Source organism: Pseudoalteromonas sp. P1-25 (assembly GCF_001401805.1).
Taxonomy (GTDB): Bacteria; Pseudomonadota; Gammaproteobacteria; order Enterobacterales; family Alteromonadaceae; genus Pseudoalteromonas.
This window is the reverse complement of sequence record NZ_LKDW01000006.1, coordinates 1-57,671: the sequence shown is the minus strand read 5'-3', so window position 1 is coordinate 57,671 and position 57,671 is coordinate 1. Positions and strand designations below refer to the sequence as shown.

Sequence of the window (57,671 nt, the reverse complement as noted above, 5' to 3'; positions counted from 1 at the left end):
CTGGTTGGCATTTGCAGCCCATCGGGCGCCACCATCGAAAACTTCACATTTTTGTAATGGCACAATAATTTAGAGAGTGAATGGACTGTACGGCCATATTTTAAATCGCCAACTAGGGCGATATGCATGCCATCAATACTTTGCTCAAATCGGTTTAGTTCACGCTCAATGGTTAGTAAGTCAAGCAATGCCTGAGTAGGGTGCTCGTTAGGGCCGTCCCCCCCATTTATAACAGGTACGGTACAACCTTCTGAAAATTCGCTTACCGAGCCTGCATCAGGGTGGCGCATAGCAACGGCATCAGCATATGCCGAGATAACGCGCGCTGTATCGTAAAGCGATTCACCTTTAGCAAGAGCGGAGCTTTGCATACCGGTTGTTTCGCGCACGCCACCGCCTAGTAAATTAAAAGCAGTACCAAAGCTTACACGCGTTCGTGTGCTTGGTTCAAAAAACAAATTAGCTAAAATAGCGCCTTCTAGCACGGTTGTTTGCTTTTGTTTTTTAGCATAAGGCTCCATTTTTTTTGCTACTGCAAAAATACGCTCAATGCAGTCTCTGTCGAGTTGATTTACCGACAGTATATGTTCACCTTGGAAACTTAACATGGGGTTATTCCTAATCAATCAAAGGGGCGCGATAATCCATAAAAATGGGGCACGCAATCGCGCGTGTTATAGCAAGTATTGTAAATTGCAGCGCAGTTTAACATGCGCTGTGATGCTTATAAATTAGGTTTTATCACCGCAAGCGCAACAATAATAAGCAGCGCAATCACTGGGAGCTCATTAAAAATACGATAAAAGCGGTCTGTTTTGGTATTTCTGTCGTGTTTAAAGTCGCTTAGTAATTTAAAACAGTAGCCGTGGTATAGATATAAAATGATGACCAGTACCAGTTTGTAGTGCAGCCACATGCTGTATCTAAACCACTCACGACCATATTCTACAATGGTGAGCACACCAAAAACGGCCGTTAAAATGGCAAACGGGGTAACAAAAAAGAGTAGCCGACGTTCCATCACTTTAAGCATTGAGTTACAGGCTTTTTCTTCGCTCATCGCGTGGTATACAAATAACCGAGGTAAATAAAAAATACCGGCAAACCAAGCAATCATAAAAAAAATGTGCAGTGTTTTATAAATTAATAAAGCGCTCATAAGAATCCTAAAGTAGGCTGTTACGAATAGTTAAAATATTATTTATTTGATCCCAGCGTAATAGCCCCATTATTTGTTGGTCATCTAGCAAGTTGTAAACATACAGGGCACCGCTGCGTTTATCTTTTAAAATATCAAAGGCATCGGCTAAGGTCGATTGGCTGCTAATACCCTGTAAACTAATGTAGTTTATATTTATGGTTTCGCCCGACATCAGAGTAAGGTCATACTCTGCTAAACGATAGCCGTTTTCTTCGTCAAAGACGATTAAAGGGGTTTGGCTGTCCATGGCATCTAGGGTGTTTTTTATTTGCTCTTTATCATCAGAATAAAGCAGCTTAAAGTTTTCATCCATATCATCCATTATGCCCACTTTTTGTAGCGCCTCCGTTGCGGGCGATACATGATAGGGGAGCCCTTGAAAATCGAGCTGTTGCAAAAATATAGACCGATTACCAAATACTTGCAGCGCCGTTACATAAGCGGTTGTTATCACTAACATGGCCGGTACAATAATCTCTGGCGAGGAGGTAAGCTCCATCACCGTTGTTAATGCAGCTAACGGCGCATGTAATGTAGCTGCGAGTAACCCTGCCATGCCTAATACGCCGTATGTGCCCGCAATGTCAGCACCTGGGCTTATAAACTGGGCAAAAAAGGCCATTAAAGTACCGGTTAAAACCCCAAGCCCAATTACAGGGCCTATTAACCCGCCTGGTATTCCTAAGCCAATTGCAAACAGGGTGGCCAGCAGTTTAGCTATTAAAATAGTGGTAAGTAGTTGCGCGTTTTCTGGCGATTCAACCGCAATCGTAATTGCGCTCATACCTGAGCCCATCGCTTGGGGCACTGCATAGGCAATAACACTCGCAATACAACCTGCAATGAGTAAACGAGGAAACATGCTTAAAGGTTTAAATGTTTTTATGATCAGCATTAAATTTTGATTAAAGCTATAGGCAATTGCCCCTAAGGCCATGCCACATAAAATTAAATATGGGTAATGCCAACCACTCAATGGCGTAATGCTAATAAGTGCCAGCTCCGAGCCTTCACCAAACACAAACTGTGTTGCTAAAGCGCCCGTTAACGCAGCAAGCATAATTGGTACAAAAATATGCACTTTATACTCACGTAGCACCACTTCCATAACAAAAATAACCGCAGCCAGTGGGGTATTAAACGAGGCTGCAATACCAGCGGCGACACCACAGCCACTTAATGTGCGCATGGCGTTGTGCGGTAAATGCAGTTTGTCGGCTAATATACTCGCGCCAGTAGCGCCCATATGAACAGATGGCCCTTCGCGACCAACCGAAAAACCACTTATTAATGCCAGTGCACCACCAACAAATTGGTTTACAGTATTGTACAAAGGCATTTGCCCATAATGGCGTTTAATACGATGAATAACAAAAGGAATGCCTAAACGATAGTGCTTAAAACCAGTAAATGCGGCAAAGGTTGCTATTAATAGCGCTGCAATTAATGGCATTAAAACCCGTTCAAGAGTAGGGATAGTGGTAAAGTTATCAGGAGTGTCTAAAAATAAGCTTTGAAAAAACAGAATCGTTAAGCGAAATAAAATGATAAAAAATGCAGCAATTAAACCAGCACTTACGCCTAATAAGCATAATTGCACAGAGGTTTTTGGTTTTGCTAATCGACGCCTGAGTTGCTCAAGCCACATGCTGTATTCTCCGCCACATTTTTTCAGCGAGCAGTTTAGCAAAAGAGCGCAGGTAAGTCCTTGTGATTTTGCAATTTTAGTTACTAATATTAACAAATATTACAGCGTCTCTCTCAATGCTATTTGTTTTGGTACCGGCCAAAGTAAAGGTTAATAAGTAAGATACCCTAACAGATGTTTGACTATACTTGATTAAAATACTCGGGTATTAGATAATCACGCCATTGCGATATTGAGGGTTTTAAAATGTCTGAAGAATTACCAATAAAGTTCAGCGATGCAGCTGCTGTTCGTGTTAAACAGTTAATCGACGAAGAAGAAAATCCAGATTTAAAACTGCGTGTTTATGTAACAGGCGGCGGTTGTTCTGGTTTTCAATATGGTTTTACTTTTGATGAAAAAGCAAATCCTGGTGATTTAGAAATTGTCAAAAATGGTGTAACGCTGGTTATTGATCCAATGAGTATTCAGTACTTAGTTGATGGCGAGGTGGATTACACTGAAGGGTTAGAAGGCGCACGCTTTTTTGTATCTAACCCTAATGCAACGACCACCTGCGGGTGTGGTGCAAGTTTTAGCGTTTAAGCAATTTACGCTTAGTTATTAAAGCCGCATTAGCGGCTTTTTTAATGTCTAAAATTCAATCGGGCTGTAGTGGGTAAATTGCATTATTAATACAAAAAAGCCTAATACAAACGCAGAAAAAGCAAGAATGTATAAAAAGCCTTTTTTACCTTGTTTAATAGGTACGCCGTAATGACGTAAAAACATAAACCATAAAAAGCATAGTAAAACTGGTAACAAAAATAAGACTCTAAACATACTTCCTCTTTAGTCCCTCAATAAGGGAAAAACGTTATTTATGGGAACTTTTTTACTGATACTGTTGTTTAAACATCAATACAGCAAGGTGATTCGCACGTTAATTTGTAACAAAGCGCTTTTATCTTACAATTAATTTTTTAGTAAAAAACTTAATATTTTTGGTACGTTAACTTAAATATTCAGCATAAGTAAAGGTTAGTGGTTGGGTAAATTTATGCAAACTATGTAATTAATTATTTAACCGAACTGTTAATAGTATATAATGTATCCAAGAGTGAGACGGGCAAAATTTCACTCTTAATAAAAACAAACCTATATCCTATTTTTGCGGGTTAGCACTGAATAGATTGGTAGGTTGAATAAGTAGCAATACCTTTGCTTATTTTAAGCAATAGCTTGCTATTGAAAAATGTAGTGGGTATCTGCTTATATGCCACCAATCATTGTGTGACTACTGCTTTGACGGGTATGTCATATCATCTAGTAGGAGATGTAAAATGATGGGCAAAACTGTTTCTTCTGAAGAAAACGAAAAGCTAACTAAATGGCTTAAAACAAAACGCCATGAAAAGGGTCATACAATGCGTAGCCTAGCACAAGTGCTAGGAACACCTCACTCATTTATCGGTAAGATTGAAAATCAAGAACGCCGTTTAGATGTTATTGAGTTTGTACGTTACTGTAATGCACTTGAAGTTGATCCGCATGAAGCGCTAGGCTTAATTAAAGCGGATTAATATTGTTTTGCTTAGGGTGTTATAAGGGGCACTTGAATGGCCTAAGCAAATCACGTTAATGCAGGGATGCATTACCTATTTTGATGGTAATTTTGCTCTAACTGATAAAGCTTATGCCTAATCAAATATAAAAATACCAGCGAAGGGATTACCATTAGCGCCGTTAGCACAAAAAATAATGCCCAATTCCCCATTAGCCAATCATCAATAACCACACCACTGTAACTTGAAAGCAATGTGCGCCCTAAATTCCCTAATGAGGCAAGTAAAGCATAATGTGTTGCACTAAATGCCCGGTCGCATAACATCGATATAAACGCCACCATAGCCACTAACGACCAGGCTTGCGTAAAGCCATCAATAACAATAGCAAAAGCGTATAATCCTAAATTAGGGCCAACCAGTGCAATAGCCGAAAATGCTAAGTTAGACCCCGCCATTGCCACACCACTTATAAATAGTCCTTTTACAATGCCGTACTTTTGATTGAATAAGCTGCCCACAAAGGTAAAAGCAATGGTAAGTACGGCTGTGCCTACTTTTGAAAAGGTAGCTATGTCACTGTTACTAAAGCCTATTTCTTTATAAAAAACAATCGACATTCGCCCTAAAAAAGCTTCGCCAATTTTAAATAAGAAAATAAATGCTAATAAGGCAAGGGCTGTTTTTACGCCATTTTTCGCAAAAAAGGTTTTAAAGGGGTCAACCACTGTAACGCCAAGCCAAGCAATCACTTTAGTAAAGGGCGTTTGTTTAATGCTGGCTAGTTTTTCAAGGTATACACGCTCAAGCTCTGCGTGAACAGCTTCTCGGTTTGATTTAGGCTCTTTAGCAAACAACACGCCGCTCATTAGCAGTAACATAACAGCGGCTAAAAAGTAATACACTTGTGGCCAATCTAAAGAGGGGATATCGGCCATGTAAAAAGGAATAGCACCAAGTAATGCATAACCTGTCCACCAACCCGATGTGGCCATAGCAGCAGCGGCAGTGGCTTTGTAAGATTCGTTTTCGCTTAACGTATCTATTCTAAATGCATCAATTGCGATGTCTTGTGTGGCAGAGGCGACTGCGATGAGTAAACACAAGCCGGCGGCAATTGCTAAGTTTGCTTTTAAATCAAGGCCTGCTAAAAGCAGGGTGCCAATAAACATAAAGCTTTGACAAAATATAATCCAGCTGCGACGTTGCCCAAACCATTTGTACAATAAGGGCAGCTTGGTTCTATCAATAAGTGGCGACCACATAAAGTTAATGCTGTATGCGCCAAATACAATACCAAATAAGCCAATCATACTGCGGCTTAGGCCTTCATCTTTTAGCCAAGCCGACATAACTGAGCCAATCAGCACCCATGGAAAACCACTGCTCATACCAAATATAAAAATATTGATTAAACGTTTATCTTTAAAATACGAGAAATATTCGCTTATTGAGAGGGTTTTGCTCATAGGGCCTTCATTGGCGTTGGGTGCAACTTAGTTACACCTCAGTGATTTATAATGGGGTTTGCTCAAGTACTTTAATATTTAAAATAACAACGGGCGTTTTTGGTACAAAGTCGTAGCCAATTTTTTCATTAAAGCCGGTTTCTACAGCCATAATTTTATCTAGCGTGTCGTAACCATCCATTACATTGCCAAACACGGCAAAGCCCCAATCTCTTCCTGGGTTTAAATGATCGTTATCATCCATATTAAAAAAGAACTGGCGAGTTCCTGAATGCGGTTCACGGTCTTGATACGCCATAGCAATGCTGTACATATCATTTTTTAAACCGTTGCCGCTTTCGTTAAATATAGGATCGTTTTCGTGCAGGCCGTCAAGGTCTTTATCGTAGCCACCGCCTTGTATTACAAAGTCACGGTCGTTTTCAACATCACGTTCTACACGGTGGAATATACTGCCTTGGTAACTTTTATCCATTACGTAGGTTAAAAAGTTATTTACTGTAATAGGGGCTTTTGAGCGGTCTAGCTCAACCACAATGCTGCCCAATGACGTGACTATTTCTACACGCGGGAAAATATTGTCTTTTTGTACAAAACGGCCTTCTTGCGCGGCAAAGGTGCTTACACTGAATAGTAGGCTCAAGCAGATTAAAAATTGTTTCATTGTTAACCTTCTAAAAATTCAATTAATTCTGGGTCCGATACAATGCGGGTTATAACTTGTTCCGTCAACTTATTGAGTTGACCTTCAATTTTGGCGCGATCGTGGCTCAGCGGCCCTTCTAAATTTGCGCTGCCGCGGTACACCTTAGTGAAATTACTGGTAGAGCGCAGTACGCGCACACCCAATTCAATGTTCGCTTCGCTGGTATGGCTCATGAGCTTTTCAGTCACTAGTGCTTGTAAGGCATGAATGTCTAGTTCAAAGCGGGTTGTTGCTAGGTTAGAAATACTTGCTCCGTTACGGTTTAGCGCGCTATCTAATACGCTTTTAACAGAGGTAACAATATCTTGGCTTGCAAAGGTTTTAGTCTTATCTGACTCAACAAGCTTAAGGGTTGCGCTATCGCCCCGTAAATCAATGACGCTGGTACTTAAACTGGCTGATATAACACTAATTTGCCCGTTTTTATAAACTGGGTTTAATATCACTTGGTTTGGCTGATTACTGCATGCGCTAAACACCAGCATGGAGCAACAGGCTAAAATAAATTTAGTTAATTTCATTTTATAGCATCCCACTATTTTTAGTTGCGCTGAGCACTACAAACTTTTTGTTTGAACCTAATAGCTTACAGTTACCAAACATACGATTTAATTTATCGTGATAATCTAAATGACGATTACCAATAATACGTAGCTCGCCACCTTCTTTTAATGTGTCTTTAGCTTGTTTAAACATTTGCCACGCAATGTGATCGGTAACGGCTTGGGCTTGGTGAAATGGCGGGTTACACAACACCATATCAACACTGTTTTTTTCAAAGCCGGTTAAGCAATCATTTTCTATAAATTGGCAGTCATCAAATCTATTTGCTTGGTTAAGTTCTACATTTAAACGTGCAGATTCGACCGCCATGTACGACTCATCAACAAAGGTTACCGACGCATTTGGACAGCGTGATAGCGTCATTAACCCCACTACGCCATTACCACAGCCTAAGTCGATAATGCTTTTTGCCTTTGAGGTTTGTGGCAAGTAATTAAAAAAGAACCGTGCACCTATATCTAACGAATCGCGCGAAAACACATTGGCATGGTTCGTTATATTAAAGTCAGTGCCTTCAAGTTGCCAACTGACCGGAAAGTTAGCCGCTTTATAACCGCCTTTTGCTGTACTTAATATCAAACGCGACTTTTTAACGGCCAAGCTTGTTTTGGTCTCGCCAATAAATTGCTCAAACGCTTTTATAGTTGAATTATGTATTTCCTTTGTTTTACCCGCAGCAATAACCGGTGTGCCAGGGGCAAGTACTTCACTTAACTCACTTAATTGAAACTGTAAGAACCCTACGTTACGTGGCACTTTTATTAGTACTAAATCAACCTCTTCAGGCAGCGCAGATAAGCTATCTAACTGTGTAAATTGTGCTGTTGATAGTTTATTTTCTTTTAAATTATAGGCTGCAGCTTGGTGGCTAATATAAGAATCGTTAACTGAACAAACCGTTAATTCACTAAAATAACAGGCCAGGGCACCAAACGCGTCGTTTAAAATGAGTAATGAGCGACAATCAGGGTGATGTTCGTTAACATAATTGATAAGGTACTCATCGGCCGAATCCCATGCTTGTAAGCTGCGGTTTTTTTGATCCAAAGGGAAACGTTCAAGAGTAAATGTTTTATCGCCTAGCTGGGCTTGCGTCGTCATAATGGTTTGTTGATCAGAAATCTAATGTAGGTAAATTCTAACATGCAACGGCAAAACGCCAACCCCCAACAGTTACCAAACGGCTTTTCTTATCAAAGTAAGGCGCTTAGTGCGCAAAAAAGCCTCGATTTATTCTATTATTTACAAAAAAACCTTAACTGGCAGCAGCCTAATGTCACTGTGTATGGCAGAACTGGACCCATACCACGCTTGCAATGCTTTATGAGTGATTTAAATATTGAATGTGGCTACTCACACAGTAAACAATTAGTAGAGCCGTGGGATGATGTACTTTTAGCGATGCGCAAACGTTTAGAGCGACATTTAAACAAGCCGCTTAATTCGCTATTAGTCAATTACTATCGTGATGGTAACGATACTATGGGCTGGCACAGTGATGATGAAATAGAACTCGGCCCAGAGCCTACCATAGTATGTATATCGCTCGGTGCTGAGCGCGTACTCAAGTTAAAACAAAAGGCCACGAATAAAGTCACCGACTTAAAATTACAAAGTGGCAGTTGCTTAGTGATGAGCGGGCATAGTCAGCGCGACTACCAGCACGCAATACCTAAACAAACAACCCTTGCGCACCCACGCATTAGCTTAACGTACCGATTTATTGAGCACATTAAACAAAAGCAATTTAGTTAGTTAAATTAACTTGTTATAGTAGCTGCACAAATTAGTGACTAAATATGGTGTTTTAATGTCAATGCAACAACAAATCCAAGACAAGCTTAGTAGTGCGATTGCCTGTAAGCATTTAAACGTAATTAACGAAAGCCATATGCACAGCGCCGGCACTGAGTCGCATTTTAAAGTGATTGTAGTGAGCGAAGAGTTTGCGGGTAAACGTTTACTGCAGCGTCACCGCCAAATTAACGAAGTACTAAAAGATGAATTAGCAAATCATATACACGCATTAGCTATTCATACTTACACGCCTGATGAATTTACAGAGCAAGGCGGCGAAGCGCCAGACTCACCTGATTGTTTAGGTGGCTCAAAGCTTCATTAATATAAATAGGGTATTTGATCGGTGTTTAACTGATCAGATCAGTGTTTTTAGTATTAGCCTTTAAACTAGCGCTAATTTTTATTGCAAAAGATATAGGATGATCAATGGTCATTAAGCCTAAAATTCGTGGATTTATTTGTACTAACGCACACCCTGTAGGCTGTGCAGAGCATGTTCAAGAACAAATTAACTATGTAAAACAACAAGGCAAATTAAAAGATGCGCCTAAAAATGTACTCGTAATTGGTGCATCTACTGGCTACGGTTTAGCGTCTCGTATTACGGCAGCTTTTGGTGGTGGTGCTAAAACATTGGGTATTTTCTTTGAGAAAGAAGGTACAGAGCGTAAAACGGGTTCTGCTGGTTGGTACAATACAGCAGCATTTCAAGACGCTGCAGATGAAGCTGGGCTTTGGTCAAAAAATATTAATGGCGATGCGTTTTCTAACGAAATTAAGCAAAAGGCAATTGAGACAATCAAAGCAGATTTAGGCAAAGTAGACTGTATTATTTACAGCTTAGCATCACCTCGTCGTACTGATCCCAATACAGGTGAAGTGTATTCATCAACACTTAAGCCAATTGGCAATGGCGTTACCACTAAAAACTTAAATACATCAAAGCGTGTAATTGACGAAGTAACAGTTGAAGCCGCAAGCCAAGATGACATCGACAACACCATTAAAGTGATGGGCGGTGAAGATTGGGAAATGTGGATTGATGCATTAAAAGAAGCCGATGTATTAGCCGATAACTTTAAAACCACTGCGTATACATATATAGGTAAAGAGTTAACGTGGCCAATCTACGGACACGCAACAATAGGTAAAGCAAAAGAAGATTTAGACCGTGCAACGGCTGCAATTAAAGAATCAACAAAGGATTTAAATGGTCAAGCCTATGTATCGTCTTTAAATGCGGTTGTCACTCAGGCAAGCTCTGCAATTCCTATTATGCCGCTATATATCTCTGCTTTATTTAAAGTAATGAAAGCCGATGGCACCTATGAGGGCACTATTGAGCAGATTCATGCTTTATTTAGCGAAAACTTATACGGTGAAAACCCACGCTTTGACGAGGGCGGTCACTTATTCCAAAACTACAAAGAGCTAGAAGACGATGTACAAGCGCGTGTGCAAGCTGTTTGGGATAAAGTAGATACGAGCTCAATTGATGAGCTAACTGATTACGTGGGCTATCATAACGAATTTTTACGTTTATTCGGTTTTGGCATTGACGCTGTTGACTATGAGCAAGATGTAGATGCAGTGAAGCCAATTGCAAACATGATTGACTAAATCATACTGTGTAATTATAAAAAAGTCGCTTATTGCGGCTTTTTTGCTTTTAGTGTTTTAAATATTTTGTGGCCCTTAGGTGCTTCGGCTACCACTTTGGTCTACCTTGATTTTTATTTAAAACACTTAACAAAACTAAATAAGCGTTTCTGTCGTATAATTTTCATAAATACACTCGCATAGTCGTCCATAATGATGTTAAAATCGGAGCAATATGTGAGGAGTTTTACTGCGTTGCTTGTTTGATATTCCTAGCAAGTTGTTCTTTTGTACCTTGATATATCTTGGATAACTCAAATGGCGACGTGGTTGATACGATTTTTCAGTTTCTTTCCGTTAATTAATGCAAGTGCGTATGATCAACATAAAAAAAGGTCTGGATTTACCCATAGAGGGCGCGCCTCAGCAAGTTATTCATGATGGTTCTGCCATCAAACGTGTAGCTGTGCTAGGTGAAGAGTTTATCGGTATGCGTCCAACCATGCATGTTCGTGTGGATGACCAAGTCAAAAAAGGCCAGGTACTTTTTGAAGACAAAAAGAACCCAGGCGTCCTATTTACTGCACCAGCTTCTGGTACAGTAAAAGAAATTAATCGTGGTGCTAAACGTGTGCTGCAATCTGTTGTTATTGAAGTAAACGGCAGTGAGCAAATCACCTTTGACTCTTTCAATGCAGATGAGCTTGCAAGCTTATCGCGTGAAAAAGCCAAAGAAGTACTTGTTCAGTCAGGTCAATGGACAGCACTTCGTGCTCGCCCATTTAGCAAAGTAGCTGCGTTGGATGCAAATCCTAGCTCTATCTTTGTAACCGCTATCGACACAAACCCTCTTGCTGCAGACCCTGCAGTAATTATTGCCGAAAATGCAGCTGCATTTGAAGCGGGTCTTGCTGTTGTTTCGCGTTTGACCGATGGAAAAGTATTTGTATGTAAGCAAGCTGGCAGTCAAGTTCCTAGCTCGTCTATCGCTCAAGTAGAAGTACATGAGTTCGGTGGCGTGCATCCAGCAGGCTTAGTTGGTACTCATATTCATCACCTTGACGCAGTATCTGCGAATAAACAAGTTTGGCATATTGGTTACCAAGACGTTATCGCCTATGGTCACTTATTCCTTACTGGTGAAATCAACACTGACCGTGTAATTTCACTTGCAGGCCCTCGCGTTAAAAATCCTCGTTTAGTGAAAACACAACTAGGTGCTTCATTAGATGATTTAGTGGCAGGCGAATTAGAAGACGGTGATAACCGTGTAATTTCTGGTTCTGTTTTATCTGGCGCTATTTCCTCAGGTCCTCATGCATTCTTGGGTCGCTACCACGTTCAGGTGTCAGTTTTACTTGAAGGTCGCGAAAAAGAGCTGTTTGGTTGGATTGCACCAGGTAGTAATAAATTCTCTGTAACGCGTACATTCCTTTCTCACCTTGCACCGAGTCGTTTATTTAAAATGACAACGTCTACAGGTGGTTCAAAACGTGCCATGGTTCCAATTGGTAGCTACGAGCGCGTAATGCCGTTAGATATTTTGCCAACACTATTATTACGTGACTTAATCGCACGTGATTTAGACAGTGCAATTTCATTAGGCGCGCTTGAACTTGATGAAGAAGATTTAGCGTTATGTACCTTCGTTTGTCCGGGCAAATACGAGTATGGTTCTATCCTACGCGATTGCTTAACAACGATCGAGAAGGAAGGCTAAGAGATGGGTTTAAAGAAATTTTTAGAAGACATTGAGCCGCATTTTGAACCAGGTGGTAAACATGAAAAATGGTACGCCCTGTATGAAGCAGCCGCGACTATTTTTTATACGCCAGGTTATGTAAATAAAGGCGCAACTCACGTTCGCGATAATATCGACCTAAAACGTATGATGATTTTAGTGTGGATGGCGACGTTCCCAGCTATGTTTTTTGGTATGTTCAACATCGGTCACCAGGCCGCAGGTGCTTTAGCACAAGGTTTTGAACTAGCAAACTCTTGGCAGGTTGGTGTGTTCCAGTTATTTGGTGGTGAATTAACTGCTGAGTCGGGCTGGGGCGCTAAAATGTTCTACGGAGCATGTTTCTTCTTACCAATATACGCCGTTACGTTTGCAGTAGGTGGTTTTTGGGAAGTACTATTTGCTTCTGTGCGTAAGCATGAAGTTAACGAAGGTTTCTTCGTAACCTCTGTATTATTTGCACTTATTTTGCCTGCGACAATTCCTTTGTGGCAAGTGGCGTTAGGTATTACGTTTGGTGTGGTTATTGCTAAAGAAATCTTTGGTGGTACAGGGCGTAACTTCTTAAATCCTGCATTAGCGGGCCGTGCGTTTTTATTCTTCGCATACCCTGCACAAATTTCAGGTGACACAGTATGGACTGCAGTAGACTCGTTCTCTGGTGCAACTATGCTAGGTCAAGCGTTTGTAGGCACTCTTGATTACAGCAACATGGAGCTATGGTGGAATGCGTTTTACGGTTTCATTCAAGGTTCTGTAGGTGAAACATCTACCCTTGCTGTGCTTATTGGTGGCTTATTCTTAATTTACGTTCGCATCGCTTCTTGGCGCATTGTACTAGGTGTATTCCTAGGTATGGTGGCAACTGCATTCTTATTAAATGCAATTGGCTCTGAGAGCAACCCTGTATTTGCAATGCCTTGGCATTGGCATTTAGTACTGGGTGGTTTTGCATTTGGTATGTTCTTTATGGCTACTGACCCTGTATCAGCTGCATTTACCGATAAAGGTAAGTTCGCATACGGCGCGCTTATTGGCTTTATGGTAGTTATGATCCGTGTAGTAAACCCTGCTTTCCCAGAAGGCATGATGCTAGCAATTTTATTTGCTAACTTATTTGCTCCACTGTTCGATCACTTTGTAGTGCAAGCTAATATCAAGCGGAGGTTGGCACGTAATGTCTAGTAATAACGAATCAATCGGCAAAACGTTAACGGTTGTTGTTGCACTATGTTTAGTGTGTGCAATTATTGTATCGTTTGCTTCTGTACAGCTTCGTCCTTTACAGCAAGCTAATAAAACTCAAGATATTCAACGTAATATCTTAGCAGCAGCTGATATTGAAATTGCAAGTTCTGTATCTGACACATTCGATGGCAAAATCGAAGCACGTGTTGTGGATATGGACACTGGCGAGTTTGTTGAAGGTGCTGATCCTAACTCATTTGATTTCGAAAAAACGAAATTCGATCAACAAAGAAGTTTTGCACTTAAAGCAGAAGGGATTAAGGACATCGCTGGGATTCAGCGTATGACTAAAAACTCACCTGTTTACATCTCTAAAAAAGAAGATGGCTCTACAGATGCAATCATTTTACCTATCCAAGGTTACGGCCTTTGGGGTGTTATGTACGGTTTCTTAGCGCTTGAAAGCGATGGCGAAACAGTTAAAAACATCAACTTCTACAAGCATAGCGAAACACCAGGCCTGGGTGGCGAAATTCAAAACCCACAATGGACAGCTAAATGGCAAGGTAAAGAGTTACCTATTAACATTATGAAAAGCGGTGCTAGCAACGAACATCAAATTGATGGTTTATCAGGTGCTACACTAACTTCTAATGGTGTTGATCACACAGTTGACTTTTGGACTGGTGAAAACGGCTTTGGTCCTTTCCTTGCGAAGGTACGTGAAGGAGCGTTGAAATAATGGCTGATACTAAAGAAATGAAATCGGTCCTATTTGGTCCGGTTTTAGCTAACAACCCAATCGCATTACAAGTACTTGGTATTTGTTCTGCTCTGGCGGTAACGTCTAGCTTAAAAAATGCCTTAATCATGTCAATTGCATTGACATTAGTAACGGCGTTTTCTAGCTTGTTCATTTCAAGCATTCGTAACCACATACCTTCATCAGTACGTATTATCGTACAGATGACGATCATTGCTTCACTAGTAATTGTTGTAGACCAAGTATTACAAGCATTCTCTTACGCTACGGCAAAAGAGCTTTCTGTATTCGTTGGCCTAATTATTACTAACTGTATTGTTATGGGTCGTGCTGAAGCGTACGCAATGAAGTCGCCACCACTTATGTCATTTTTAGATGGCATTGGTAATGGTCTAGGCTACTCAGTGGTATTACTTACTGTTGGTTTCATTCGTGAGCTATTTGGTAAGGGAACACTATTCGGTGTTGATATTATCCCATTAGTACAAGATGGTGGTTGGTATCAACCTATGGGTCTATTGATTTTACCACCGAGTGCATTCTTCATCATTGGTTTATTCATATGGGTACTTCGTACTTATAAGAAAGACCAAGTAGAAGCTAAAGCGTAAGGGGCAAGCAGTGGAACATTATATTAGTTTATTTGTAAAAGCGGTTTTTATTGAAAACTTAGCTTTAGCTTTCTTCCTAGGTATGTGTACTTTCTTAGCTGTATCTAAAAAAGTAACTACATCAATTGGCCTAGGTGTAGCCGTTATTGTTGTACTAGGTATCTCTGTACCAGTAAATAACTTGGTTTACCATGCCGTACTTGCACCAGGTGCATTAGAGTGGCTTGGTTACCCTGAAGCAGACCTTAGCTTTTTACGTTTCTTAACTTTCATTGGTGTTATTGCAGCACTAGTGCAAATTTTGGAAATGGCATTAGATAAGTTTTTCCCTGCACTTTACAACGCATTAGGTATCTTCTTACCACTAATCACAGTTAACTGTGCAATTTTTGGTGCGGTATCATTCATGGTTGAGCGTAACTATAACTTCGGTGAGTCTGTTGTTTATGGTGTTGGCGCTGGTGTTGGTTGGGCGCTTGCAATTACATTGCTTGCAGGTATCCGTGAGAAAATGAAATATTCAGACGTGCCAGATGGCCTACGTGGTTTAGGTATTACCTTCATCACTGTTGGTTTAATGGGTCTTGGCTTTATGTCATTCTCTGGTATTTCACTGTAAAGGTAGCGAGGATAAATCATGAGTTATGAGATTTTCTTAGGCGTTGGTGTTTTCATCGCTATCGTTGTACTACTAGTTTTAGTTATCATTGGTGCTAAATCTAAGTTAGTTGCAAGCGGTGACATCATCATCGGTATTAATGGCGATCCAGATAAAGCCATTAAAACATCAGCAGGTAGCAAGCTTTTAGGCGCGCTATCTGAATCAGGTATTTTCGTATCATCTGCATGTGGTGGCGGTGGCTCTTGTGGTCAGTGTCGTGTACACATTAAAGAAGGTGGTGGCGATATTTTACCAACAGAACTTGATCACATTTCTAAAGGTGAAGCCCGTGAAGGCTGTCGTTTAGCGTGTCAGGTAAATGTTAAAAACGACATGGAAATTGAACTTGAAGAGTCAATTTTCGGTGTTAAAAAATGGGATTGTGAAGTTATCTCTAACGATAACAAAGCAACGTTCATTAAAGAGCTTAAGCTACAAATTCCAGATGGCGAATCAGTGCCTTTCCGTGCGGGTGGTTACATCCAAATCGAAGCGCCTGCTCACCATGTTAAATACGCAGATTTCGATATTCCTGAAGAGTATCGTGGCGACTGGAATCACTTTGGTTTCTTCGACCTGGAGTCAAAAGTAGACGACGAAACTATTCGTGCATACTCAATGGCTAACTACCCAGAAGAAGAAGGCATTATCATGCTTAACGTGCGTATTGCTACGCCGCCGCCAAGAAATCTAAGCCTACCATGTGGTAAAATGTCATCGTACATTTGGTCACTTAAAAAAGGCGACAAGGTTACTATTTCAGGTCCATTTGGTGAGTTCTTCGCTAAAGACACTGACGCTGAAATGGTATTCGTAGGTGGTGGTGCAGGTATGGCACCAATGCGTTCACATATCTTTGACCAACTTAAGCGTTTAAATTCTAAGCGTAAGATTAGTTTCTGGTATGGTGCACGTTCTGAGCGTGAAATGTTCTATGTTGAAGATTTCGACGGCTTAGCAGCTGAAAACGATAACTTTGTATGGCATACCGCATTGTCTGATCCACAACCAGAAGATAACTGGGAAGGTTACACAGGCTTTATCCATAACGTACTTTATGAAAACTACTTGAAAGATCATGAAGCGCCAGAAGATTGTGAGTTCTACATGTGTGGTCCTCCAATGATGAACGCGGCTGTTATCGGCATGCTTAAAGACCTAGGTGTAGAAGACGAAAACATCTTACTAGATGACTTCGGTGGCTAACACCCATATCAAAACAACTTAGTTTTGGTTAAAATACAGGCCTCGTCGCACTTTGTGCTACGGGGCTTTTTTATTTTATTTTACATGGGCTAATTTAATGAACAGAGTAAGCAGTTCTCAAGGCGTTATCAGTATTTTTTTATTAACTATAATGCTATTTATCTCTGGCTGTGGGGCTGATAAAACACCTCAGGAGGTATTTTTAGAAGGCAAAACGATGGGCACTACCTATCATATTAAATACTTTGCCGACGATGAAAACATTGATGCCACTAAGTTACAGCAGCAAATAGATGATGAGCTAAAAGCAGTGAATCAGTCTATGTCTACGTATATTCCAGACTCTGAAATTAACACCTTTAATAAACTACCCGCCAATCAGGTTATGCCAATTAGTGAAGATTTTAGGGCTGTGGTGAGTGAGTCGATTCGTTTAGGTAAGTCGACCAAAACGCTTGATGTAACGATGGGCCCATTAATAGATTTATGGGGCTTTGGACCTGATAAAAAACCAACTAAGCGCCCAAGTGATGAAGCACTTGCTGCAATGATTGAAAAAATTGGTGTAGATAAACTCAACCTTACTGAGCAGGGCCTTGCTAAAACAGTTGATGGTTTAGAATTGTCGTTTTCGGCCACAGCGAAAGGGTATGGCATTGATAAAGTAGCGCAATTACTTGAAAGTCAAAATATTAGTAACTACATGGTAGAAATAGGTGGGGAGCTGCGCATTGGCGGTGAAAAGCCAAATAACCAAGACTGGAAAATCGCGATAGAGCAGCCAGATGCGCCACCAGGCGAGCGAAAAGTTCACCGTGTATTAACGCCCGGTACGAATGGCATTGCAACATCAGGTGACTACCGTATTTTTTATAAAATGGATGGCGAAACCTACACCCATTTAATAGACCCTGTAACAGGCATGCCCATCAAACATGACTTAGTGTCGGTTACTGTATTACACCCTAGTGCAATGACCGCAGATGGCTTAGCAACGGCATTAACGGTTATGGGAATGGATGATGCTAAAGCATATGCTGAAAAGCACGATTTACCAGTGTACTTAATGGCTAAATCAGACAAAGGCATTGTGACTTACGCGAGCACTGCATTTAAACCTTATTTGTAATATAATGGCGTTTAGCTAACACTTTATTAGTGCTAAACGCATATTTCACTCGATTTTTTGAGATAGACTTCTCTCGCATCTATGTGGGTTTTGGGTGTATAATTTAGCGGTCGCTCAACAATGTTTGAGCATAATTTATTGCTGATCAATAGGGGCTAAGCAATGTCACTTTTTCTTCTTACATTTGGTTTATTAATTTTAATCGTGATAGCTATGGCTGTTGGTATGATCGTGCAAAGAAAATCTATGGCAAGTAGTTGCGGTGGATTAGGCTCGGTAGGTATTGATAAAGCCTGTGATTGTGACGATCCTTGTGATAAGCGTAAAAAGCGTATGGCTAAAGAGCAAGCCTGGAAAGAAAACCAAATTATTTAAGCAGTAGCTTAACGACAAAAAGCGCCTTATGGCGCTTTTTTTGTACCTGTATATTTTGTGCCCAGATTATGTTTTAAATAAACACAAGCTTAATGTATTAGACCAAGGTCTATAGTTTAGTTTTTTTCACCTATTAGGTTTATTTTTCTCGTTTGTCAAATTGGAGCTAACACTCTAAAGTTTAACCATAGACACGGAGCAAGGCTCTCGTCATAAGCTAGAGGCATGAAGTTAGCCTCGCTTAAAAGAATCTTTATATTGTGTGTGAAGATGTTGTCAGTGTGAAAGGCAACTCAAGGTCGGTGGTGACCGGTTTTGAGTTGTTTTTATTCCCTACAATTGCCACGCAGTGTAAACCAAAAATCTTTATATTGTGTGTGAAGATGTTGTCAGTGTGAAAGGCAACTCAAGGTCGGTGGTGACCGGTTTTGAGTTGTTTTTATCCTCTACAATTGCCACGCAGTGTAAACCAAAAATCTTTATATTGTGTGTGAAGATGTTGTCAGTGTGAAAGGCAACTCAAGGTTGGTGGTGACCGGTTTTGAGTTGTTTTTATTCCCTACAATTGCCACGCAGTGTAAACCAAGAATCTTTATATGTGTGTGAAGATGTTGTCAGTGTGAAAGGCGGCTCAAGTTCGGTGGTGACTGAATTTGGGCTGTTTTTGTTTGTGCGGCTTTATTTTTAACTTCATTAATCCCCCCTTATCTCTACTCCTCAAGCTTCCTAAATATAAAATATTTATAAACTAAGTTATTATTTTTATTATGTTATTTTTTGTTAACAAAATAGCAGCGAAAGCTTAACGCAAAACTTTATATTTTTTGTTGAACCGAAAACTGTCTTTGTTATACTCAGCATCGAACTTTCAGTAAGTTTTGAAAGTTTATTTGATACGGATCAATTCTCACTAGGTAAATGTGTGCTAGCCGGGTTTGATTGTATTTAGCACCTCGTTTTAGGGCTTACAGCAGCAATGTTTTTTTAATTTTTCCATTGCGCGCTTTATTACTCTAATTTTGTTATTAGTCATTTAGTAGGTTAATGTCTTTGAACACACTTTCTTTGCATCATACAAATACGGCTTTTGCTTCTAGCAAACCGCAAACGTGTGAACGCTTGAATAAAGCGGGCAAGGGCGTGTGTGTCGCTATAACATTATTAGTGTTTAATACGGTAATGCTGCTAAGTGGTGCATTAGAGGATGCCTTTCAGCTTGAAGCGTTGTTTAGCAATGGCTCTATTGTTGAGCCTGTTTTGCTGCACATTACGCAATTTTTAGCTCATCCGATCATATCTAGTCAGTTACTCATTGGCCTTTGCTGGTTATTGTTCCATATTTTTCCGGCGCGTCGTGCTGGAATAATCCTTCGTAAAGCCGCTTTCGCTTTTCGCGAGGCAAAAGTACACCAACCTGTGTCCGCTGCACATGGTTGTCGTGCTCCACCTAGCTTTACAGGTTGTCTGTAAGGCTTCACTTGTTGCTGGTTTTAATTATTTTTTCTTGCTGTAAATAATTAAAGTTTGCATTAGCAATGTAGCCGCGTGTTTTAAACACGTCAGCCAACCAACACTCACCCAAGTTAACTTTTATTACGTTATATAAATGCGTTTAGAAGCTGGGTTTGTTGCTAGGTATTTTTTGCATCCACTTGCAGCGGGTTCAGTCCCCTTTATTTTTATAATTTAGTGCTAGTTAACTTGGGTTTTTATTGAAAAATCGTTGCTTAATTTTTATTCAAAGCAGCAAATTAAAACTCTAGGTTTGTAGGATACTCCCTTGTTAATTCGTAACCTTTGTAATATTGCTTTAGCTAGTACGGTGCTGGCGTTGTCAGGCTGTAAAGGCGGGATACTCGATCCAAAAGGCCAAATAGGTATTGATGAGAAAAACTTAATCATCATTGCTACTGTCCTTATGCTGCTCGTAGTAATCCCCGTTATTGTGATGACTTTGTATTTCGCATGGAAATACCGAGACACACAAGATCATGAAATTTATGCACCAAAATGGGCTCATTCAAATAAGATTGAAGCCGTTGTTTGGGCTGTTCCTATTGTTATCGTTATTATTTTAGGTGTTATTACCTGGCAGTCTACCCAAGACTTAGACCCCTATAAACCTATTGAAGGTAAAGGCGAGCACCTCACTGTAGAGGTGGTTTCATTAAACTGGAAGTGGCTATTTATTTACCCAGAGCAAGGTATTGCAACGGTAAATGAATTGGTATTTCCGGCTAATGTACCTGTTGAATACAAAATCACTTCACAAAGCACAATGAACTCATTTTTTATTCCTCAGCTAGGTAGTCAAATTTATTCTATGGCAGGCATGGAAACCAAGCTTCATTTAATCGCAAACGAGCCGGGTACATTTAAAGGCTTTTCTGCTAATTACAGTGGCGCAGGTTTTACCGGTATGAAGTTCAATGCCATTGCCACCCCAACACAAGCTGATTTTGACACGTGGGTAACAAGCGTTAAAGCCAATGCTAACAACCTCACTCATGCCAATTATGTTGAGCTTGCAAAAGCCAGTGAAAACAATCCTGTTGCCTATTATGGCAAGGTCGACGACGGCCTATTTCATACCATTGTGATGAAGTATATGCAGGCACATGGCGATATGAACAAAAAACATCAAGCGATGAGCGAACATGGGCAAATGAGCAAAAAGCACCATGAAATGAATAAACACGCAATGCCTTTATCTCACAGCCAGGGCGAGGAATAATAATGTCGTTTTTAGGTAAACTTTCACTCGACGCAATTCCGTTTCATGAGCCAATTATAATGGTTACCATGACGGTGATAGCGATTGCCGGGCTTATTATCGCCGGGCTTATTACTAAATATAAAAAGTGGGGCGTGCTTTGGCACGACTGGATCACCTCTGTTGATCATAAACGCTTAGGCGTAATGTACATCTTTTTAGCATTAATAATGCTGTTTCGTGGTTTTTCTGATGCCATTATGATGCGTGCGCAGTTAGCACTTGCTACCAGTGGTGCGCCAGGTTATTTACCTCCTGAGCATTACGACCAAATATTTACAGCGCACGGCGTTATCATGATCATATTTATGGCTATGCCATTTATGATTGGCCTAATGAACATTGTATTGCCACTGCAAATTGGTGCTCGCGATGTTGCTTTTCCATTTTTAAATAATTTAAGTTTTTGGTTTACAGCCAGCGGCGCCATTTTAATTAACTTGTCGCTTGTATTTGGTGAGTTTGCAAAAACAGGTTGGGTGGCGTATCCGCCGCTTTCGGAGCTGACCTTTAGCCCTGGGGTGGGGGTCGATTATTATATATGGGCCTTGCAAATATCCGGACTCGGTACGCTTTTAACGGCAGTAAACTTTTTAGTTACTGTGTTTAAAATGCGTGCCCCAGGTATGACCCTAATGAAAATGCCAATTTTTACATGGGCATGTACATGGGCAAATATCTTAATTGCAGCCTCTTTCCCTATTTTAACTGCTGTGCTGGGCATGCTAACGCTTGACCGTTACCTTGATTTTCATTTTTTTACCAATGCAGCGGGCGGCAACGCCATGATGTACATCAACCTGTTTTGGGCGTGGGGTCACCCTGAGGTTTATATTTTAGTACTGCCTGCGTTTGGCATTTTTTCTGAAATTATCTCAACCTTTGCCGGTAAACGTTTATTTGGTTACAAATCGATGGTGTATGCCAGCGGTGCAATCTCTATTTTAGGTTTTATTGTTTGGCTACACCACTTTTTCACCATGGGGTCGAGTGCAAACGTTAATGCGTTCTTTGGGGTAATGACCATGGTTATTGCCGTCCCTACTGGCGTTAAGTTATTCAACTGGTTGTTTACCATTTACCGCGGCCGTTTACGCATCAGCGTTCCGGTGCTTTGGACATTAGGCTTTATGGTTACCTTTACAGTAGGCGGTATGACCGGCGTACTATTGGCTATTCCGGGTGCCGATTACGTGTTGCATAACAGTTTATTCTTAATTGCGCATTTCCATAACACAATTATTGGTGGCGCTGTATTTGGCTACCTTGCAGGTTTTGTATTCTGGTTCCCTAAAGCAATGGGCTTTAAGCTTAGCGAAAAATGGGGTAAAGCGTCTTTTTGGTGTTGGATAGTTGGTTTCTTCGTGGCGTTCATGCCTTTGTATGTACTTGGTTTCTTAGGTATGACTCGTCGCTTAAACCACACTAATAACCCAGATTGGAACATATGGTTATACATTGCAGCAGGCGGTGCTGTCATTATTATGTTTGGTATTATTTTCCAAGCCGTGCAGTTATTCGTTAGCTTTAGAGACCGCGAAGCACTTGACGATACAACAGGCGATCCATGGAACGCACATACCCTTGAGTGGGCAACCAGCTCACCACCGCAAGTATACAACTTTGCCACTATTCCACATGTTGATGATATTGATGCCTGGACCGACATGAAAGAAAAAGGCCAAGCGTATAAAACAAAAGCAAGCTACAGCCCAATTCATATGCCTAAAAATACCTCAGCGGGTGTATTTATGGCAGCAAGTTTAACAGCATTTTGTTTTGCCATGATTTGGCACATCTGGTGGTTAGCCGCTGTAGGTTTTGTTGGCGCAATTGCCTTATTTATTAAGCGTTGTTACACCAGCGATGTTGATTACTATATACAACCTGATGAAATTGCACGTATTGAAGCTGCGTATAATTCTAGTGGAAATAAGGAGCTAAGCGCGTGAGTACACTATCTGCGAATGTAGAAAATGCCCATTTAGACTCAGTCTCGCACGATGATCATACACATGAGCATCACGACACATCGGGCGATACGATATTTGGCTTTTGGTTATACCTAATGACCGATTGCCTATTATTTGCCTCGTTTTTTGCCACTTACGCCGTGCTGTTTATGAACACAGCCGGCGGTGTATCAGGTAAAGACATTTTTGAACTCGACTTTGTTGCAGTAGAAACTGCTGCGCTACTTATTAGTAGTATTACCTTTGGCTTTGCCATGATTGCCGCACAAGGGCAAAAAAAGGCACTCACACTCACCTGGTTGTTTATCACCTTTTGTTTAGGCGCTGTGTTTATAGGCATGGAAATTTACGAATTTCATCACTTAATTGTGCACGGTAATGGTCCACAGCAAAGTGCCTTTTTAACCTCATTCTTCTCGTTAGTAGGCTTACATGGTTTACACGTAACAGCGGGTCTAATTTGGATGAGTATTATGATGATAGAAGTGGCTAAACGTGGTTTAGGTAAACCAACCGTAACGCGTTTAAGCTGCCTAAGCCTATTTTGGCACTTCTTAGACATTGTTTGGATTTGTGTATTTACCGTTGTTTATTTAATGGGAGCAATGTAATGAGCCACAGCGAAGCGCACGCGTTAAAGCAAATGCAAAACGAGCACCATGATGAATCTCATGGCAGCGTTAAAACGTACTTAATAGGCTTTGTGCTATCAATAATTTTGACCGCCATACCGTTTTACATGGTAATGGAAGGCGACTTTTCAAAAGTAACAACGCTTTGGAGCATTGTGACTTTAGCGATTGTACAAATTTGGGTGCACTTAAAATACTTTTTACACCTTAATTTTACGACAGAAGATGGCCGTGCAAGTACCTTTTCATTTTTATTCAGCGCCCTAATTATCGTCATGGTTGTTGGGTTATCGGTTTGGATAATTTACGAATCTAACGCAATGATGATGTACTAGGAGTTAAAGATGTTTCGTCGTTATTTATCAGTGACTAAGCCGGGCATTATTATGGGTAACCTTATTAGCGTGGCAGGCGGTTTTTTACTTGCCTCGCGCGGAGATATAGACCCATGGTTAATGGTTGTTACGCTTATTGGCTTGTCACTTGTGGTTGCATCGGGCTGTGCTATCAACAATGTAATTGATAGAGACATAGATGTAGCCATGGCACGTACGCGTACGCGGGTGACAGTAACAGGCGAAATGTCGGCCTTTGCTGCACTGAGTCACGGTGTTTTGTTGGGGGTTGTAGGTTTTGGGTTACTCATTGCTTACACCACACAAGCCGCGGTATTTTTTGCAGCGTTTGGCTATGTCATTTATGTTGGGGTTTATAGCCTTTACATGAAACGCAACTCTGTTTATGGCACGTTTGTAGGCAGTCTTTCAGGCGCTGTGCCTCCTGTGGTAGGTTACTGCGCTGTAACAGGGCAGTTCGATATGGGCGCGTTAATATTATTGGTTATGTTTAGCTTGTGGCAAATGCCGCACTCATATGCCATTGCTATTTTTCGCTTTAAAGATTACCAAGCCGCAGGTATCCCCGTATTACCCGTAGCGCAAGGTATTGATAAAGCGAAGCGCCATATTGTACTTTATATTGCTGTGTACGCTTTAGTTGTCATGCTATTACCAATAAGTGGCTACACCGGCGCTGCCTTTATGGCCGTGGCGTGTATTACCAGCTTTTGGTGGTTACTTATGGCACTGCGTGGCTATCGCCGTAATATTAATTTAACGAGCTGGGCACGCCAAGTGTTTGCTTTTTCTATTATAAATATTACAGCACTCAGTATAGCCATGGCCGTTGACTACCACAGTGCAGCGCCACAACTGCTTACACTAATATAATTTTAAAACTTTACATTTCCAAAGTTAATCCAAAGGCTCGAAAGGGCCTTTTTTTATGCCTAAAATAGCTGGGCAATAGAGTGTTTATGAGCTTGCTTTAGGTTTTCTTTTATTTGGGCTCTAATTTCTGCTGATTTATTTTGGCTTAGCTTAAAGTTTCCACTCCAATGAGTGGGAGTAAACTCTATAAAACTTAATTGTTGGTACATTGCTTGGCGACTGCGTATAGGCATATCATTAATATTCCACATGGGCTTAAAGGTTTGCTCAAAATGGGTTGTTAGTTGATTCATTATTTTTTCTTTCTCAATGTCACTTTTAATAATCACTACCTTTGCAGTTATTTGCACCGATGCGTAAAGCCAGCTCGGCAGTGTTTTATTATTGCTATAAGAGGGAGATAGGTAACAATTGTCACCATTAAAAAGTAATTTTACAGAGTGTTTATCACAATGCGTCAGAGGGTTATTTTTTGCTACGTGAGCCATAAATATATTCCGTGAGGGCTCATATAATACAGGTACTTGGCATATAGTATTTAAGTCACTTTGCGAGTTGGGCATTAAAATACTCGCTAGCGGAAATTGCCTAACCAATGCCTTTAAGCGTTTTATATCATTTTCCTGAAAATGCATCGGTGGGTACATTAAAGCCTCTCTTCTAGTTGTGATTTTACATCCGGCCACTGCTCATCAACTATGCTAAATTTTGCTGTGTTTCTATAGCTACCATCACTAAGCTTTCTATCTTTATAAGCGAGCCCTTCAAAGTGAGCACCTAAACGAATAATTGCGTTACGTGATTTTTGATTTTTTTCATGGGTATTAAATGTAATTCTCACTAAATTAAGCTCATCAAACGCGTATTTAAGCAGTAAATATTTAGCGTGTGTATTTATGTAAGTTCGCTGCCAGTCATTGCTTATAAAAGTGTGGCCAATTTCAGCACTCAAATTGAATTTATCCAATTTAAATAATCGTGTTGTACCCACTACCTGCTGAGTATCTTTGTCGATAATGGCAAACACAATTTGTTCGTTTTTATTAAATTGCGCCTGGGTTAAAAACCACTCCTTTAAAATATCATGACTTTTAGTGTAGTTAATAAGTACCCATTGCCACACAATAGGGTGCTGGCCCGCTTTATATAACCCATTTAAGTGTTTATGGCTTAATGGCTCAAGAATAACCTTGTTTGTTTTGTGCGTTTGCAGAGTAAACATTGCTGGCTCCATTTTTTGCTATTAAAGAGCAATAAATGTACGCTTATTTGGCATAGTAAAAACAACCAGAATATAACTTTTACCTATACCAGATTAAAGGGAATATATGCAGCCGCTAAGTATTGAATTTAATGAGCAACGCAAAGCAAAATATTTGCAATTAGCGCAAGCACTTCGCAGCGCAATTATTAAAGGCGACATAGCGGTGGGCACAAAGCTCAGCTCAGCCAGAGAAATGGCAAAAATTTATCAGTTAAACCGCCATACAATAATGAATGCTTTACAGTTATTGGTAGCTGAAGGGTGGTTGGAATCTAATGAGCGCAGCGGGTATAACGTAACACAAACCTTACCAATTCAAAGCAGTGTTAACACAAAGCAAGTACCTGTTGTTGACCCTAAACCTTACAAATTTACCAAAAAGTTAGCAGTGCCCGCGCCTGCTATGAATTTAAATGAATTTAAATATAACTTTGCAGGTGGACTCCCTGATCTTAATTGCTTCCCATATAAAGAATTTAAACGTTCTTTAAGTTATGTATTTAATCATGTAGATACCAGTAAGTTTCATTATGGTGATATAAGCGGTGTGAGCGAGTTAAAGCACCAAGTAAGTAGTTATTTATACAAAGCACGTAATCTTAAAGTTAATGACTTACTGATATGTAACGGCTCTCAGGAGGCATTATTTTTAATCTCAAAAGCTTTTATAAGTAAAGGTGACTTTGTTGCGGTTGAGACGTTAGGGTATCCACCAGCGCGTAAAGCTTTTGCGGCATGTGGCGCACAAATAGTAGATATAAAACAAGATGAATTTGGCTTATGTATTGATGATTTGAAAACACAATTTAGTCGCTTCTCAATTAAAATGTTGTACTTAACACCGCTGCATCAGTACCCGACAACTGTTACTTTATCGCCTACACGGCGTATGCAAATTTATCAGTTATGTTACCAACATGGGGTAATGATTATAGAGGATGACTATGACCATGAGTTTCACTATCAATGCCACCCGTTACAACCTATGGCAGCAGATGACCCAGCAGGTATAGTGATTTATCTCTCTACGTTTTCTAAAATTATGTTTTCGGCAGCCCGTATAGGCTACATATGTGCTGCACCTGCAGTACTTGAGCAATTAAGTGCATGGAAGCAACTCATGAATCATAAAAACGATGTGGTAATGCAATTAGCGGTAGCACACTTTATGAAAGAAGGCGCATTTGAGCGTCATTTAAAACGTATGACAAAGCTTTATAAACAGCGATATGAAGCAATGGATAAGTCGTTAAAAGCACTGCAGGCGAAAGGTTTATCACTTGAGTATAAAAAGCCCGATGGTGGGATGGCAATGTGGGTTAACTTAAACATAGATACGGCTAATATTAAAAAGCACCTACACAAGCACAGTATTTATTTGCAAACAGAAGCAGAGTTTTATTTTTGCGATTCTTATAGAAGCTTAAAACCTAAACACTTTAGTTACTTGCGCCTAGGATTTGCAGGGCAGTCGGAGGAAGCCATGCAAAAGGGATTAAATATCATTGCTGAGTATGCTTATTAAGCTATTTTTTTAAACTTTCTGCTTCGTAAAACAAAGGTTTTAGGGTGCCGCAGTTTATAAATTTATACGTTAACTCATTCTGGCCAGGAAGGAGAGTTGAGGTTCTAAATTTTTGCATACAGGCATTTACCAAATCCACAAAAATTAGGTGGTTAAAACTAGGTGCTTGGCTAATTTTATGAATATAAATACGCTCAGTGCCGCCTAGGTCTATCATGTCGTATTCTTGCCAGGGGCTGGCTTTAGCTAAATCTTTTAACTGGCGAGAATACAGCTGTTTATTCATTTCTATTGTTCGGTTTGTGTAAATTAGGCTACCTGCATTTTTGTAATTGCCTTCGTACACATCGGCGATAATGGTTATTGCTTCACCGCGCATTAAGCGTTGAATATTAAACGGTTTAGGCTTTAGGGTTATTAGCTCTGCGTTGCGAACAACATCTAAAAAAGCAACATCAGGGTTTTTAATCCTATACACTACTTGTATATCGTACGGTAATTTATAACTGGGTAAATTAAACGCATAAATTCCTGAACCTTTATTTACCAGTGCTATTGCATGCTCAGCATTGTATTTGGGGTTGAGTGGTGGCAATTCTGCTGCCTCTTCCTCAGCAAAAGCGTATCCGCTTATAGTAATGATCAACAAAGTAAGAAGTAAACGCATAATAATCTCAATTAATTTATGAGGTAAAAGTGTAGTATAAAGTGCGCTAAGCTGGTGATTTATTGTTAGGGCAAGTAAGTTTATTTATTAAGATGTATTTATGCACTTAGTTGTTCACTTCGTGTAATAAAGTCCTGGCATATACGTGTAAGTTTTCGTCTTCAGGGTTTGAAGTGTTGGTTAAATAAATTACACGCCCAGCTTTATTAATAAATAAGGTAGTGGGTGTGCCTCTGATTCCTAATTGTTTTGCTATGGCATCGGCTTTAATAGCTGTTTTAAATGTATAGCCTCTATCAATTATTGCTTTGGCGGGGCTGGCATCGTCGTCTTCTTTAAAGCTTACCGCAATGACCTTTAAGCCTTTGTGTTTTATTTTTTCAAGTGCTGGTTGCAGCTTTTTACAATATGGACACCACGTAGCCCAAAAATGTAAAACGTAAGGTTGGCCTAATAAATCGTGCGTTTGAACGGTTGAACCATCAGCCATGTTTAACGTTATTGCAGGCAATAGTGGTAATGAGTCATCATCAGCGAGTTGCTGTGCAGAGCTTATAAAGCTTAATAAAATCAGTGTAATGGCAGTAATTAGTTTTCTCATGGTTCGTTCTTATTATTTTTTAATAGTGAGTTTAATAAGAACGTGAATTAAGTTATTTCATTTCATTAAAAACCAGCAGCCTGCTCAATCACGATTGCATGGCGCTGCGCTAAACGCGTATGGTCTCTGTCGTAGCCGCCACCAATAACACTAGCAATAGCGGTGTTATGTTCAAGGCAGCGCTTAAATACTAAATGATCACGCTGTTTAATCCCATCCCACGTTATATCTAGTTTACCTAAGCCATCGTCTTGCCAAATATCTACACCGGCATCGTATAGGACTATATCGGGGTTGAGTTCTTTTAGTAAAAACTGCAGGGTATCATCCACAATGCCTAAGTATTCTGCGTCTTGCATATTGTTAGCAAGGCCTATGTCTAAATCGCTGGGGGATTTTCTAAACGGGAAGTTTTTTTCGCAGTGTATAGAGCAGGTATACGCATACGGCTGATGTGCAAGCATTGCCGCTGTGCCATCGCCTTGGTGTACGTCTAAATCAAAAATGAGCACATTGGTCACTTCACCGCTTTGTATTAATGTTTGCGCGGTAAATGCTAAGTCGTTCACCATGCAAAAACCTGAGCCAAAATCAGTGTGTGCATGGTGTGTACCGCCCGCTAAATGACAGGCTAAGCCATGCTTTAATGCTAAGCGTGCAGTTTGCAGCGTGCCTTGTGGAGCGGTGAATGTACGATTCATTAATGGTTGCGACCAAGGTAGGCCAATGCGGCGCATGGCTTTTTCGTCTAGGCGGTTATGCCATAAATCGTGAATGTAGTTTTCACAGTGTACTAGTTCAAGTGGTTCGGGGCTGCCTAAAATAGGTGCAACTAAATTATCACCCGCAATGCCTAAACCTTTAACCTGCTCATACAAATGAGCAAATTTGCTCATTACAAATCGGTGCTTAGGGTCAAAGCTAAACGAGTAATTACTGTGATAGACCAAAGGTAAGTGAGGGTTTAGGCGCATAACTGTATCAATAATAAAGTTTGCGCTATGGTAATAAACTTAACTAAAGCAGTCTATTGTGGGTCTTCAATTAATGAAGTAAGTTCTCGGTGAAGTAGTTTGTCATCAGCTAAATTAAGCTCTACCAATCGTTTTAAATAGGTAATGCTGTTTATATCAATATGGTGGCATTTAAGGCCAACGTGCTTTTGCTCAATATGGCAAATAAGAACGTCCATTCTTATTTCTATATCGCTTTGTGGCAAAGTAAAGCGTAGTGTTGCGTCGCTGTCTTTTTTACCATTAAAAGCGTCACATTTTGTGATCAGCGCTCCGTGTAACGATACATCAAGCAACTTACATGGGTAAGTGCTCCCTGCAAATTCTAGCTGTGCAGAAGTTGAAAAAAGAATGCGCGAGAACTGACGACGATTTTCCATAAAACGAGTGCCTTTTTTGTAATATTTTAAACAAGCATAGCGGGAAATAGCGCATAGCGATAAAAAAAGGCATAAAAAAGCCCCGCATAAATGCAGGGCTTGTTGTATCAGTTAACACTTAACCAATTTTTTTGTACTTAATACGCTTAGGTTGCGCAGCTTCTGCACCTAAGGTCTTTTTAAGCCACTCTTCGTATTCAGTGTAGTTACCATCGAAAAAGTTAATTTGGCCTTCGTCGCGGTAATCTAAAATGTGTGTTGCAATACGGTCAAGGAACCAACGGTCATGCGATATACACATTACACAGCCTGGGAACTCTAAAATAGCGTTTTCAAGCGCGCGTAGTGTTTCAACATCAAGGTCATTGGTTGGCTCATCTAGTAGTACCACGTTACCGCCCGCTTTTAAAAGCTTAGCAAGGTGTAAACGGTTACGCTCACCACCCGATAAGTCTTTTACAAACTTTTGCTGGTCATTACCTTTAAAGTTAAAGCGGCTAACGTATGCACGGCTTGGGAACTCAAAGTTACCAATTTTTAGCACATCTTGCCCGTCAGATATTTCTTGGAAAACAGTTTTGCTTTCGTCCATATTGCCACGGAACTGATCAACTGTTGCAAGCTCTACAGTTTCACCTACGCTGATGCTGCCGCTATCTGGCTGCTCTTCACCACTTAGCATTTTAAATAGGGTTGATTTACCCGCACCATTGGCACCAATAATGCCCACAATCGCGCCTTTTGGCATACTAAAGCTTAAATCGTCGATTAATACGCGATCGCCAAAGCTCTTACGTAAGTTATTCACTTCTAGCACTTGGTCGCCTAAACGCGGGCCTGGTGGAATAAATAACTCGTTAGTTTCGTTACGCTTTTGGTAATCAGACTGCTGTAGCTCGCTAAACTGCGCCATACGTGCTTTAGACTTAGCTTGGCGGCCTTTAGGGTTTGAACGTACCCACTCAAGCTCTTGAGCAATTGATTTTTGGCGTGCTTTTTCTGATTTTTGTTCTTGCTGTAAACGTGCATCTTTTTGTTCAAGCCAAGAAGAGTAGTTACCTTCCCACGGAATACCTTCACCACGGTCAAGCTCTAATATCCAGCCAGCTACATTATCAAGGAAGTAACGGTCATGGGTTACTGCCACAACAGTGCCTTCGTAATCATGTAAGAAGCGCTCAAGCCATGCAACCGACTCAGCATCTAAGTGGTTAGTAGGCTCATCGAGAATAAGCATATCTGGCTTTTCAAGTAATAAACGACAAATAGCAACACGGCGGCGCTCACCGCCTGAAAGGTGCTCAATTTTAGCATCCCATTCTGGTAGACGCAGTGCATCAGCAGCGCGCTCTAAAACGTTATCGATGTTGTGGCCATCGTGCGCTTGAATAATCGCTTCAAGCTCGCCTTGCTCTTTTGCTAGGGCGTCAAAGTCAGCGCCGTCCATTGCGTACTCGTTGTACACTTCGTCAAGGCGGTTTAGGGCGTGTTTTACTTCACCTACAGCTTCTTCAACTATTTCGCGTACTGTTTTGCTTTCATCCAGTACTGGCTCTTGCGGTAAGTAACCAATTTTAGTGCCCGGTTGAGGGCGTGCCTCACCTTCAAAGTCTTGGTCAACACCGGCCATAATGCGAAGTAATGTAGATTTACCAGCACCGTTTAAACCTAGCACACCAATTTTAGCGCCAGGGAAAAAGTGCAGCGAAATATCTTTTAAAATTGTGCGCTTAGGTGGCACAACTTTAGATACTCGACTCATCGAGAAAATAAACTTATCAGGTAAAACCATGGAGGAAAGCCTTCAAATAATAATAAAAATTTCAATGTTGTATTGTAGTGGCTCACGGGTGAAACAGTCAACGAATGGCGGGTTTTAAAGCGCTAATGGCTGCAGGTTGATAAAGTATAAAATCATGAATAAATTTCATTTAGACATCTATACATCTAGAGGTTGATATTTTTGGCATTCTGTTCATAATGAGAGCGTATAAATTCTCGGTTTTTATGAGTAGGAGTAAAATATGCCAATCACAGTAAAAGACGAGCTACCGGCTATTGCCCGTTTGCGTGAAGAAAACGTGTTTGTAATGCCAAAAAGCCGTGCAAAAACGCAAGAAATTCGCCCAATGCGTTTGGCTATTTTAAATTTAATGCCTAATAAAGTAGAAACCGAAGTACAGTTTATTCGTTTGCTTGCTAATTCTCCTTTGCAAGTAAATGTAGAGCTATTACGCCTAGATACGCACCGCAGCAGTAGCAATTCAGAAGAGCACCTAGATACTTTTTACCGTTATTTTTCAGAAGTAAAAGACAATAACTACGATGCATTGATCGTTACCGGCGCACCACTCGCTCACCTTGAATACGACGATGTAGCCTACTGGGATGAGCTAAAAGTGATTATTGACTGGGCAGAGCAGCACGTTACATCTACGCTGTTTTCGTGCTGGGCGGCGCATGCAGCGTTGTATCACCGTTACAATTTAAAGCGTGATTTAAAAGAAGATAAACTCTGTGGCGTGTTTACCCACCAGTGTTACTTTGACCATGGTGCGCTTACGCGTGGATTCGACGACACCTTTTTAGTGCCGCACTCACGTTATGGCCACATAGATATAAATAAAATTAATGCCTGCGACGATATAGTCGTGCTGGCAGGCTCTGAAAAAGTAGGCGCTTACTTAATGAAAAATAAGTCGGGCAGCCAAGTGTTTATAACCGGCCACCCAGAATACGATGCCGACACACTAAAAGCAGAGTACGAGCGCGATTTACAAAAAAGCCCTAATGCGCCAAAACCCGAAAACTATTTTCCAGATAACGATGCAAGTAAAAAGCCCTCAAAAACGTGGCAAAGCCATGCCTTTTTGCTGTTTTCGAACTGGTTAAACTACTACGTGTACCAAACTACACCTTATGATATTAATTTAGTTAGCCAAGATGTGAGGACTAACAACTATGCCGAATAACGTGCCAAACAAAAATAAGCAAAGTGAATTAAGCGCTGCGCTAAAACAGCGTATTTTAATTTTAGATGGTGCAATGGGTACCATGATCCAAACTCACAAGCTTGAAGAAGAAGACTACCGAGGCGAGCGCTTTAAAGACTGGCACGTACTAATTAAAGGCAATAACGATTTATTAAGCCTTACAAAACCTGAGCTAATAACCGATATACACCGTAGCTTTTTAGCCGCCGGTGCAGATATTATTGAAACCAATACCTTTAACTCAACCACCATTTCGATGGAAGATTACGACATGGCCAGCATAAGTCGTGAGGTAAACCTAGAGTCGGCCAAGCTTGCGCGCGCTATATGTGACGAGTTCACAGCCCAAAACCCAAAAAAACCACGCTATGTAGCCGGTGTGTTAGGGCCAACCTCTAAAACCTGCTCTATCTCGCCAGATGTAAACGACCCAGGCTATCGTAATATTACCTTTGATAAGCTGGTTACTGCGTATGTTGAGTCTACTCTTGCATTAATGGAAGGCGGCGCTGATTTAATACTTATCGAAACCATTTTCGACACCCTCAATGCAAAAGCAGCTTCATTTGCAGTAGAAGAAGCGTTTGAGCAAGCCGGGCGCACATTGCCAGTGATGATCTCGGGCACCATTACCGATGCCTCAGGCCGTACGCTTTCAGGGCAAACAACCGAGGCATTTTATAACTCTATTCGCCATATTAAGCCTATTTCAATTGGCCTTAACTGTGCCCTTGGCCCCGATTTACTGCGCCAATACGTAGAAGAGCTTTCGCGCGTGTGCGAAACCTTTACCTCAGTGCACCCTAATGCAGGCTTACCCAATGAGTTTGGAGAATACGATCTAGAAGCAGACGACATGGCAAAAGAGATCATAGATTGGGGCAAATCGGGCTTTATTAATATTGTTGGCGGTTGCTGTGGCACCACGCCTGCGCATATTCGCGCCTTTGCTAAAGGGCTTGAAGGGGTTACACCTCGCCCTTTACCAGAGCTTGATGTTCGCATGCGTTTATCAGGCCTTGAAGCCTGTAACTTAAATTAAGGAGCCGACAATGACTCAACAAATTGCAGTATTTACCAACGTCGGCGAGCGTACTAACGTAACCGGCTCTGCCATGTTTAAACGCTTAATCATGGAAGAAGATTACGAGACAGCGCTTAACGTTGCTCGCGAACAAGTAGAAAACGGCGCCCAAATTATTGATATAAACATGGACGAAGCCATGTTGGACTCAAAAGCAGCCATGGTTAAGTTTTTAAACTTAATTGCCTCAGAGCCCGATATATCTAAAGTGCCTATTATGGTCGACTCCTCTAAATGGGATGTAATAGAGGCAGGCCTTAAATGTATTCAAGGCAAAGCTATTGTTAACTCAATATCGCTTAAAGAGGGCGAAGAGCCGTTTAAGCGCCAAGCTAAAATTATTAAACGATTTGGCGCAGCCGCTGTTGTTATGGCGTTTGATACCGAAGGCCAAGCCGACACCGCAGATAGAAAGTACGAAATATGTGAGCGCAGCTACAAAATATTAGTCGATGAAATAGGTTTTCCGCCGGAGGATATTATATTCGACCCTAATATATTTGCTGTAGCCACCGGTATAGAAGAGCACGACAACTACGCCGTAGAATTTATTGAAGGCACACGCCGCATTAAACAAAACTTACCGCACTGTAAAGTGTCGGGTGGGGTGTCAAATGTATCGTTCTCATTCAGAGGTAATAACCCCGTACGTGAAGCCATTCACTCGGTGTTTTTATACCACGCGATAAAAGCGGGTATGGATATGGGCATTGTAAACGCAGGGCAGCTTGCGGTTTACGACGACATCCCCGAGGAACTTCGTAAAGCCGTAGAAGATGTAATCCTTAATACCGACCCCGGTGCAGGTGAGCGACTTGTAGAAATAGCCCCTAAGTTTTCGGGTATGGCACAGGCCGAACGCGTAGAAGATTTAGAATGGCGCACATGGCCTGTTGAAAAACGCCTAGAGCACGCCCTTGTCAAAGGCATTACCACCTTTATAGATGAAGACACGGAAGAGTGCCGCGCAGCTGCCGATAAACCTATTCACGTGATTGAAGGGCCGCTCATGGATGGCATGAACGTGGTAGGGGATTTATTTGGTGCAGGTAAAATGTTTTTACCGCAGGTTGTTAAATCTGCCCGTGTAATGAAGCGCGCAGTGGCCTACTTAGACCCATTCATAGAAGCTGAAAAAGAAGAAGGCGCCACTAACGGTAAAGTCGTTATGGCCACCGTAAAAGGCGACGTGCACGACATTGGTAAAAACATTGTGGGCGTAGTACTGCAATGTAATAATTACGAAGTAATCGATTTAGGCGTAATGGTACCTGCCGAAAAAATATTGCAAACCGCGATTGACGAAAAAGCCGACATAATCGGCCTTTCGGGTTTAATTACCCCATCGCTTGATGAAATGGTACACGTAGCCAAAGAAATGACCCGCCGAGGCTTTGAGTTACCACTTATGATTGGCGGCGCTACGACCTCTAAAGCGCATACTGCAGTAAAAATAGAGCCACAGTACGACAAAGGCGTAGTGTACGTAAATAACGCCAGCCGGGCAGTGGGCGTAGTATCCAGCTTGTTATCAAACGATCTAAAACCCGCCTTTTTAGAAAAAACTAAAGCCGAGTACGAAAAAGTACGCGAGCAGCAAGCACGTAAAAAACCACGTTCTAAACCGGTTACCATACAGCGTGCCCGCGATAACGCCGCCAAGCTTGATTGGGATAATTACACGCCTCCTGTGCCTAAAAAACTGGGCGTGACTGAGTTTAAAAATGTATCAATCGCCACGTTGCGTAAATACATAGATTGGACCCCGTACTTTATGACGTGGTCAATCGCTGGCAAATACCCACGCATAATGGACGATGAAGTCGTTGGCGAGCAAGCACGTAGCTTATTTAAAGATGCTAACGACATGCTCGACGACCTTGAAAAGTCAGGTGCTTTGCAACCTTTAGGTGTTATTGGTTTATTCCCTGCAAACCGCGTGGGCGATGACATAGAAATTTACACCGACGAAACTCGCAAAGAGCTGTTAACCATCTCGTGCCATTTACGTCAACAAACCGAAAAAACCGACTTTGCTAATTACTGTTTGGCCGACTACATTGCGCCAAAAGGCACACCTGATTACTTTGGTGCGTTTGCCGTAACGGGCGGTTTAGAAGAAGACGACTTAGCCGATGCGTTCGACGCCAAGCAAGACGACTACAATAAAATAATGGTAAAAGCGGTTGCCGACAGGCTCGCAGAAGCCTTTGCAGAATACCTGCACGAACAAGTACGCAAAGAGTATTGGGGTTACGCAGCCGATGAAAACTTAACTAACGATGAGCTAATCCGCGAAAACTACCAAGGTATTCGCCCAGCGCCAGGTTACCCAGCGTGCCCAGAACACACCGAGAAAAAGAAAATTTGGCAGCTGCTCGATACCGAAAAACGCATTGGCATGCAGCTAACTAGCTCCTACGCCATGTGGCCAGGGGCTGCTGTTTCGGGCTGGTATTTCTCACACCCAGAGGCAAAATACTACGCCGTAGCAGCTATTCAAAAGGATCAGGTAGAAGACTACGCCAAGCGAACTAATATGACGCTCGCAGAGGCAGAAAGATGGCTATCGCCTAACTTGGGGTATGAGCCGGAATCATAGCGAAGTGGTTAAATAGCGAAGCGATCAGTAAAAGAAAAACGAGCCCAATTAGGCTCGTTTTTGTATTAAAGTTTATTAGTGAGCAACTCATTTATTTTATTCGTAACATCTTTTGGAGTTGGTTTAGTCGTTTGTTGTTTTAACCAATCTATTAGCTCCACTCTGACTTTAAAGCCTTCTTTAATGCAATAGCTTTGGGAGCTTACCCAAATATCAGGCGCACCAATTGAGCCTCGGCCATACCAATTACAAATACTATAACCTTCACTCTCAATTTTATTTTCAATAATGTTAGTGTAAACGGGTATAGTAACAACCATAACTAATAAAGTTATTCCACACAGTTTGAACCACTTATTCAGTAGGCTTGGGCTAATTTCAGTGTTCTTAATTTTTAGCCAGAGTAAGCCTGTTAGCGTCCCAAACATTGGAACGCACAAAATTAAACTTGGGCTAAAGCTGCGTTCTTTAAAAATGAGGGCGTTGTTGTTTAAAGCTTCAATTACTGACGATACTTCAATCCATGCCGCAAAAGGTGAGGCTATGGTAAAAATTAAAAACAGTATAAATAAAAAAGCATGTTTAATATTTTCGCTTAAAGTTAATTTTTCAGATGTCATTAAATTATCGTAATTCATTTTAAGAAAGGTAAACCGAAAATTCGGTGCATAAATTCTATGGGGCTTTCTTCATACAAGCGTTGAGCATCATGCAATTGGTTTTGTACTCTTTGTATATTACTTTTTAAGTTTTTTTCCGCTACTCTTAAGCTTGAAGCAATTTTTTCAGATAACTCATCACTATCGATAAAAGTATAAGCAAAAAAAGTTAATGCAGTACCAATCACTATTACAGCTATCATCGGACCTACAGCAACAACAGCAGCTGTGCCTACAATAGAAGAGACAGCATACCATGCAATGCTAGATGATGTAGCGGCAATAGCAACATCAACAGAGAAACCACCTATAAAGTCGTGCCACAGCTTCTCATCATTAACTAATTGTTCTACTGTATGAAATCCTGCAGATATAAGAATACTAACCAAAAAGCCTGTTTTAATTGATTTTTTTGCGCCGAGTTTACCTATACCAAATGATACAAGTTGTGGGTTGTTCGCTAAATAGCGAGTTCCAGTGAGGTGCCGTCTTAGACCTGGATAACCTTTGAAAATTATATAGTTTTTCCCTGAATAACTTTTTACTTTAAAAGTATCAAAAGCTTTTCCGCTTCTTTTCATTTCTGTTGCTATAGCCGTAACTGCAACTATATCCATCCCAATTGGAATAAGGCCTGAACTATTTTTTATCCAGTCTCTATAAAGTGGCCATAAGTCAGATGAAATATTATTTTTCTCAAATACAGTCTCAAACCAATTAATAATTTTACCAGGACTTTGCCCAGCAAGCTTTTTTAGGCTAACAATATAATCAACAAATTCAGATGCATTCATGTGAACTAGATTATACTGGTTTGACTTTAAGGTTGCAGATAACTGCTTTTCTTTTTGGCGGCTTCTAAGATCTTCCCTGGCGGATATTAACATTTTATTTCCCTATAAATAGTATGTACCTATAATGCATCTATATTATACAATTTGTATGTATAGTCAAAGTTTAAAGTCAGGATTTAGATTTTTAACTCAAAATTATAAATGTCTTAAACATTTAACTTTAAACGATAACACTCAAAACTTTTTATTTGTTACATATTAATAGGCTATTAATGAAGTATCTAAATTACATCTTACTTTGCATATCTCTACTTTTCACATCGAACGCATTTGCGCTTGAGCAAAAGTATCATGAGAGTGTTTTACCTGTTATTGCTGCTTTTAAAACGCAGGATAAAACTGAGATTGCTGCGCATATTCGCTACCCTCTAAAAAGGCAATACCCATTGCCTGACATTAAAAATGAAGCTGAGTTTATTAACCGCTTTGATGAAGTGTTTGACGATGAACTTGTTGCCGTTATTGGCAGCTCTAATATTAATACCGATTGGGATAGCGTAGGTTGGCGAGGCATTATGCTAAATAGCGGCGTGATGTGGATTGATACTGACGGTAAAATTATCGGTATAAATAGCCACACAGCTAAAGAGCAGGCATTTGCTAAACGCTTAATTGAACAAGACAAGCAATCACTTCATTCAAGTATTAATACGTTTGAAGAGCCAGTACTCGATTGGAAAATGGCTAACTACCATATTCGCGTTGATGATTTAGGTGATAGAAATTACCGTTATGCAGTGTGGAGTATTGATAAAAAGATTAGCGATAAGCCAGATATGGTTTTATTAAACGGTGATATTACCTTTGAGGGTAGTGGCGGTAATCATCATTATACGTTTAAAAACGGACGTTATAGCTACATATTACACGTTACTATCATTGGCTGCGATACATCGCCACCTGGTTGGCTTGAAGTTTATAAAGATGATGAGCAGTTATTAAAAGAGCGAGTTATAAGTGCTGAGTAGAGTCAACAAACCCTTCTTATGTATACCCAATAAGCGGCCACTTAATAACGGCTATTAATTAGCAGTTCGCCGATAAAAATTTCAATAAAATTGATCTAAGTGGTAGGCTAAAAATGTAGCAATTATTCAAACCGTTCTCGCGCAACAAGGCATTCCTTTAAAGCGCTTTGCCAAGGAGTTAAATATGATCACGCTTACCGTTAATGGTAATAAACATGAGTTTACAGGCGATCCGTCAACGCCGGTGCTTTGGTATCTTCGAGATGAATTAAATTTAACCGGGCCTAAGTTTGGCTGTGGTATGGCGCAATGTGGTGCGTGCACCATACATATTGATGGCGTAGCGCAGCGCTCGTGCATATTACCGGTATCGGCTGTAGTAGGGCGTAATATTACCTCTATTGAAGGGCTAAGCGAGCAGGGCGATCATCCTGTGCAAAAAGCCTGGGTTGAGCATAAAGTGCCGCAGTGTGGGTTTTGTCAGTGCGGACAAATCATGCAGGCGGCAAGCTTATTAGCCGCTAACCCTAATCCAACTGATGACGAAATAGTGAATAATATGTCGGGCAATATTTGCCGTTGTGGCACGTATCCGCGTATTCATAAAGCGATTAAGTCGGCAGCTAAAACCATGGCGGGCGTTGAATATTTTGACCCAAATGAACAAGGGGAAGAAGTATGAAAAACAACAATACGTACTTTGACCTAAACCGTCGCCAATTTTTAAAAACCAGCGCAATAGGCGCATTAGTATTAGGCACTTATTTTGTAGGCAGTGCACCAAAAGTGTTTGCAGGCGTGTTAGAGCAACCCTCTGAGCAAGCAAAACGTGCCAACTTATTTATAGCGCTGCGCCCCGATGGCATGGTTGAAATAACCTGCCACCGCTCTGAAATGGGCCAACAAATTCGTACCGCCATTGCCCAAATTGTGGCAGACGAAATGGAAGCTGCATGGGATAAAGTGGTTGTTATTCAAGGTAAGGGCGACCCTAAATATGGGGATCAAAATACCGATGGTTCGCGCAGTATTCGCTACAACATGCAACGCCTGCGCGAAATGGGCGCAAGTGTTCGCTACATGATGCAGCACGCAGCTGCTAAATATTGGAACGTTGGGCCGCAAACCTGTACAGCTAATCAGCACGTGGTTACCCACAGCTCGGGTAAAACGCTTGCCTATAAAGACTTAATTGACCTCGCGCTTGGTATTACCCCGCCAGAGCCTGACAAGTTAACACTTAAAACACGTAAAGAATGGCGTTATATAAATACCGGTATGGCGCACATAGATTTAACCGACTTAGTAACCGGTAAAGCCACATTTGCTGCCGATGTACGCGAACCAAAAGCGCTGGTGGCGATGATTGAGCGCCCGCCGGTAGTAGGTGGTGTGGTTAAATCGTTTGATGCCAGCGCCGCTAAAGCAATTAATGGCGTAGTTGATGTTATTGAAATGCCTGTTCCAAAAGGTGCGCCGCAATTTCAGCCAAAAGGCGGCATTGCTATTGTTGCTAAAAATACCTGGGCTGCATGGCAGGCGCGTAAAGCACTAAAAGTAGTGTGGGATGATGGTAAAAACGGCGATTATAATTCAGAAAACTTTAAAAAGTCGTTATTACAAACAGTGAGTGAGCCGCAAGCGCATGTGCGTGAAAAAGGCGATGCCACCAACATATTGGCTAAATCGAGCAATACGTTAGTAGCCGATTACTATGCGCCGCACCTAGCTCAAGCACCAATGGAACCACCGTGCGCTACGGCGATGTATCATAAAGACCGCGTTGATATTTGGGCTGCAACGCAAAACCCGCAAGCAGATATGAAAACCGTAGCCGCATTACTGGGTATGGACGAGAGTAAAATTAACGTACATGTCACCATGCTAGGTGGCGGTTTTGGGCGTAAATCAAAACCTGATTTTTCGGCAGAAGCCGCTTACATTTCAATGAAAGTAGGGCAACCTATTCGCGTACAATGGACGCGAGAGGATGATATACAACACAGTTTTTATCATGCGGTATCGGCTCAACATATTGAAGCTGCACTAGATGAAAAAGGTAACATAGAAGCTTATTTACATCGCACGGCGTTTTCGCCAATTATGTCTACCTTCCAAGAAGGGGCAACGTCGCCTGCAGGTTTTGAGCTGCGCTTAGGCTTTACCGATAACCCTATTAACTCACCTAATTTAAAGCTAGAAAATGGCGAAGCACCCGCTAAAACAAGAGTAGGCTGGATGCGCTCGGTATCAAATATTTTTCATGCTTTTGCTATTCAGTCATTTATTGCTGAAGCGGCGCACAAAGCAGGGCGCGACCAAAAAGACTATTTACTCGAAACCATAGGCCCTGATCGTATTTTAGATGTAACCGAGCAAAATGCCTCGTACGATAACTATGGCGCCGATAAAGACGTTTACCCATTAGATATTGGCAAGTTACGCCATGTTATTGAAAAAGTGGCTGAGATAAGTAAATGGGGCCGAAAGCTGCCAAAAGGTCGCGGGTTAGGTATTGCAGCGCACCGCAGCTTTTTAACCTATGTGGCTACTGTGGTTGAGGTAGAGGTATCGGACGCTGGCGATTTAAACGTGATTAAATCGTGGGTGGCTATTGATGCAGGTACGGTTGTAAACACCGATACCGTTAAAAACCAAACCCAAGGTGGCTCTATTTACGGTATTACAACCGCAATAAGCGATGGTATTACCTTTGATAAAGGCCGCGTACAGCAAAGTAATTTTCATGATTACCGCGTACCGCGTATGAGCGATTCACCACTAGAGGTAGAAGTAGAAATAATACAAAGCGATGCACCACCTGCTGGTGTAGGCGAGCCCGCAACGCCGGTTTACGCCCCTGCATTGTGTAACGCTATTTTTGCCGCTTGCGGTAAGCGTATTAGGCAACTGCCTATAGGTAACCAATTAAAAACGTAAATAATTACCTTTATTAGCCATAAAACAAAAAAACCGCCAAATGGCGGTTTTTTAGAAGTTAGCGATTAGTGAGTTTTTTCAAACTCATCTACTTCACGCTCTGCTTCTTCTTTAGATTTACCATACTGCTGCTGGATTTTCCCCACTAGCTCTGTACGGCTACCTTCAATTTTGTCTAAATCGTCGTCAGTAAGATCGCCCCATTTTTGTTGCGCCTTACCTTTAAGTTCGTTCCAATTACCTTTCATACGATCGCTGTTCATAAGTTTCTCCTTACTTAGATTTAATTAACGTTCACTATAAAAGGAGCAAGGCGTGTACCAATAAATTAAATTTAAATTTTGTATTTATAATCATGCTGTTATGTTTTATTGGCGCAGTAGCAATTAATATAGCGCGCATGTTCTTAAAAAATGTACAGAGTGGTTTGTAATTATTTCTGATTATGGTGCCCTTTATAACCACACAGCTTTAGCGGCGCGTTTATTTTTGGTTTTTGTTACAATGCATACAAAGCAATTTTGGATAAATAGCAGTGCTGCCGGTTCAAAACATATATCAACAACTTCTAACTACATTACAAAGTAACCCTATAACGTTATTACAAGCACCGCCTGGTGCAGGTAAATCAACCTGGCTGCCGCTACAGCTTATGCGCGACGGCCATTTTAAACATATTGTAATGCTTGAGCCGCGCCGCTTAGCTGCACGTAATATTGCCAATTACCTAGCACAGTGCCAAAACGAAAATGTGGGGCAGAGTGTTGGCTTGCGAGTACGTGGTGAGAGTAAAGTAAGTAGTAATACGCGCCTTGAAATAGTCACCGAGGGCATGCTGACCCGCATGCTACAAAACGACCCAGAACTTAGCGACATTGATTTACTGATTTTTGATGAGTTTCATGAGCGTTCAATTGCAGCCGATACCTCACTGGCCTTTGCTTTAGAGACCCAAAGTGCACTGCGTGACGATTTAACCATACTGCTTATGTCGGCAACCCTTGATGCAGAGCGCTATACGCAATTTTTTGATTGCCCAGTTATTCAATCAAGTGGGCGTAGTTACCCCATAGACGAAGTATACATACCCATAAAAGATGAAAGCCGTTGGCTTGATGCTATTCCCGCTTTAATAAAACAAGCACTAAACGAGCAAAGCGGCAGTGCGCTGGTGTTTTTACCTGGGCAATTTGAAATATTACGTGTGCAGCAAGCGCTTAATGATTTGCCAGGTAACTGCCTAGTTGCCACGTTATTTGGTGAGCAAGATAAAGCCAATCAGCAAGCGGCGATTGCTCCTGCACCTGAGGGAATGCGCAAAATAGTGCTTACCACCAATGTAGCCGAAACCAGCTTAACCATTGAAGGCATTCGCATTGTTATTGATAGTGGTAAACGCCGCGCTGCAACGTTTAACTTAAAAACGGGTGTAACTGAGCTTACAACACAAAGTATATCGCGCTCCTCTGCCGTGCAGCGAGCAGGGCGTGCAGGGCGAATAGAACCCGGTGTGGTTTACAGGCTTGGCTCAAAGCAAACCTTTGAGCGACGCAATAGCCACGATAGCCCCGAAATACTCACATCAGACATAAGCCAACTTATGCTTGAAGCAAAGCAGTGGGGCGCAAATATTAGCGAACTCACCTTGCTAGATATGCCAACAGCGCAGCAATGCACACAAGCAATGAGCTTACTAACTATGCTTGAAGCCATCGACGCCAAAGGTAAGCTAACCAAGTTGGGCAGCAACATGCTGGGTTTTGGGGCGGAAATTCGCTTAGCGCATATGCTTTTAAAAGCGCAGGCGCTTGAGGCAGAACTCCCAGGTATTTATCGCTTAGCAATTTATTTAGTGGCGCTGCTTGAAAGCCGAATAAGCAGCGCCAACGAGCTAAGTTTAGCGCTACATAGCCAGCAGCAAAGGCCACACCCAGTATTTAAACAGCAGTTAAAATACTGGCAAAGCCGCTTAAAAGTAACCGACAGTAACAGCGAGCTAAACACCGAGTATTTAGGCTTGCTGGTGGCATTAGCTTACCCCGACCGCATTGCAAAAAAACGTGGCAATGGTTACTTACTTGCAAATGGAGCGGGCGCTGATTTAAACACCGATTACTGGCATAACGATGACTACCTGGCTATTGCTAGCATGGGCGGCCATAAAGGCACGCGTATTTTTGCAGCCACTGCGCTTAGCCCATTTGAGCTACAAGATTATTTACCGCACTTATTTACTACGCTTACCCGCTGTGAGTTTGATGAAAAAACCGCGCGCTTTATCCACCAAGACGAAGTAAAACTCGGTGCCATTACGCTTACAAGCCAACCAAGTAAGCAAAAGCTTGATAAAACAGAGCGCGCTAAAGCGTGGCTTAATTTATTTACTAAACACGGCTTTGCATTATTTAATGAACAACCCGATGCACAACAATTATTAATACGCATGAGTTTAGCCAGTCAGTTTATGCCCGATACGTTCCCGGCAATAAGCGAGCAGCAACTTATCGAAACAGCTGACGATTGGTTGGGCGTGTACTTACAGGACATAAAAACACTCGATCAGCTTAAAAAGTTTAACTACTTTGAAGCACTGCAAAATTGTTTTGACTGGACTCAGCAAACAGCCCTAAAAACACTGTTACCGCTTAGGTTAACGGTACCGAGTGGCTCAAATATAAAAATTAATTACCAACTAGATGGCCCTGCAAAGTTAAGCGTGCGCATGCAAGAAGTGTATGGCTTAACCAGTACGCCAGTGCTTGCTAATGGCAAGCTGCCACTGCTTATGGAGTTACTATCGCCGGGTAAGCGTTCTTTACAGCTTACGCAAGATCTTGCGCACTTTTGGGCTACCAGTTATCGCGATGTACAAAAAGAAATGAAAGGGCGTTACCCCAAGCATTTTTGGCCAGACGACCCAGCCAACAGCGTGGCAACTAATAGAGTGAAAAGCAAAATGTAGGTGTTAGTTACATAATGTTATTTGTTTGATTATTGAACGTTCTAAGGTAATGTACCTATAAAATATATTTAGCTACAGGGAATAGTCAATGAGGTTACTTTTAACATTAGGTTTGGTATTGGTTGCTAGCTTTACAGCCGGAGCTGAAGAGTCATTTGATTTAAAAACATTTGCGCAGCATTACTACAAAACCATGACCGCCACGCAAACCCCTAATGCAGGAGCTAAAGAGCTTGAAACCTACCTTGCTTTATTAACAGACGATGTAGGCAGCCAGCATATACCTTATCAAATAGATGACTCTCGCACTGCTGATGGTAAAAAACAAATGCGCAAAGGGATGAGTTTTTATTTAGGCGCGCATACCCACTATAAAAGTGAGTTACTCAATACCTTTATATTTAACAATAGCGGCTTTGCGATTCGTTATAAAAACCACGCTAAAGGTATTCACCCACAAAGCAAACAGCCAATAGAGTACACATCAGTAATGATGGAAGTAATAGAGGTTGAGAATGGTAAAGTGGCGATGATCCGCAAATACCACGAATAACTTTTTTGGTTAAACCTCTTTGCCGCCGTGTTGCTCTGCTAAGTCATCAAGCTCTGCAGAGGTGTAATCAAACCCGCTTTCATCATACTCGTAAGTAACTTTTACACTGTCGCCACCATTAAATAAGCGTGTTTTAACTTGGTTTACGGGCCAATCTTTTAGTACATGCACAAAACGGTTGGCAACTTGCGAGGATTCAAAACGGTAGCGAATGTCTGTTTTCATAAAAAAGGCTCTGTCATTATATGGCTTAGCTAAAAGTGAGTAGTAAAGTTACACATTTAATGCATTACCACCTCTCATGGTCTTTAGTATACCTTTAATCAATAGGCTGATATAAGCCCGTAACACAGTATGTAAAGCAAAAATTTACCCACAACCGCTATAAGTGGCTCGCTATTGAAGTAAATAATAATTGTTGACCCAGCTTTTTATCTAAAAAGTTAAAACATCTTTATTTCTGCATAATCCTAGTATTGAATTTACACATTAATAACTTTTTCACTAAATTACCTACCTAAAGCGCCAAGTTAAAATATTAAGCTATTGTAAGTAAAGTTTTTAATACACTTGATAGATGTGGATGATTGACCCATTACTTAATATTTAACGTATTGAATCACCTTATTAAATAGTGACTTTAAAATAAGGTTTTTGTTCTAAAAAATAAAACTATTTAAAAATTTAAACAAAAACTAAACATTTAGGTTGATTGTTAGTTATTTGTAATTAGAATAGTCGCTATTACAAATAAGAATGATTCACATACAATATTAGGATTCAACATGAATTTGCGTAAATCTCTCCTTGCTAGTGCAGTAATTACTGCAACTTTGGGTTTAACTGCGTGTGGTGGCTCAAGCTCCAACGATAGCGATGAAACACCGACCACACCAACAGTGACTAATTCGGCACCTACTGCAATTAGCTTATCAACATCAGCTGTAACAGAAGATGTAGTTGGTGCAGTTGTCGGTACTTTAAGTGCTACCGATGACGATGCAACAGGTATGGTATTTACGCTAGCTGATGATGAGCAGTATTTTGAAATTAACGACAGCAATGAATTAACGCTTAAAAGCGCATTAGCGCTTAATGCTGAGCAAGTAGAAACCCTAGATGTAACAGTTACCGCAACCGATGCCGGTGAGTTAAGCTTTACGCAAACATTGAGCGTATCTGTAACAGATATTGAAGCGCAAGATGGCGTAAATGTTTACGAATTTGCTTCAACAGTCGATACAAGCAATTCGGCTGTAAGTTACACAGGGCAAGTGGCTCGCCATGCGCTTTCGGCGCAAATTAAAGCCTACATAGGTTTATTAGATGTAGATTACATCGAAAGTAATGGCTTGACAGGCGATGCTGTAAAAGCGCAGCTAATGGCGTATTGGAGTGATTACGAAGCCGTAAAAGATAATAGCTTTTTGTTTGTTGATGGCAGCACAACGCTACAGCAATCATTTGCTGAAATTTCAAGTTCAGGTAAATCGTTAACGGGTAAAGTTGCCGGTAATGACGCAACAAAAATGGAAGAAGACTGGCTAACAGAAGGCACATTTGAAGGGTGGAGTGACTTTGGTACTCAAGCTAAAACACCTGAAGGCCTTATTTTTCATTACTTTGATTTATTAGCAGCTAATGTAGATGCAATAGCAAGCGGCACACAATCTGAAGATGTAAATGGTAACGACATTACAGCAGCTTATATTACAACAAGTGGCCTTGATTTAAATCAGCTTATTCAAAAACACACATTAGGTGCGTTAATGTTCTCGCAAGGTACAGATGACTACCTAGACGAAGGGCTTGAAGAAGATAACACCGATGCAGCAGCCGCTGGCACTAATTACAGCACTTTAGAGCATCAATATGATGAAGGTTTTGGTTACTTTGGCGCAGCTCGTCATTACTTAGAGTTTAGCGACGACGCTATTGCTGATGGTAGTGCAAACGCAGATGTTGATGGCGATGGAAAAATAGATTTAGCCAGTGAGTACAACTGGGGTAATTCAGTCAATGCCGCTAAACGTGATAACGGTGCAACAGTTGCGACTGACTTTAGCAGCGCAGCAATGACGGCGTTTATAGCGGGTCGTAAAATTATTAACGATGCAGCACCAAGCGCATTAACTGATGAGCAAAAAACGCAGTTATTAGCACAGCGCGATATTGCTGTAGCTAATTGGGAAAATGCAATTGCAGCGACTGTTGTTCATTACATTAACGATACATTAGCTGACATTGATACAGTGCAAGGTACAGAGGCAAGCGCTGAAGATTTTGCTAACCTAGCTAAGCACTTTAGTGAAATGAAAGGTTTTGCACTGAATTTTCAATTTAACCCATTTTCACCTTTTTACAGCGACGATAACGCAGGTAAATTTGCCGAGCTACATACGTTACTAGGTGAGGCGCCACAGTTAACAGATGCCTACAAAGCACAGTTAGTTGAAGCGCGTGATTTGATGCAGCAAGTATACGGCTTTGATGCACAAAACGTTGAAAACTGGTAATTACCACCTGTTTTAGCACCAAGGAAGGTCAGCCCACGGGCTGGCCTTTTGCCGTTTAATTTTCGAAGTTTTTAGGGTTGAAATAATGATCAATTATGCAAAAAAAGGGGTCGTAGTTGCAGCAGCTGTTTTAACACTTAGTGGCTGTGGTGAAAGTAGCTCAAGTAGCACGGGCAGTGATTTTCAAGGTGGTGATAGCGGGCAAACTACGACGCCTGTGGTGACAGAGTTTGATGAAGCACAACTGGTTGCTAACTTAGTCGACAATGTAATAACACCTACGTTTGTTTTGTTTAATCAACAAGCACAACTACAAACGCAAGCAGTAGCCAATTACTGTCAAGCCGAATTGCAAAGCGTTCAAGAAAGCTCTGAAGAGGCCATAGCACTGCGTACTCAGGCACAGCAAGCATGGCTTGATACCATGGCGGGCTGGCAGCAAGCCGAAATGATGCAAATGGGGCCATTACTTGATAACTCAGGCCAATTGCGCAATCAAATATACTCTTGGCCTACGTTTAGCCGTTGTGGGATAGACCAAGATGTGGTGTATAACCAAGACGGAGTGATAAACCAAGATCAAAATCGCCCGTATGATATTAACGAAAGAACAGCAACACGTAGGGGTTTATTTGCACTTCAGCACGTGTTGTTCAACGAGCAATTAGATCATCACTGTACTGTTGCTAACGAGGCGTTGGCTGATTGGAATAACCGTACTGATCTGGCGCGTCGCCAGGCTCGATGTGAGTTTGCGGTGGTGGCAAGTGAAGATGTTTTAAACTCCTCAGCACAATTATTACAAGCTTGGCAAGGTGATAACGGTTTTGCGAATGAGTTAAAAAATACAGGAGACAGCGGTGCGCGCTTTAGCACTACTCATGAAGCACTTAACCATATTAGCGATGCGCTGTTTTACATCGATACACTCGTAAAAGATAAAAAATTAGCAGAGCCAATTGGAATTTTTTCAAATTCGTGTGGTACCTCAGCGTGCCCTGAAGATGTAGAAAGCCTAGATGCAAAAAGTTCTTTAGATAATATTCGTAACAATTTAACCGCGTTTGAAGCGTTAATAATAGGTAATTTAGAAGGCGCAGAGGCGGGCACTGGTTTTGACGACTTTTTAGATGCAGAGCAAGCACAGGCAACAAAAACGCGCTTAATAGAAGGCATTGCAGCACTAAAGACTACACTTAGCCAAATTGATAGCTCGTTAGCAGATTTACTCATAAGTAATGAGCAACAAGTACGTGATGTGCATGGCGAGGTGAAAGTACTTACTGATGAACTTAAAAATGACTTTATCAATGAATTAGCACTTGAGCTACCTACTACTTCTGCAGGCGATAACGACTAAGGGCAACAATGAAATACAATAAACTTACAATTGCATTGCTTATGGCCGTAAGTTGCCAAGCAGTTGCAGAGCAACAAAGCGACATAGAGCATATTCAAATTATTAGCCACAATGACAAGCTACGTACCGAGGCGGGATCCGCCACTTTGATTGGTGAAGCGCAGCTTGAACAATTTGAATTTGATGATATTCACCGTATTTTATCGCAGGTTCCTGGCGTAAATATACGTGAAGAAGATGGCTTTGGGCTAAGGCCTAATATTGGTTTTAGGGGCGTAACCCCGGAGCGTAGTAAAAAAATCACGATATTAGAAGATGGTGTTTTAATTGGCCCTGCGCCGTATTCTGCTCCCGCGGCTTATTATTTTCCGCTAACTACACGCATGACTGCGGTTGAGGTATTTAAAGGCCCAGCTGCCATACATTATGGCCCACAAACGGTGGCTGGTACGCTTAATTTAGTGTCGCGCCAAGTGCCAGATGATGCCAGTGGTATGCTTGATGTATCAGCAGGGTCTGATGGTTATAAAAAAGCGCACGCGTATTATGGCAACCGCGAAGGGCAGTTTGGCTTTTTAGTTGAAGGAGTACACCTAGAAAGCGACGGATTTAAAGAGCTTGATGGCGCTCAAGACACCGGCTTTGAAAAAGATGACCTATTAGTTAAATTAGATTACAAACTCGATGGTGAGCAGTTTAAGCAACGTTTTGAGTTAAAATTAGCGTACTCAGATGAGCTTTCAAATGAGACTTATCTTGGTTTAACAGAGGATGATTATAATCAAAACCCATACCGTCGTTATGCAGCTAGTGGCCCTGCTAATATGGACACGAAGCATACGCAAGTTATGTTTACTCATCAGTTGAGCACTGACAATTTTGCACTGACTACCCGAGCGTATCGTAATGACTTTGAGCGTGCTTGGTTAAAGCTTAACTCAGTTACTAACAGCAGTGGCAGTTTGTCAGATATTTTGGCCGACCCAACGCGTTTTGAACGTGAATATAGCGTTATTAGTGGTCAAGCTGATTCGGTTCAAAATGGCGAAAGCAATGTGTTTTTGACCATGGGCACTAACGACAGAGCCTTTTTCTCTCAGGGGATTCAGTTTGATGGCGATTGGCAAGTGGCGGCATTTGGGCTTGATCATTCTCTCTCATTTGGGGTTCGCTTTCATCAAGATGAAATAGAGCGTGACCACTTTGAAGACACCTACGCTATGGTTAACGCGGTTAACACCCGCACAGATACTACAAGTGTATTTACAACGCAAAATACGGAGTCTACCGACGCATGGTCTGTTTATATCGAAGACAAAGTGACGTTCGATAAGTTAACACTCGGTGTAGGCGTGCGCGGTGAGTTAATGGATATGTCGTATCAGAATGATTCGCCGGGGCAAGAAAACGATTGGCAAAATAAATCGAGCCGAATTTGGCTACCTGGCTTAAGTGGTTTTTATCAGTTATCTGAAAACGCAGGGTTATTATTTGGTGTACACCAAGGCTTTGTGCCATCAAGTCCATCGAGCCCAGTGCGTGAAGGGGATGATGAATTTGAAAAAAGCGTAAACTATGAATTTGGTGGCCGTTATAACGATGGTAATCGCCAAATTGAGGTGGTTAGCTTTTTTAACGATTACTCAAATTTAGTTGAAAGCTGCGGACAATCAAATTGTGGAATTGCAAACGAATTTGACCGTGAATTTAGCGGTGGTGAGGTGGATGTGTGGGGCCTTGAGTCTCAATTTGCACAAACCTTCTCACTAAATGAAAGTATCGATATTCCTGTGCGTTTAACGTATACCTATACGCAAAGCGAATTTAAAGAAGAGCTATTTAGTGAGTTTACACAGTGGGGGCACATACGCCCAGGCGATCACCTACCGTATTTGCCCAATCACCAGGCTGCACTTAGCTTAGGGCTTGCACATAACGATTGGTCTGTAGATGTATTAATAAAATACACTTCAGATATGCCAGAGGCTGCGGGTGTTGCTTATTCAGCGGGCGAAATTGGCAATACAACAGGCAACGACTTTGCTATGCCATTAGCCGGTGTTGATGTGCCATCAACTACGGTTGTTGATATTGCAGCACGCTACGAGCTTGATCAATATGGGCATATTTACGCAAAGGTAGATAACCTGTTTGACCAAGATAATATTGTTAGTCGTCGCCCGTATGGTGCACGTCCTGGTAAGCCTCGCAGTGTTGCTGTAGGTTATAAATACCAATTTTAAGAGGTAAGTAATGCTCGAGACTTTATGGCAAACACTGTTACAAACGCCTAATTATTTGTTTGATGCCAATAAACGCATATTTATTGGCTATAGCATTGCGGCGTTAGTTATTGCTATGTTGCTGTATTTCTCGGGCCGCACCCAACAAAAAAAGCGCACTTGGCGAGGGCTGGGGCGTTATTTATTTAGTAAGCGTATTTGGCTTAGTAAAAGCGCCAAGCTTGACTATCAATTGTTAATTATAAATCGTTTACTCAAAGCCGCGCTATGGGTGCCTATAGTGTTAACTATGGTACCTGTGGCGATTGGCGTAAGCGATGCCTTGCAATGGCTTTTTGGGGAGCGTGCGGTATGGCAACTGCCAAGTACTGTGGTGCTAGTAATATTTACTGTACTGCTTTTTATATTTGATGATTTAACCCGCTTTTTATTACATTTAGCACTGCATAAGGTGCCGTTTTTGTGGCATTTTCATAAAGTGCATCATAGTGCGTTAGTGCTCACCCCAATGACTATTTATCGCAGCCACCCATTTGAAAGCTATTTATATGCGTGTCGAATGGCGTTAGCGCAAGGTTTTGTGGTGGGCGTTTGTGTGTATTGCTTTGGCCGAAACTTAACTATGCTAGATATTTTTGGCGCTAATGTATTTGTATTTGCCTTTAATGCGTTAGGCGCTAATTTACGCCACTCTCATGTATGGTGGAGCTTTGGTAAAAAAATAGAAAATTGGTTTATTAGCCCAGCTCAGCATCAAATTCATCACAGCGATAACCCAAAGCACTTTGACCGTAACTTAGGCTCTGCTTTAGCCATTTGGGATAGAGCTTGTGGCACGCTAATAAAAGCGCATCAAGTAGGTAAAATTACTGTGGGCGTAGGCAATAAAGACCGTGGCCACAACAGTGTAATAGATGCGTATTGGCGGCCAATTTACGAGAACCTACAAACGCCTTGGCAGCGTGTGGCTAAAGCCGCTAATAAGGTGAATATTTATAACAAAAAAAAGCCCATCATTGAGGTTAATATTAACGATAAAACAGTTAAATAGCGCTCGGTTACAAAAAATAAAGGGTTAAGTTGTAAATTTTGTGTTTCAATAATCGCATCAAACTCGGTACATACACGCGTACCTTCTTAAATTTACGATGACGATTTAACATGTATTACAAATCAGTTTTATTGGCAAGTAGTGCCTTATTACTCAGCGCCTGTGGTGGTTCTGGCGGCGATGATACGCCCACCGTTAATTCAAATAAAGTACCTACCTTGTCCGTATCCAATATTCCTAGCGAATTAAAAAAAGGACAAACCATTGAGCTAACTGCAACAGCAAGCGATGAGGATGGCACTATAAGCAGTGTGATTTGGCAACAAACTGCAGGCGTAACGTTATTGAGTGAGCCACTAGAAGCGTTAAGTACCCGCCTTACAATACCTGCTGCACAAAGCTATGCGCCCATAACATATTCATTTAGTGTAACAGCCACGGATAACGAAGGGGCTACAAGCACTCAAGCCGTTACATTTGTAGCTAAAAACAGCATGGATATGCACAGTGCTGCTAGGTTATTACACCAAGCCAGTATGGGCCCAACGCTTGCTGAAATAAATAATGCCCAGGGTTTAAGTGAGCAACAATGGCTCGATAACCAAATAGCACTGCCAATTGGCTACCACCGTGACTACCTTGTCACACTTGAAGATGATGAAGACTTTAAATACATAAGCCGTATAGATGCATGGTGGAAAGCGGTGCTACAAAGTGACGATCAGCTGCGTCAGCGCGTTGCATTTGCACTAAGTGAAATATTAGTTGTATCGGATGAAAATAGCGATTTACGTGCGCAACCACAGGGCATGGTTACTTACTACGATTTATTACTTAAACATGCATTTGGCAACTTTAGAGAGTTACTCGAAGAGGTAACGCTTTCGCCAATTATGGGCACGTACCTAAGCCATTTAGGGAACGAAAAAGCTGATGAAGCACTTAATATTCGCCCAGATGAAAACTACGCCCGCGAGGTCATGCAATTATTTACTATAGGGCTTGATGAGTTAAACCTTGATGGCAGCGCTAAGCTAGATACAAACGGCAATAGCATAGCAACTTACGGGCAGGCGCAAATACAAGGGTTTGCGCGTGTATTTACAGGCTGGACATTTGCAGGCAGTGAAATTTTTAAACGCGTAAGTCGCGATTATATTAACCCTATGCAAGCCTATAGTGAGTACCATTCGAGCAAAGAAAAAGTTCTGTTGAATGGTGAGGTTATACCTCAAGACTATGGGCCGGAGGAGTCGCTAAAAATAGCCCTCGATAATTTGTTTAATCACGATAATGTAGCGCCATTTATTTCTAAGCAGCTTATTCAGCGGTTAATTACTTCAAACCCGACTGCGCAATATGTAGAGCGCGTTGCTCGTGTGTTTAATGACAATGGAAGCGGTGTACGAGGCGATTTAGCCGCAGTTGTTAAAGCGATTTATTTAGATGATGAAGCGCGACATTTTGGCAGCGTACTTAGCTATCAAGGTAAAATTAAAGAACCGCTTTTAAAAACCGTACAGTTTTGGCGAAACCTTAATGCTAAGTCACTACAAGGGTATTATAAAACGTGGAACCTGGTTGACAGCTACGGACAAGGCCCAATGCAGTCAGCGTCTGTATTTAATTTTTTCAGACCAGATTACCAAAGTGCGACTTTGCGCTCCCAAGGGCTTGTCGCCCCCGAATTACAAATAGCTAACGATGCGACTTTAATAGGCACAATGAACGCTCTATTTGCAAGTTTAGTTTGGAGTACCGCTGAAGCGCATACCGATTTAAACCCAGCCGGTATTTATGTCTATGTACAAAGCGATATGGATTACTTGGCGCAAAATGGCATTAATGCACTGATAGAACAATATAATACCTTGTATTTTGCCGGCAATATGAGCGCTGATACTAAGCAAGCCTTGCTTGATTTAGATGCTTATTTTAACGAGGAGCAGTACCGTGTAAGGGTTTCGTACTTGTTATACATGATTGCTATTTCACCAGAATTTAACGTGCAGTATTAGGAGCGCATAATGAGCATTAATAGAAGGCAATTTTTATCATTATGTTTAAAAGGCGGGGTATCGGCAGCCGCTTTAACCAGTTTACAGCTACAGGCGCTAACGGGCGCAACTAATGCAATAGAACTTGGTGATTATAAAGCCCTAGTGTGTGTGTTTTTATACGGCGGAAACGACTCACTTAATATGCTGCTCCCCCTAGAGGGAGAGCAGCGCAGTTTATATGAGCAAAGTCGGCAAAACCTCGCAGTAGAAAATCCTTTGTCGCTAAGTGTTAGTTCGCAATTTGCAGGTGGTGTGGGGATCCACCCTTCACTTGCGCCTTTACAGAGTGTGTTTGAGTCGGATGATTTAGCCTTTATTGGCGGCGTAGGCACTTTGCTTACTCCCACTACATTAGCTGACTATAAAAATAACGCAGTACCTTTACCTAAGCATTTGTTTTCACATAACGATCAACAAGCTTCATGGATGTACGGCCGAGAAAAAGCCTCTTTAAACAGTGGGTGGGGCGCACGTATGCTCGAACGGTTAGCTGTGCATGACGAGTTTGCGGCAAATATCTCTCTCGATGGCACAAACTTATGGCAAACAGGCACAAATACCAGTGCTTTTGCGCTTAACAAAAGTGGTATAAGTACGATTAACGCCTTTGGTGGTTATCAGCCGCGTACTGACCACGTTACTAATATAATGAATCGTGTGTTAGGCAATGCAAGCCATGTGCTTGGGCGTGAATATGCTAATGGCTTAAATAGTGCAATTACCAATACGCAAACTATGAACAGTGCGCTAGAACAAGCACCTGACCTAATTACTTCTTTTAGTGATACTAGCTTGAGTGAGCAGTTAGCTGCGGTGGCTAAAACGATTAGTGTGCAGTCGTCGTTAAGTACTCAGCGCCAAGTGTTTTTTGTCTCTATGGGGGGATTTGATACCCACGATGATCAGCTTACGGCACACCCAGCGTTATTAAATACGCTAGCTCAAGGGCTTAGCGAGTTTAATAGTGCCATGAAAGAGCTAAACATGAATGATAAAGTTACCACATTTACTATGTCGGACTTTGGCCGTACGCTCACCTCAAATGGAGATGGCACTGATCATGGCTGGGCGGGTAATCAAATAGTAATGGGTGGTGCGGTAAAAGGACGTAATATTTATGGTGAGCTACTTACTCAGCAGTTAGAGGGCGAATATGATACCGGCGGTGGGCGGTTAATTCCGCAAGTGGCTAACGAGCAGTACTTTGCAACGCTCGCGCAATGGTTTGGTGTGCCTGTTTCAGAGCTGGTTGATATTTTTCCTAATTTAAGTCACTTTAATAGCGAAACCTTGGACTTTTTTGTGTAAAGATACTGATATGTTAACTGCAGCGCTTACAGCGAGTTGGTATCTATAATCAGTGACGTTGGCTGTTGATTGTAATCTAAATCCCGTGTTAGGCAGTATAACGTAATGGTTTCAAATACTTAAAATTAAAGATCACACATGATTAAGGAATCATAATAATGAAAATTTTAGTGAGCTTAGTAAGTTTAATCGCTTTTTTACTCGTTTTACTGCCTGGGCCTTTGTATAAGTATGGGGTTGTTGAGCTCAGTACTGCGTTTGCAGGCTTTAGATTTGGTGTGTATGTGGGCGGCGCTGCATTAGTGCTGCTTGTTATACAAGTTATTTTTATGCGTAAAACGCTTAGCATAGGCAGCACTTTAATGGCAGTGGTGTTTGCAGCCATCGCGATTGCAATGCCACTGAGCATGATGAGTAAAGCTAAAAGCGTACCAGCGATCCATGATATTTCGACCGACTTAATTAATCCACCAAAATTTGTGGCAATTGTACCGTTGCGAGCGGATGCTAAAAACCCAGCTGAATACGCAGGAGAAGAAACAGCCAGGCAGCAACGCAAGGCTTACCCTGAGCTAAAAACTCTAAATTATGCACAATCAAAAACAGACTTATTAGCTGCTACAGAACAAGCGGTTAAAAATTTAGGGTTTGAGCTTGTTAATGTTAATGCGGCTACGGGTATTGTAGAGGCAACGGATACTACCACATGGTTTGGTTTTAAAGATGATGTAGTTGTGCGTATCAATGACGAAGGCAGCCAACGCTTTGTAGATATACGCAGTAAGTCACGCGTGGGCCGAAGTGATTTAGGAAAAAATGCTGAACGTATACATTCACTCATTGATGAGATAAATACGTTACTGGATAAGTAACCGACATTTAAGTTAAAAAAGCCCAACCTTGTTGGGCTTTTTTGGTCAGGGTTGATTCACAGCGTTAGTGTAAACACATCAAAGTGCATACCGCTATTATTTGAGAGGCAGCCCTTATGGGATTGCTTTTAGAATAAAGCACTGAAATAAGCGAAAAGGTATACGACTTAAATTTTAGCCGCTCTTTTTATATGCTTAACAAGCTTGGGCGGTGGGCTGCTGTTTATTAAGTTGCAAGTAGCTTAAAAACCACATTACTAAGCCACCTAAAAACAGCGCAGCTGCCACATATCCTGTTTGATTAGGTGCTGCACCTTGTGCAATAACAGCCCCGCCAACCCAAGGGCCAATAGCATTTGCGGTGTTAAATGCGCATTGTACTAA

54 protein-coding genes and 1 pseudogene (1 of these 55 running past the window's edge) are annotated in these 57,671 nt (G+C 41.4%); 35 read left to right on the top strand and 20 right to left on the bottom strand.

Annotated elements, in window-relative coordinates; genetic code table 11:
- From AN393_RS05835 to AN393_RS05825, 3 genes are all read right to left on the bottom strand, one after another.
- Window positions 1-608, bottom strand: partial view of an aspartate carbamoyltransferase gene (locus AN393_RS05835; protein ID WP_055014958.1) — the 5' portion only. Its footprint begins 409 nt before the window's first position; 608 of the gene's 1,017 nt are visible here — the first part of the coding sequence; its start codon is at window positions 606-608; its stop codon lies off the left edge, out of view.
- Window positions 609-724: 116 nt separating this feature from the next.
- Entirely contained in the window at window positions 725-1,159 is a 435-nt protein-coding gene (locus AN393_RS05830) for a CopD family protein (RefSeq protein ID WP_024034304.1), read from the bottom strand.
- 7 nt (window positions 1,160-1,166) lie between these two features.
- Window positions 1,167-2,849, bottom strand: coding sequence for a chloride channel protein (locus tag AN393_RS05825; protein WP_055014959.1), 1,683 nt, complete (start codon window positions 2,847-2,849; stop codon window positions 1,167-1,169).
- Window positions 2,850-3,095: 246 nt separating this feature from the next.
- Here AN393_RS05825 and erpA point away from each other — a divergent pair, with 246 nt between their 5' ends.
- Window positions 3,096-3,434, top strand: a complete 339-nt coding sequence (erpA, locus tag AN393_RS05820) for an iron-sulfur cluster insertion protein ErpA (RefSeq protein WP_002958911.1) — start codon at window positions 3,096-3,098, stop codon at window positions 3,432-3,434.
- Between the two features lie 48 nt (window positions 3,435-3,482).
- On the opposite strand, the gene AN393_RS05815 is transcribed toward erpA, so the two are convergent.
- Window positions 3,483-3,671 carry a hypothetical protein gene (locus AN393_RS05815; protein ID WP_055014960.1) on the bottom strand — a complete coding sequence of 63 codons (189 nt, stop codon included), beginning with the start codon at window positions 3,669-3,671 and terminating at the stop codon, window positions 3,483-3,485.
- A 500-nt stretch (window positions 3,672-4,171) separates the two neighbouring features.
- Between AN393_RS05815 and AN393_RS05810 the strand changes: the two genes are divergently transcribed.
- Window positions 4,172-4,411 carry a helix-turn-helix domain-containing protein gene (locus AN393_RS05810; protein WP_004587151.1) on the top strand — a complete coding sequence of 80 codons (240 nt, stop codon included), beginning with the start codon at window positions 4,172-4,174 and terminating at the stop codon, window positions 4,409-4,411.
- A 71-nt stretch (window positions 4,412-4,482) separates the two neighbouring features.
- Here the strand turns inward: AN393_RS05810 and AN393_RS05805 are convergent, their stop codons facing one another.
- From AN393_RS05805 to AN393_RS05790, 4 genes are read right to left on the bottom strand one after another with little or no spacing between them, the layout of a single operon-like run.
- On the bottom strand, window positions 4,483-5,862 hold the full coding sequence (locus AN393_RS05805) for an AmpG family muropeptide MFS transporter (protein WP_055014961.1): 1,380 nt from the start codon (window positions 5,860-5,862) through the stop codon (window positions 4,483-4,485).
- A gap of 46 nt (window positions 5,863-5,908) precedes the next feature.
- Window positions 5,909-6,526 (bottom strand): peptidylprolyl isomerase, encoded by a 618-nt coding sequence (locus tag AN393_RS05800; protein WP_055014962.1) that lies wholly within the window; start codon window positions 6,524-6,526, stop codon window positions 5,909-5,911.
- Window positions 6,527-6,528: 2 nt separating this feature from the next.
- Window positions 6,529-7,089: a YajG family lipoprotein gene (locus AN393_RS05795; RefSeq protein WP_055014963.1), complete on the bottom strand. Its 561-nt coding sequence runs from the start codon at window positions 7,087-7,089 to the stop codon at window positions 6,529-6,531.
- A 1-nt stretch (window position 7,090) separates the two neighbouring features.
- Window positions 7,091-8,233, bottom strand: a complete 1,143-nt coding sequence (locus AN393_RS05790) for a methyltransferase (RefSeq protein ID WP_055014964.1) — start codon at window positions 8,231-8,233, stop codon at window positions 7,091-7,093.
- 42 nt (window positions 8,234-8,275) lie between these two features.
- On the opposite strand from AN393_RS05790, the gene AN393_RS05785 reads away from it, so the two are divergent.
- The 17 genes from AN393_RS05785 (at window position 8,276) to cyoE (ending at window position 24,812) form a co-directional block, all read left to right on the top strand.
- Window positions 8,276-8,887: an alpha-ketoglutarate-dependent dioxygenase AlkB gene (locus tag AN393_RS05785; RefSeq protein WP_055017577.1), complete on the top strand. Its 612-nt coding sequence runs from the start codon at window positions 8,276-8,278 to the stop codon at window positions 8,885-8,887.
- A 55-nt stretch (window positions 8,888-8,942) separates the two neighbouring features.
- Window positions 8,943-9,254 carry a BolA family transcriptional regulator gene (locus AN393_RS05780; protein WP_055017576.1) on the top strand — a complete coding sequence of 104 codons (312 nt, stop codon included), beginning with the start codon at window positions 8,943-8,945 and terminating at the stop codon, window positions 9,252-9,254.
- A gap of 104 nt (window positions 9,255-9,358) precedes the next feature.
- Window positions 9,359-10,552 carry an enoyl-ACP reductase FabV gene (gene fabV, locus AN393_RS05775; RefSeq protein ID WP_055017575.1) on the top strand — a complete coding sequence of 398 codons (1,194 nt, stop codon included), beginning with the start codon at window positions 9,359-9,361 and terminating at the stop codon, window positions 10,550-10,552.
- A gap of 355 nt (window positions 10,553-10,907) precedes the next feature.
- Window positions 10,908-12,251 (top strand): Na(+)-translocating NADH-quinone reductase subunit A, encoded by a 1,344-nt coding sequence (locus tag AN393_RS05770; protein WP_055014968.1) that lies wholly within the window; start codon window positions 10,908-10,910, stop codon window positions 12,249-12,251.
- 3 nt (window positions 12,252-12,254) lie between these two features.
- Window positions 12,255-13,457 (top strand): NADH:ubiquinone reductase (Na(+)-transporting) subunit B, encoded by a 1,203-nt coding sequence (locus AN393_RS05765; RefSeq protein WP_055014969.1) that lies wholly within the window; start codon window positions 12,255-12,257, stop codon window positions 13,455-13,457.
- Window positions 13,450-14,202 (top strand): Na(+)-translocating NADH-quinone reductase subunit C, encoded by a 753-nt coding sequence (locus AN393_RS05760; RefSeq protein WP_055014970.1) that lies wholly within the window; start codon window positions 13,450-13,452, stop codon window positions 14,200-14,202. Before AN393_RS05765 ends, AN393_RS05760 begins: the two co-directional genes overlap by 8 nt.
- Window positions 14,202-14,834: an NADH:ubiquinone reductase (Na(+)-transporting) subunit D gene (locus tag AN393_RS05755; protein ID WP_004587140.1), complete on the top strand. Its 633-nt coding sequence runs from the start codon at window positions 14,202-14,204 to the stop codon at window positions 14,832-14,834. The genes AN393_RS05760 and AN393_RS05755 overlap by 1 nt, the downstream gene beginning before the upstream one ends.
- Before the next feature lie 10 nt (window positions 14,835-14,844).
- Window positions 14,845-15,453, top strand: coding sequence for an NADH:ubiquinone reductase (Na(+)-transporting) subunit E (gene nqrE, locus AN393_RS05750; RefSeq protein WP_004587139.1), 609 nt, complete (start codon window positions 14,845-14,847; stop codon window positions 15,451-15,453).
- A gap of 18 nt (window positions 15,454-15,471) precedes the next feature.
- Window positions 15,472-16,701, top strand: a complete 1,230-nt coding sequence (nqrF, locus tag AN393_RS05745) for an NADH:ubiquinone reductase (Na(+)-transporting) subunit F (protein WP_055014971.1) — start codon at window positions 15,472-15,474, stop codon at window positions 16,699-16,701.
- 97 nt (window positions 16,702-16,798) lie between these two features.
- The gene (locus AN393_RS05740; RefSeq protein ID WP_055014972.1) at window positions 16,799-17,830 is read left to right on the top strand and encodes an FAD:protein FMN transferase; all 1,032 of its coding nucleotides are present in this window, start codon (window positions 16,799-16,801) and stop codon (window positions 17,828-17,830) included.
- A gap of 162 nt (window positions 17,831-17,992) precedes the next feature.
- Window positions 17,993-18,205 (top strand): (Na+)-NQR maturation NqrM, encoded by a 213-nt coding sequence (gene nqrM, locus AN393_RS05735; protein WP_004587136.1) that lies wholly within the window; start codon window positions 17,993-17,995, stop codon window positions 18,203-18,205.
- A 1,050-nt stretch (window positions 18,206-19,255) separates the two neighbouring features.
- Window positions 19,256-19,675: a hypothetical protein gene (locus tag AN393_RS05730; protein ID WP_055016845.1), complete on the top strand. Its 420-nt coding sequence runs from the start codon at window positions 19,256-19,258 to the stop codon at window positions 19,673-19,675.
- Window positions 19,676-19,985: 310 nt separating this feature from the next.
- Complete coding sequence (cyoA, locus tag AN393_RS05725) at window positions 19,986-20,939, top strand: ubiquinol oxidase subunit II (RefSeq protein ID WP_055016846.1); 954 nt, start codon at window positions 19,986-19,988, stop codon at window positions 20,937-20,939.
- Between the two features lie 2 nt (window positions 20,940-20,941).
- Window positions 20,942-22,930, top strand: coding sequence for a cytochrome o ubiquinol oxidase subunit I (gene cyoB, locus AN393_RS05720; protein ID WP_055016847.1), 1,989 nt, complete (start codon window positions 20,942-20,944; stop codon window positions 22,928-22,930).
- The gene (gene cyoC, locus AN393_RS05715; protein WP_055017574.1) at window positions 22,927-23,562 is read left to right on the top strand and encodes a cytochrome o ubiquinol oxidase subunit III; all 636 of its coding nucleotides are present in this window, start codon (window positions 22,927-22,929) and stop codon (window positions 23,560-23,562) included. The genes cyoB and cyoC overlap by 4 nt, the downstream gene beginning before the upstream one ends.
- Entirely contained in the window at window positions 23,562-23,918 is a 357-nt protein-coding gene (cyoD, locus tag AN393_RS05710; RefSeq protein WP_004587444.1) for a cytochrome o ubiquinol oxidase subunit IV, read from the top strand. The genes cyoC and cyoD overlap by 1 nt, the downstream gene beginning before the upstream one ends.
- Before the next feature lie 9 nt (window positions 23,919-23,927).
- Window positions 23,928-24,812 carry a heme o synthase gene (gene cyoE, locus AN393_RS05705; RefSeq protein WP_055017573.1) on the top strand — a complete coding sequence of 295 codons (885 nt, stop codon included), beginning with the start codon at window positions 23,928-23,930 and terminating at the stop codon, window positions 24,810-24,812.
- Window positions 24,813-24,871: 59 nt separating this feature from the next.
- Here the strand turns inward: cyoE and AN393_RS05700 are convergent, their stop codons facing one another.
- The gene (locus AN393_RS05700) at window positions 24,872-25,447 is read right to left on the bottom strand and encodes an FMN-binding negative transcriptional regulator (protein WP_327077726.1); all 576 of its coding nucleotides are present in this window, start codon (window positions 25,445-25,447) and stop codon (window positions 24,872-24,874) included.
- 11 nt (window positions 25,448-25,458) lie between these two features.
- Entirely contained in the window at window positions 25,459-26,034 is a 576-nt protein-coding gene (locus tag AN393_RS05695; RefSeq protein WP_055016860.1) for a GNAT family N-acetyltransferase, read from the bottom strand.
- Window positions 26,035-26,140: 106 nt separating this feature from the next.
- Here AN393_RS05695 and AN393_RS05690 point away from each other — a divergent pair, with 106 nt between their 5' ends.
- Window positions 26,141-27,601 carry a PLP-dependent aminotransferase family protein gene (locus AN393_RS05690; RefSeq protein WP_055017572.1) on the top strand — a complete coding sequence of 487 codons (1,461 nt, stop codon included), beginning with the start codon at window positions 26,141-26,143 and terminating at the stop codon, window positions 27,599-27,601.
- 1 nt (window position 27,602) lies between these two features.
- Here the strand turns inward: AN393_RS05690 and AN393_RS05685 are convergent, their stop codons facing one another.
- From AN393_RS05685 to ettA, 5 genes are all read right to left on the bottom strand, one after another.
- Complete coding sequence (locus AN393_RS05685; protein ID WP_055016852.1) at window positions 27,603-28,268, bottom strand: hypothetical protein; 666 nt, start codon at window positions 28,266-28,268, stop codon at window positions 27,603-27,605.
- Window positions 28,269-28,374: 106 nt separating this feature from the next.
- Complete coding sequence (locus AN393_RS05680; protein WP_055016853.1) at window positions 28,375-28,869, bottom strand: TlpA disulfide reductase family protein; 495 nt, start codon at window positions 28,867-28,869, stop codon at window positions 28,375-28,377.
- 65 nt (window positions 28,870-28,934) lie between these two features.
- Window positions 28,935-29,843, bottom strand: coding sequence for a histone deacetylase (locus AN393_RS05675; protein ID WP_055017571.1), 909 nt, complete (start codon window positions 29,841-29,843; stop codon window positions 28,935-28,937).
- 53 nt (window positions 29,844-29,896) lie between these two features.
- Window positions 29,897-30,262, bottom strand: coding sequence for a PilZ domain-containing protein (locus tag AN393_RS05670; RefSeq protein WP_055016855.1), 366 nt, complete (start codon window positions 30,260-30,262; stop codon window positions 29,897-29,899).
- Between the two features lie 118 nt (window positions 30,263-30,380).
- Window positions 30,381-32,054: an energy-dependent translational throttle protein EttA gene (ettA, locus tag AN393_RS05665; protein WP_055016856.1), complete on the bottom strand. Its 1,674-nt coding sequence runs from the start codon at window positions 32,052-32,054 to the stop codon at window positions 30,381-30,383.
- Between the two features lie 232 nt (window positions 32,055-32,286).
- Here ettA and metA point away from each other — a divergent pair, with 232 nt between their 5' ends.
- The 3 genes from metA to metH are packed head-to-tail and all read left to right on the top strand — an operon-like array spanning window position 32,287 to window position 36,941.
- On the top strand, window positions 32,287-33,234 hold the full coding sequence (gene metA, locus AN393_RS05660) for a homoserine O-succinyltransferase (protein ID WP_055016857.1): 948 nt from the start codon (window positions 32,287-32,289) through the stop codon (window positions 33,232-33,234).
- On the top strand, window positions 33,224-34,297 hold the full coding sequence (locus tag AN393_RS05655) for a homocysteine S-methyltransferase family protein (protein WP_055017570.1): 1,074 nt from the start codon (window positions 33,224-33,226) through the stop codon (window positions 34,295-34,297). The genes metA and AN393_RS05655 overlap by 11 nt, the downstream gene beginning before the upstream one ends.
- Before the next feature lie 10 nt (window positions 34,298-34,307).
- Complete coding sequence (metH, locus tag AN393_RS05650) at window positions 34,308-36,941, top strand: methionine synthase (RefSeq protein ID WP_055017569.1); 2,634 nt, start codon at window positions 34,308-34,310, stop codon at window positions 36,939-36,941.
- Window positions 36,942-37,006: 65 nt separating this feature from the next.
- Here the strand turns inward: metH and AN393_RS05645 are convergent, their stop codons facing one another.
- Both AN393_RS05645 and AN393_RS05640 read right to left on the bottom strand, forming a co-directional pair.
- Window positions 37,007-37,579 (bottom strand): hypothetical protein, encoded by a 573-nt coding sequence (locus AN393_RS05645; protein ID WP_055017568.1) that lies wholly within the window; start codon window positions 37,577-37,579, stop codon window positions 37,007-37,009.
- Window positions 37,576-38,487: a hypothetical protein gene (locus tag AN393_RS05640; protein ID WP_055017567.1), complete on the bottom strand. Its 912-nt coding sequence runs from the start codon at window positions 38,485-38,487 to the stop codon at window positions 37,576-37,578. The genes AN393_RS05645 and AN393_RS05640 overlap by 4 nt, the downstream gene beginning before the upstream one ends.
- A 179-nt stretch (window positions 38,488-38,666) precedes the next feature.
- Between AN393_RS05640 and AN393_RS05635 the strand changes: the two genes are divergently transcribed.
- The 3 genes from AN393_RS05635 to AN393_RS05625 all read left to right on the top strand — a co-directional run bounded on the left by AN393_RS05635 (window position 38,667) and on the right by AN393_RS05625 (window position 42,362).
- Window positions 38,667-39,422 (top strand): hypothetical protein, encoded by a 756-nt coding sequence (locus AN393_RS05635; protein WP_055017566.1) that lies wholly within the window; start codon window positions 38,667-38,669, stop codon window positions 39,420-39,422.
- A 184-nt stretch (window positions 39,423-39,606) separates the two neighbouring features.
- Window positions 39,607-40,104, top strand: coding sequence for a (2Fe-2S)-binding protein (locus AN393_RS05630; protein ID WP_055017565.1), 498 nt, complete (start codon window positions 39,607-39,609; stop codon window positions 40,102-40,104).
- Window positions 40,101-42,362 (top strand): xanthine dehydrogenase family protein molybdopterin-binding subunit, encoded by a 2,262-nt coding sequence (locus AN393_RS05625; RefSeq protein ID WP_055017564.1) that lies wholly within the window; start codon window positions 40,101-40,103, stop codon window positions 42,360-42,362. Before AN393_RS05630 ends, AN393_RS05625 begins: the two co-directional genes overlap by 4 nt.
- Before the next feature lie 65 nt (window positions 42,363-42,427).
- Here the strand turns inward: AN393_RS05625 and AN393_RS05620 are convergent, their stop codons facing one another.
- Window positions 42,428-42,625: a CsbD family protein gene (locus AN393_RS05620; protein WP_002958133.1), complete on the bottom strand. Its 198-nt coding sequence runs from the start codon at window positions 42,623-42,625 to the stop codon at window positions 42,428-42,430.
- A 272-nt stretch (window positions 42,626-42,897) separates the two neighbouring features.
- Between AN393_RS05620 and hrpB the strand changes: the two genes are divergently transcribed.
- Complete coding sequence (gene hrpB / locus AN393_RS05615; protein ID WP_055017563.1) at window positions 42,898-45,324, top strand: ATP-dependent helicase HrpB; 2,427 nt, start codon at window positions 42,898-42,900, stop codon at window positions 45,322-45,324.
- A gap of 88 nt (window positions 45,325-45,412) precedes the next feature.
- Window positions 45,413-45,877 (top strand): nuclear transport factor 2 family protein, encoded by a 465-nt coding sequence (locus tag AN393_RS05610; RefSeq protein ID WP_055016801.1) that lies wholly within the window; start codon window positions 45,413-45,415, stop codon window positions 45,875-45,877.
- 9 nt (window positions 45,878-45,886) lie between these two features.
- On the opposite strand, the gene AN393_RS05605 is transcribed toward AN393_RS05610, so the two are convergent.
- On the bottom strand, window positions 45,887-46,102 hold the full coding sequence (locus AN393_RS05605; protein ID WP_055016800.1) for a hypothetical protein: 216 nt from the start codon (window positions 46,100-46,102) through the stop codon (window positions 45,887-45,889).
- 560 nt (window positions 46,103-46,662) lie between these two features.
- Between AN393_RS05605 and AN393_RS05600 the strand changes: the two genes are divergently transcribed.
- The 7 genes from AN393_RS05600 to AN393_RS05570 all read left to right on the top strand — a co-directional run bounded on the left by AN393_RS05600 (window position 46,663) and on the right by AN393_RS05570 (window position 57,287).
- A complete protein-coding gene (locus tag AN393_RS05600) occupies window positions 46,663-48,393 on the top strand; it encodes a DUF4856 domain-containing protein (RefSeq protein ID WP_055016799.1) in 1,731 nt (576 codons plus the stop codon).
- A gap of 85 nt (window positions 48,394-48,478) precedes the next feature.
- Window positions 48,479-49,753, top strand: a complete 1,275-nt coding sequence (locus AN393_RS05595; RefSeq protein WP_082422678.1) for an imelysin family protein — start codon at window positions 48,479-48,481, stop codon at window positions 49,751-49,753.
- Window positions 49,754-49,761: 8 nt separating this feature from the next.
- Window positions 49,762-51,996, top strand: a complete 2,235-nt coding sequence (locus AN393_RS05590; RefSeq protein ID WP_055017562.1) for a TonB-dependent receptor domain-containing protein — start codon at window positions 49,762-49,764, stop codon at window positions 51,994-51,996.
- A gap of 10 nt (window positions 51,997-52,006) precedes the next feature.
- Window positions 52,007-53,047, top strand: a complete 1,041-nt coding sequence (locus tag AN393_RS05585) for a sterol desaturase family protein (RefSeq protein WP_082422677.1) — start codon at window positions 52,007-52,009, stop codon at window positions 53,045-53,047.
- 110 nt (window positions 53,048-53,157) lie between these two features.
- Window positions 53,158-55,065: a DUF1800 family protein gene (locus tag AN393_RS05580; protein ID WP_055017561.1), complete on the top strand. Its 1,908-nt coding sequence runs from the start codon at window positions 53,158-53,160 to the stop codon at window positions 55,063-55,065.
- Between the two features lie 9 nt (window positions 55,066-55,074).
- The gene (locus tag AN393_RS05575) at window positions 55,075-56,415 is read left to right on the top strand and encodes a DUF1501 domain-containing protein (protein ID WP_055016795.1); all 1,341 of its coding nucleotides are present in this window, start codon (window positions 55,075-55,077) and stop codon (window positions 56,413-56,415) included.
- Window positions 56,416-56,573: 158 nt separating this feature from the next.
- Entirely contained in the window at window positions 56,574-57,287 is a 714-nt protein-coding gene (locus AN393_RS05570) for a DUF1499 domain-containing protein (RefSeq protein ID WP_055017560.1), read from the top strand.
- Window positions 57,288-57,482: 195 nt separating this feature from the next.
- Here AN393_RS05570 and AN393_RS05565 read toward each other — a convergent pair.
- Window positions 57,483-57,671, bottom strand: a pseudogene (locus AN393_RS05565) (MFS transporter); the annotation flags it as partial.

What these genes read in the sequence shown, in the direction of transcription:
- AN393_RS05830 (WP_024034304.1), bottom strand. Translation starts at nt 1,159, where the DNA reads ATGAGCGCTTTATTAATTTATAAAACACTGCACATTTTTTTTATGATT.
- AN393_RS05825 (WP_055014959.1), bottom strand. Translation starts at nt 2,849, where the DNA reads ATGTGGCTTGAGCAACTCAGGCGTCGATTAGCAAAACCAAAAACCTCT.
- erpA (WP_002958911.1), top strand. Translation starts at nt 3,096, where the DNA reads ATGTCTGAAGAATTACCAATAAAGTTCAGCGATGCAGCTGCTGTTCGT.
- AN393_RS05815 (WP_055014960.1), bottom strand. Translation starts at nt 3,671, where the DNA reads ATGTTTAGAGTCTTATTTTTGTTACCAGTTTTACTATGCTTTTTATGG.
- AN393_RS05810 (WP_004587151.1), top strand. Translation starts at nt 4,172, where the DNA reads ATGATGGGCAAAACTGTTTCTTCTGAAGAAAACGAAAAGCTAACTAAA.
- AN393_RS05805 (WP_055014961.1), bottom strand. Translation starts at nt 5,862, where the DNA reads ATGAGCAAAACCCTCTCAATAAGCGAATATTTCTCGTATTTTAAAGAT.
- AN393_RS05800 (WP_055014962.1), bottom strand. Translation starts at nt 6,526, where the DNA reads ATGAAACAATTTTTAATCTGCTTGAGCCTACTATTCAGTGTAAGCACC.
- AN393_RS05795 (WP_055014963.1), bottom strand. Translation starts at nt 7,089, where the DNA reads ATGAAATTAACTAAATTTATTTTAGCCTGTTGCTCCATGCTGGTGTTT.
- AN393_RS05790 (WP_055014964.1), bottom strand. Translation starts at nt 8,233, where the DNA reads ATGACGACGCAAGCCCAGCTAGGCGATAAAACATTTACTCTTGAACGT.
- AN393_RS05785 (WP_055017577.1), top strand. Translation starts at nt 8,276, where the DNA reads ATGCAACGGCAAAACGCCAACCCCCAACAGTTACCAAACGGCTTTTCT.
- AN393_RS05780 (WP_055017576.1), top strand. Translation starts at nt 8,943, where the DNA reads ATGTCAATGCAACAACAAATCCAAGACAAGCTTAGTAGTGCGATTGCC.
- fabV (WP_055017575.1), top strand. Translation starts at nt 9,359, where the DNA reads ATGGTCATTAAGCCTAAAATTCGTGGATTTATTTGTACTAACGCACAC.
- AN393_RS05770 (WP_055014968.1), top strand. Translation starts at nt 10,908, where the DNA reads ATGATCAACATAAAAAAAGGTCTGGATTTACCCATAGAGGGCGCGCCT.
- AN393_RS05765 (WP_055014969.1), top strand. Translation starts at nt 12,255, where the DNA reads ATGGGTTTAAAGAAATTTTTAGAAGACATTGAGCCGCATTTTGAACCA.
- AN393_RS05760 (WP_055014970.1), top strand. Translation starts at nt 13,450, where the DNA reads ATGTCTAGTAATAACGAATCAATCGGCAAAACGTTAACGGTTGTTGTT.
- AN393_RS05755 (WP_004587140.1), top strand. Translation starts at nt 14,202, where the DNA reads ATGGCTGATACTAAAGAAATGAAATCGGTCCTATTTGGTCCGGTTTTA.
- nqrF (WP_055014971.1), top strand. Translation starts at nt 15,472, where the DNA reads ATGAGTTATGAGATTTTCTTAGGCGTTGGTGTTTTCATCGCTATCGTT.
- AN393_RS05740 (WP_055014972.1), top strand. Translation starts at nt 16,799, where the DNA reads ATGAACAGAGTAAGCAGTTCTCAAGGCGTTATCAGTATTTTTTTATTA.
- nqrM (WP_004587136.1), top strand. Translation starts at nt 17,993, where the DNA reads ATGTCACTTTTTCTTCTTACATTTGGTTTATTAATTTTAATCGTGATA.
- cyoB (WP_055016847.1), top strand. Translation starts at nt 20,942, where the DNA reads ATGTCGTTTTTAGGTAAACTTTCACTCGACGCAATTCCGTTTCATGAG.
- cyoD (WP_004587444.1), top strand. Translation starts at nt 23,562, where the DNA reads ATGAGCCACAGCGAAGCGCACGCGTTAAAGCAAATGCAAAACGAGCAC.
- cyoE (WP_055017573.1), top strand. Translation starts at nt 23,928, where the DNA reads ATGTTTCGTCGTTATTTATCAGTGACTAAGCCGGGCATTATTATGGGT.
- AN393_RS05700 (WP_327077726.1), bottom strand. Translation starts at nt 25,447, where the DNA reads ATGCATTTTCAGGAAAATGATATAAAACGCTTAAAGGCATTGGTTAGG.
- AN393_RS05695 (WP_055016860.1), bottom strand. Translation starts at nt 26,034, where the DNA reads ATGTTTACTCTGCAAACGCACAAAACAAACAAGGTTATTCTTGAGCCA.
- AN393_RS05690 (WP_055017572.1), top strand. Translation starts at nt 26,141, where the DNA reads ATGCAGCCGCTAAGTATTGAATTTAATGAGCAACGCAAAGCAAAATAT.
- AN393_RS05685 (WP_055016852.1), bottom strand. Translation starts at nt 28,268, where the DNA reads ATGCGTTTACTTCTTACTTTGTTGATCATTACTATAAGCGGATACGCT.
- AN393_RS05680 (WP_055016853.1), bottom strand. Translation starts at nt 28,869, where the DNA reads ATGAGAAAACTAATTACTGCCATTACACTGATTTTATTAAGCTTTATA.
- AN393_RS05675 (WP_055017571.1), bottom strand. Translation starts at nt 29,843, where the DNA reads ATGCGCCTAAACCCTCACTTACCTTTGGTCTATCACAGTAATTACTCG.
- AN393_RS05670 (WP_055016855.1), bottom strand. Translation starts at nt 30,262, where the DNA reads ATGGAAAATCGTCGTCAGTTCTCGCGCATTCTTTTTTCAACTTCTGCA.
- ettA (WP_055016856.1), bottom strand. Translation starts at nt 32,054, where the DNA reads ATGGTTTTACCTGATAAGTTTATTTTCTCGATGAGTCGAGTATCTAAA.
- metA (WP_055016857.1), top strand. Translation starts at nt 32,287, where the DNA reads ATGCCAATCACAGTAAAAGACGAGCTACCGGCTATTGCCCGTTTGCGT.
- AN393_RS05655 (WP_055017570.1), top strand. Translation starts at nt 33,224, where the DNA reads ATGCCGAATAACGTGCCAAACAAAAATAAGCAAAGTGAATTAAGCGCT.
- metH (WP_055017569.1), top strand. Translation starts at nt 34,308, where the DNA reads ATGACTCAACAAATTGCAGTATTTACCAACGTCGGCGAGCGTACTAAC.
- AN393_RS05645 (WP_055017568.1), bottom strand. Translation starts at nt 37,579, where the DNA reads ATGAATTACGATAATTTAATGACATCTGAAAAATTAACTTTAAGCGAA.
- AN393_RS05640 (WP_055017567.1), bottom strand. Translation starts at nt 38,487, where the DNA reads ATGTTAATATCCGCCAGGGAAGATCTTAGAAGCCGCCAAAAAGAAAAG.
- AN393_RS05635 (WP_055017566.1), top strand. Translation starts at nt 38,667, where the DNA reads ATGAAGTATCTAAATTACATCTTACTTTGCATATCTCTACTTTTCACA.
- AN393_RS05630 (WP_055017565.1), top strand. Translation starts at nt 39,607, where the DNA reads ATGATCACGCTTACCGTTAATGGTAATAAACATGAGTTTACAGGCGAT.
- AN393_RS05625 (WP_055017564.1), top strand. Translation starts at nt 40,101, where the DNA reads ATGAAAAACAACAATACGTACTTTGACCTAAACCGTCGCCAATTTTTA.
- AN393_RS05620 (WP_002958133.1), bottom strand. Translation starts at nt 42,625, where the DNA reads ATGAACAGCGATCGTATGAAAGGTAATTGGAACGAACTTAAAGGTAAG.
- AN393_RS05610 (WP_055016801.1), top strand. Translation starts at nt 45,413, where the DNA reads ATGAGGTTACTTTTAACATTAGGTTTGGTATTGGTTGCTAGCTTTACA.
- AN393_RS05605 (WP_055016800.1), bottom strand. Translation starts at nt 46,102, where the DNA reads ATGAAAACAGACATTCGCTACCGTTTTGAATCCTCGCAAGTTGCCAAC.
- AN393_RS05600 (WP_055016799.1), top strand. Translation starts at nt 46,663, where the DNA reads ATGAATTTGCGTAAATCTCTCCTTGCTAGTGCAGTAATTACTGCAACT.
- AN393_RS05595 (WP_082422678.1), top strand. Translation starts at nt 48,479, where the DNA reads ATGATCAATTATGCAAAAAAAGGGGTCGTAGTTGCAGCAGCTGTTTTA.
- AN393_RS05590 (WP_055017562.1), top strand. Translation starts at nt 49,762, where the DNA reads ATGAAATACAATAAACTTACAATTGCATTGCTTATGGCCGTAAGTTGC.
- AN393_RS05585 (WP_082422677.1), top strand. Translation starts at nt 52,007, where the DNA reads ATGCTCGAGACTTTATGGCAAACACTGTTACAAACGCCTAATTATTTG.
- AN393_RS05580 (WP_055017561.1), top strand. Translation starts at nt 53,158, where the DNA reads ATGTATTACAAATCAGTTTTATTGGCAAGTAGTGCCTTATTACTCAGC.
- AN393_RS05575 (WP_055016795.1), top strand. Translation starts at nt 55,075, where the DNA reads ATGAGCATTAATAGAAGGCAATTTTTATCATTATGTTTAAAAGGCGGG.
- AN393_RS05570 (WP_055017560.1), top strand. Translation starts at nt 56,574, where the DNA reads ATGAAAATTTTAGTGAGCTTAGTAAGTTTAATCGCTTTTTTACTCGTT.